This window comes from Pseudogracilibacillus sp. SO30301A (assembly GCF_037072025.1).
Taxonomy (GTDB): domain Bacteria; phylum Bacillota; class Bacilli; order Bacillales; family Amphibacillaceae; genus Pseudogracilibacillus.
The window spans coordinates 1-49,068 of sequence record NZ_JAXHDD010000031.1; the positions used below are offsets into that span (position 1 = coordinate 1).

The window sequence follows — 49,068 nt, forward strand, 5'->3', positions numbered from 1 at the left end:
AAGGAAAAACGGCTTATTTACTAACAACATAAGTAAATAAGCCGTTTTTGTGTTCTTTTTATTGTTTAGGAATGTTAACTCATACCATGAGGACCAAATTTACCAGTATTACTTTCGCCGCCAGTACCGATAGTATTGCCACTACTATTCATATTACTGTTAGTATTTGTCATACCATTCAACATTGGTGCAACACTTTCCATCGCTTTTGTCATTGGCTGATCGCTTTTCGACATTGTATAAAAGGCTGCAGCACCAACACCAACGGAAGCGAGTAAAGTTAGCCACATTTCAGACTTTTTCAATTAAAATCATTCCCTTCATTATTATTGGAAGAAAGAGAAGTAAGGCAATTGCCAAATCTCTATTATAGTTTAGCACCTTCATGTTATTTAATACTCGGAATGATTTACCTAGAGAGTAAAGTTTACAACAATTTTTACTTTTTTGTCCTAAAAATATATCAATTGTCGATAAATGTTTCAACATGAGTAAAGTATGGTAAAATAGCTTTGGAAGTACAACAATTATACGAAGGTGGATCCATGTCGAATAAAATCTTAAGAGGTACCGTTTTATTAACGGGAGCCGCATTTTTATCGAAGTTTTTAGGAATGATTTATGTTATCCCATTTAATGAATTAGTTGGAGCTCAAGGGGGAGCCTTGTATTACTATGCTTATAACCCGTATACTATTTTAATTAGCATTTCAACAGTGGGAGTTCCGCTAGCCGTGTCGAAAATTGTATCGAAATATAATTCTTTAGGGTATTATGATACAGGACTACGAATTTTTAGAACTAGCTTGCTTTTAATGATTATTACAGGTTTTTTAGCATTTATCTTTTTATATTTTGGTTCTGGTTGGTTGGCCTCCAAGTTTATTTATAGTGATACACATGGAAACCAAGTTGAAGATGTAGAACAAGTCATGAAAATGGTAAGCTTTGCACTTTTAATTATTCCAGCAATGAGTGTTGCACGTGGTTTTTTCCAAGGAAATCAAACAATGGAACCAACTGCATTATCTCAAGTAGTTGAACAGATTGTCCGAATTGCATTTGTACTTATATCTGCTTTTATTATTATAAAAATTTATAATGGAAGTGTCGTTTTAGCAGTCAGTTTTGCAACTTTTGCAGCTTTCATTGGAGCATTGGCGTCGTGTATTATTTTATGGTTCTATTGGGGAAAAAAGCGTCAACAATTAAGAAGCGCAGTTGAACCGTCAACAAAAACATTAAACATTTCAACAAAGGAGTTAATTTTTGAATTATTTTCTTATGCGGGTCCATTTATATTAGTTGGGATTGCTATTCCACTTTATCAAACAGTTGATTCATTTACTTTCAACAGAGCAATGGTAGTTAGCGGATATGAAAAAATTGCTGAATTATCCCTTGCGACAATCAACTTATACGGACATAAATTGATTAGCATACCAGTTACAATAGCAACAGGACTTTCCTTAACAATTGTTCCAGCACTTACAGAATCTTTTACAAAACAGAATAGACAAAAATTAATGATAGAAATAAATCAAGCATTGCAAATCGTCTTATTACTCGTCATACCAGCCGTTGTCGGTTTATCGGCACTTGCTTATGAAGCATATGGTTCACTGTATGGTATGGAAAATTTGGACTTAACCGGGTCTTTACTTGCTTGGTATTCTCCGGTTGCTTTATTATTTGCTTTATTTACCGTCACAGCAGCAATTTTACAAGGGATCAATGAACAACGATTCGCTTTAGTAAGTCTTACTGCAGGTTTTTTAACAAAAGTTTTATTAAACTCAGCTTTAATACATATATTTGCTGGAAAAGGTTCTATATTTGCAACTGGTCTTGCTGTCGGTGTAGCAGTAGCTCTTAATTTTTGGAAAATAAACCGAGCAATTTTATTCTCTTATAAACAAACATTAAAGCGAACAATATTTATGGTGATTTTTAGCTTAGTTATGTGGGGAGTAATAGAAATAACTAAAATCATATTCGGCCTATTTTTGCCTTTTGATGAGAGTCGGTTTGCTGCAACTGTTATGCTCTTGATCGGCATAAGTGTTGGAGCGTCAGTCTATTTATTCTTAGCTTATAAGTCAACATTAATTGATTTTGTTTTTGGGGATACAAATATTTTAAAACGTTTTAGGAGGAAAAAACGTGCGACTAGATAAATTACTTGCTCATACAGGGTTTGGAACTCGAAAAGAAGTTAAAGAATTAATTAAAAAGCGGCTCGTAACTGTCGATAATAACGTTATAACGAAAAGTAATTTACATGTAAATCCTGATGAGCAATTAATTGAAGTAAATAAACAGAAAGTACATTATCAAAAATATATGTATATTATGCTACATAAACCACCAAAATATTTGTCAGCAACCGTTGATCTCTATGATCAAACGGTTTTGGATTTAATTCCTCTCGAATATCAACATTATGATCTGTCACCAGTAGGAAGATTAGATAAAGATACGGAAGGGTTATTACTGCTAACAAATGATGGACAATTGAATCATGCGTTTACATCGCCAAACCGAGAAATTTATAAAACGTATTTTGCAAAAATTAAAGGTAAAGTTTTTGATAATCATATCGAGCAATTTAGAGAAGGAATTATTTTGGATGATGGATATAAAACAAAGGAAGCTTATTTAGAGATCGTAAAAAGTGATTCAATTTCAGAGATTAAACTTGCAATATGTGAGGGGAAGTTTCATCAAGTAAAACGAATGTTTCGAGCAATTAATATGGAAGTTCTTTATTTAAAACGATTGAGTATTGGAGATCTACAATTAGATAAGGATCTTCCTATAGGGAAGTGCCGTAAATTAACCGAAGACGAATTAGCTTATGTGTTATCTATGAAAAAATAAGAAGTAAATGAAATGGCACAATTAATTAAATTCCTTGACTATATTCGCGTTATGAAACGAACCCATTACATTATCCAAGCCAATATATCCAATTTTAAAAAAACTGGTAGCGATAAATGATTTATAGGAAATGATAAATATAAACCAATATCTTAGTGAAAGACAGATGAATTAACGAAAAATACTCAAACTGTTTTTTAATTACGATTAATAATCACGCTTATTTTGGTGGTGTGGGATGAAAATTAATCCACGCACAAAGAATAATCAAGACGATCTTTCGGTATTGATTATTGATTCGATTTCAAAATGGAAAGTACTCGCTTTGTTTTTGACAGTTTGTACCGTAAAACATATCCATTTTAAAAAAGTGAACATTATATCGACAATGCAAATAAACACATCTGCTGAAAAGCCGTTTCCTTTTCAGCAGATGGAGAAACTGGAGAGACGGTTAGCTGTTTTATTAAAAAAGCACCTTTATCACTTAAGATAAAAGGTACATCATCAATTTTATAATACTAATTGTCAATCTATATTTACTTTCGTCTGATTAATAGTTTCCAACCACTTTTTTATATTTCCGATATTTTCTTCTATATGGTCAGTTAATGAGTGGGCGACTTCACCTTTGATCCCGTAATAATAAATTTCGGGAAGCACAGTTTGTAAATCACTATCCATGTTTTTATGAGCACTTATTGTTTGCACTAGTTTTTTAATTTGCTTATATTCATTCATTGAGACTGTCTTAAATGTAGCTTGCTCATCAAGTAAATCATGTAATAGTGTCAATTGATTGTGTACAGTTAAGTACATGAAAAAATCACCTCTATATTATTATGGACGAATATTTGTTATAATATACAAAATTCCTATTAAGTCAATTTGAAGGAGGTAAAGATGTGGAACAACTGCAAATTGGAAAAGCAACGTTAACTTGGTTGAATGGTGGCGTGAATTTCCTTGATGGAGCGGCAATGTTTGGCGTTGTACCAAAAGCCCTTTGGAGTAGAAAATATCCAGTAAATGAAAAGAACCAAATCGAATTACGAACAGATCCAATTTTACTTCAGTTAGAGGGAAAAAACTATTTAATTGATACAGGAATGGGAAATGGAAAATTAACAGAAAAGCAAATGAGAAATTTTGGAGTGTTAGAGGAATCATCCATTGAAACATCGCTAGCAGAATTAGATTTAACTACACAAGATATTGATTGTATTTTAATGACACATCTGCATTTTGACCATGCCTGTGGTTTAACAAAAATAAATGGTGATATTTATATTCCTGTATTTCCAAATATCCCAATAATAACCTCGGATATTGAGTGGGAAGAAATGCGCCATCCGAATATAAGGTCAGTTAATACATATTGGAAAATGAACTGGGAACCAATTCAAGCTCAGGTTGAAACATTTGAAAAAGAAATTCAAATAACAGACCAACTAAAAATGATTCACACCAGCGGGCATAGTGATGGGCATAGTATCTTAGTCTACGAAGATGGAGCCGATTGCTTCATACATATGGCAGATATTATGGCAACATACGGTCATCAAAATAAATTATGGGCAATGGCTTATGATGATTATCCGGTAACATCTGTCCATCAAAAGGAAAAATGGATGGAGTATGGCTATGACCGTAAAGCTTGGTACACATTTTATCATGATGCTTATTATAGAGCGGTAAGGTTTGACGAAGAGGGAAACTTAATTGATGAACTGAAAAGAAAGCGCTATGAATATGTGTGATTAATGATGAAGAATCCGCAATCTCCCTTCTGTTTAAACAGAGAATTACAGCGAGCGGATTCTTCAAGTTTAATTTACTTTTTTACCACATCGATAATCGCACCTGTATCGATATCGATATAAAAGTCATATTGTTGGTCTTCTCCGTCAACATTTCGGCTAATTCCACCACGATACGTTTCATAGACGAGACCATTCTTTTCAATTTTTTCGGGCTTCATGTAGATCCACGAACCAGTAATCGGTCCATTTTGTTCGAAAGTATCCTTTGCAAATTGCAGTGCTTTTTCTGGTGTGATTTTTTGGAAATTATCTAATTGATCCCGAATTAAATATCCGACTAAAAAACCTAATCCTGCTGCAAGTAAAGTATTTTTTCGACTCATTAAAATTCCCACCCCATTATGTAAAGTATTCATATTAAATTTATAATCCCTGTCTCTAGTATACATGATCATTTAATAATTAACAGAAAAATATTGTCAAAAACGATACAATTAAATTATAACTTATGGAAAATAAAGAAGGAAGTGTGTCAATCATTGAATAAAGAAACGATAGAGATGTTTAAGAATTTAACAGAATTACAAGGTGCTTCTGGTGATGAAGGAAGAGTTCGGGAGTATATGCAAAATGAACTAGAAAAGTATTCTGATGATGTGATTTACGATAATTTAGGAAGTGTTTTTGGCGTAAAGCGAGGAGATGGACCACGTGTCATGGTAGCAGGTCATATGGACGAAGTCGGATTTATGGTTACGCAAATTACTGAAAATGGTATGATTCGTTTTCAAACTCTAGGTGGTTGGTGGAATCAGGTCTTACTTGCACAACGTGTTCAAATCATGACAAAAAAAGAAATTGTTATTGGAGTAATTGGCTCTATTCCTCCACATAATTTAACACCTGAACAACGAAAAAAACCAATGGAAATTAAAAACATGCTAATTGATATCGGAGCAGACGACCGCAAAGATGCGCTTGAAATGGGAGTTCGTCCTGGAGATACGATTCTACCTATTTGTCCCTTTACTCCGATGGCAAATGATAAGAAAATTTTAGCAAAAGCATGGGATAATCGTTATGGATGTGGACTGGCGATTGAGTTATTAAAAGAGGTAAAAGATGAATCACTGCCGAATGAATTGTATTCTGGTGCAACGGTACAAGAGGAGGTAGGGTTACGGGGAGCTGAAACAGCAGCGAATTTAATAAAGCCTGATATTTTCTTTGCTTTAGACGCCTCTCCCGCAAACGATATGACTGGAGATGACAAAGAGTTTGGCCAACTTGGAAAAGGAGCACTTTTACGGATATTTGATCGGACAATGATTACACATCGAGGAATGAGAGAGTTTGTCCTTGATACAGCTGAATCAAATAATATTCCATATCAATATTTTGTTTCGCAAGGTGGGACAGATGCTGGACGTGTACATCTATCAAGTAGTGGAGTACCTTCAGCAGTAATTGGAATTTGTTCTCGTTATATTCATACATCAGCTTCTATTATTCATATTGATGATTATTCAGCTGCAAAAGAGCTATTAGTAACTTTAGTACGAAAAACAGATCAAGCAACTGTCGATCAAATTCGAACAAAATAAACAGCTAGAAATGAAGGGTCTTTTATGAGAATTGTAATAGGATCATTAAATGAAACGAAAATAAATGCAGTGAAAAAAGTATTTCCAGAAGCAGAAATTATTGCTGATTCGATACCTTCTAATGTATCTGCCCAACCTATAGGAGATGAAGAAACAGAACTGGGAGCAATAAACCGCGCTAAAAATGCACATCACTTTCATCAAAATAGCGTTTGTATAGGGTTAGAAGGAGGCGTTATGTTGCATCGTGGTGAGCTTTTATTGTGTAATTGGGGTGCATTAGTCACCGCCGACGGAAAAACATACACCGCAAGTGGTGCGAGAATAAAATTACCTAATAATTTTAAAAATAAAATAGAACAAGGTTTGGAATTAAGTGAAATAATGGATAACTATATAAAGAAGAAACATATTCGTCACCATGAAGGGGCAATTGGGATATTCACAAATGGCAGAATGCTACGCATGGATATGTTTTCTCATGTAGTAACATTGTTACGTGGACAAATGGAATACTGGAGTAAATAGCCGAAAGAGAGCTCTTCTTCGGCTTTTATTTTACCTTGTGGTTATATCACAAAGTATCTGGACTAACGCATACTTCCGAAGATGAAAATGCTACCTTTGTGGTTTAAATTGTATCTTCGTGAATAAACCGCAAATTAGCTAGTTAACGCTGTTGCTTAAATAAAAAGCTACCGCAATGTTAGTTGCGATAGCTTATCTTAAATTATTCATAAATATAACTTAAAACGTCTAAAGCCTGATCTATTGTCTCAACGGTGACGTTCGCCTTGTTCGACAGTTCTTTTAGTGGATGAATTAATGATTTTGGTCGAATGATGATAGTAGGTTTATTTAATGTAATAGCAGCACTTACATCCATTGCTGTATTCCATTGGCGATATTGTTCGCCAAATAATGCGACAACAATATCGGCTTTTTGCATGAAGACTTGTGTTCTGAAGTTGTTAATATCAGAAGCTGCAGCATCTTTATAAAGGTTACCAGGTTGTTTTCCTAGTATATCTTCACCTATATCATCTGACCGATCGTGATTCGTTTGAGGTGAAACAAAAGTTAGAGGTAAACCTTTTTCTCCAGCCTTTTTACTTAATTCTTCACGCCAGTTTGTATGTATTTCTCCTGCAAGATAAACCGTTAACTTCATAGCAATCCCCTCCAACCGTCATTATACTTGTTAATATTAAAAAGTAAAATAATTTACTTACTGACAATATAAAGTGTAGTTGTTTAAGTAAGATAAAATAGTATGATAATATATAGGCAATAACTATGTTTCCGAAGTTATCAATTTGTCTGGAGGAAATTTAAATGAAATTGACAAGTATAAAGTTAAAACAAATTCTTGAAAACAGATTTAAGAACCCAGAATATAGAACTTCTTTTAACCGTGATAAAGATCAATTCCGTATTGAATGGAGAGCTAATAAAAAAGGCATCAACGTTAAATTACCAAGTGTTATTGCAAAATATAATGAACGTGGGGATGAAGTTATCGACGAACTCGTCGACCATCTTGAAGAAGCACTAACGATTATGAACGAAGTACATCATTTAACTGGAATGGAAAAACATATTTTTCCGGTTATTCGATCAACATCGTTTCCACAGACAACGAATGATAAGAAAAAGCTTGTAACAAAAGAACATACTGCTGAAACGAGAATTTTTTATGCACTTGATCTCGGCAGATCATATCGTCTTATTGATGAAGAGTTTATAGAAAAAGAGGGCTGGACCGAAAAACGTATTCATGAAAATGCATTATTCAACCTTCGCTCATTAAAATTGGATTATAAAGTAGATCAAGTTCAAGGAAATGATTATTATTTTCTTGCTACTCAAGATGGATATGATGCAAGCAGGATTCTTAATGATACATTTTTGGAAGAAATGAAACAAAAAGCACGAGGAGACTTAGCAGTTGCAGTTCCTCATCAGGATGTTCTTATTTTAGCGGATATTCAAAATGATATTGGATATGATATTTTGGCTCAAATGACGATGAAATTTTTTGCAGAAGGTCGGATTCCGATTACTTCTCTTCCGTTCATTTATGAAAATAAAAAATTGGAACCTATTTTTATCATGGCGAAAAATAAACCAAGGAATAATGATTAGAAAACTTGGCGTTCGCCAAGATTTTGGGCGAATGCCTTAGTTGCACTTATGTAATAAGAAAGGTTGAACACGCACATAAAGATAACGTCTGCCCAAAAATTGAAAAAACTGTTAAAATAGAAAGTACGATAATCACTAAAGCAGGTGAACATGGATGTGGAAACAGTGGAAGAAAAAAGTAATCAACTTTTTCTTTGAGGAGATTGTTATAGAAGAGGAAGACGAGGGGATAGAAAAAGAACCAAATAAACAAATTGTAAATATACGTGATGTTAATACAAAAATAGCTTATCAATATCCTAAAGATCAAGACACTCCTTTTCGTTTCCCAGTAATCCCAGATGAAAATAAATTAGAAAAACAGTCCAAAAACGACAAAATAAGGCGTGGAAAAACATTATCTCCTTATCAGAAAAAAAATAAAGAAAAAGAGACACTTATTTATGGATATAAAAGAAATAATTTTGGAAATGAGCTTGAAGAAGTTCCAGCTTATTTACGGAGAAAAAAAACAAATGCAGAAATAGCTAACCCGAGAAAAAAGATTACAGAAACCGATCAAAAAGAAAATATTGTCAATCCGTTGGCAGGATCTACGAGACCAGAAGAACTGGATCGGATTTTTCGAAAACGGGATAGAGTTCTTGAAGAAGAGATTATGAAAGAACAAACTACTGAAGTTAAGTCAGTAAGTAAAGAAGTTGCTCATTATGAACAAAAGAGTGAGCAGTCAAATTCTACCGACATACCAGAATTCTCAAAGAAAAATGATAGGAAGATTTCAGAGCATAATTTGATTCATCATCAAAACTTCGAAATAATAAAAGACATTCGACAAGGCTTACATCAACAAGAGGATGATGATAGTTATTTTGAAAAAGATGATGATAATAAATTTAAAATAAATGAAGACTTAGAAATAAAACATGATATTCCTAATTATTTATTAAATGACCGGGTAGAACCAGATCAAGATGATTCAAAATGGTTACAAGAACAGCAATCATTGTTAGAACAAACACTTTCTCACTTTAATGTTAATGCGAAAATCGTTAATATAACTCAAGGCCCGTCTGTTACCCGGTTTGAAATACAACCTGATCTTGGAGTTAAAGTTAGTAGAATTCGTAACTTAGCCGATGATATTAAGTTAAATCTTGCGGCTAAAGACATTCGTATTGAAGCACCAATACCAGGGAAAAATTCAGTCGGTATTGAAGTGCCAAATCAATTTCCTCATGTCGTGACTTTGCAGGAAATAATTGAGACAGAAGAGTTTAAAAGAGAAATTTCACCGCTTACTATTGCACTTGGACTCACTATTGAAGGTAAACCACTCATTTCAAATATCGGTAAAATGCCACATGGTCTAATAGCAGGAGCTACAGGCTCAGGGAAAAGCGTTTGTATAAATGCGATTTTGTTAAGTCTATTGTATAAAGCCAAAATAGATGAAGTAAAACTTTTATTAATTGATCCTAAAATGGTCGAACTAGCTCCGTACAATGGGATACCTCATCTCATCGCTCCAGTAATAACAGACCCTCAAGCGGCTACGATGGCGTTAAAATGGGCTGTAAATGAAATGGAAGAACGATATGAAAAATTCGTTGAAACTGGAGTAAGAAATATTGAAAAATATAACGAACGGATGAGAGAGCACAAAAAAGAAAAGATGCCTTACTTAGTAATTGTAATTGATGAACTTGCGGATTTAATGATTGTTTCACCACAAGAAGTAGAAGATGCTATTTGCCGAATTGCACAAAAAGCAAGAGCTTGTGGAATTCATTTGCTTCTTGCCACACAGCGACCTTCCGTAGATGTTATAACCGGGTTGATCAAAGCGAATATTCCTTCGAGAATTGCATTCAGTGTTTCATCGCAAGTAGACTCTCGAACAATAATCGATACGAATGGAGCAGAAAAATTACTCGGAAAAGGGGATATGCTCTTTATCGAAAACGGTGGTGTGAAGAGACTTAGATTGCAAGGACCTTTTGTCTCAGATGAAGAGATAGACCGAGTTGCAAATTATTTACGCTCCATAGGCAAGCCGAATTATTTGTTCGAACAAGAACAATTGCTTATTGAAGTAGAAAATGAAGAGGAAGATGAATTATTAAATGAAGTGATTTCTTTTGTCGTACAACAAAATCAAGCGAGTACATCCTTATTGCAAAGAAGGTTCAGAATAGGGTATAATCGAGCAGCACGGCTAATTGACGCATTACAAAGCAAAGGAATTGTATCCGCGCAAAATGGTTCTAAACCTCGTGAAGTATTAATTACAAAATCACAAATTGAAGAATTAATTTAGAACTTTCTTAGTTCAATAAAAATGAATAATAACAAGGAGTTTCCAGGATGAAAGAAATAGAACAGAAATTACAAGGTAAAATTAGTCGTTTAACTAATCAAACATTTAAATTCGATAAACGAATTAAAGAAGGCTGGTTTTCTGCTGTATATTTTTTGAAAACAAGGGAAATCGTTAAAGAAAAATTACCTAATAATATTGTAACGATGCAGTTTTTCCAAAAAGAGGATGCAGTTCTATGTGGAACAGATGAGGCAATTGCTTTATTACATACTTTTGCGGATAACCCTGAGGAGTTGGAGATTAAGTCACTAAAAGATGGGGATAAGATAAAGCCATTTGAAACAGTGTTAACAGTGACAGGACCATATCAGGATTTCGGCTATTTGGAAGGAATTATTGATGGAATTTTATCTAGAAGAACTTCTGTTGCGACAAATGTATATAATGTGGTAAAAGCTGCAAGGACATCCGGAAAGCAAAAACCAGTTATTTTTATGGGAGATCGTGATGATCATTATACACAACAAGCTGGAGATGGATACGCAGCATTTATCGGAGGATCTACCGCCCAAGCAACTCACGCAATGAATGAATGGTGGGGGAAGGAAGGTATGGGGACAATGCCTCATGCATTAATCCAAATGTTCCGTGGTGATATTGTTGCAGCTTCAAGGGCATATCATGAAATGTTTCCCGAAGATGACCTGATGGCACTTGTTGACTATAATAATGACGTCATAACAGATTCATTGAAAGTTGCTCGTGAGTTTGGTGAGAAATTGAATTCAGTACGCCTAGATACATCTAGAACCTTAGTAGATAAATATTTTTTAAGAAACCATCATTTAATGGGAACATTCGATCCGCGGGGCGTAAATCCTGAATTAATTTTTGCCCTAAGAAAAGCTTTAGATGATGAGGGATTTACTTATGTTAAGATTGTTGCTAGCGGTGGTTTTACAGAAGAACGTATTACCTATTTTGAAAGCAGAAATGTACCTGTTGATATGTATGGAATCGGAAGTAGTTTACTTAAAATAAAGATAGGGTTTACTGGTGATAATGTGTTATTAAATGGGACACATTCAGCAAAAGAAGGAAGGAAATACCGTCCAAACCCACGATTAGAAGAAGTAACTTATAAAGAAAACAAACTCTATTAGAAAAATCAAATTGGTTAACAAATACAACTTTTAAGGCTTTTGTCATGAAAGAAAAAAGCCAAGTTTCTCCGCAGTTATGGAATTATTAAGAGATACTTCCTTGGCTCGCATAAGTGCAACTAAGGCTATCGCCATAATGGGCGAAAAGCCAAGTTTTCTAATATTTTTGGAGGTTAGTTATGACAAATTACCATTTTATTGGTATTAAAGGAACCGGAATGAGTGCATTGGCCCAAATACTTCATGATTCAGGAGAGAATGTACAAGGGTCTGATGTAGACAAATATTTTTTCACGCAAGAAGAATTAGAGAGAAAAGGCATACCTATTTTGCCGTTTTCTAGTAAAAATATTAAAGAAGATAGTACGATTATTGCAGGGAATGCATTTTCCAATGAACATGTTGAAATAAAAAAAGCTCGAGAACTTGGGGTAACTTTTTATAAATATCATGAGTTTTTAGGAGAATGGTTAAAGCGATATACAAGTATCGCTGTTACCGGATCACATGGGAAAACATCAACAACTGGATTATTGGCACATGTTTTAGAGCAAAGTTTTAAAACATCCTACTTAATCGGTGATGGTACTGGAAAAGGTCATGAAAATAGTGATTATTTTGCTTTTGAAGCTTGTGAATATAAGCGACATTTTTTACATTATAAACCAGATTATGCGATTATGACAAATATCGATTTTGATCATCCTGACTATTTTGTAGATATTGATGATGTATTTAATGCATTTCAGTCCATGGCGGATCAAGTGAAAAAAGGAATAATTGCTTGTGGAGAAGATGAATATTTACAACAATTACAAACGAAAGTACCGATTATTTATTATGGGTTTTCAGCATCAAACGATTTTCAAGCAAATAATATTCATGAGACTGATAATGGTACGGAGTTCGATGTTTTTGTTCGGAATACTTACTTTGATACATTCCACATTCCGCTTTATGGAAATCACCACATTCTGAATGCACTTGCAGTTATTGCATTTTGTCACTATGAAGAAATGGACAAAAAAGTGATGCAAGAATTACGTACTTTTGGTGGAGTGAAACGACGATTTTCAGAAAAAGTGATTGGAAATCAAATACTTATCGATGACTATGCTCATCATCCAATTGAAGTAACAGCGACGATTGAATCGGCTAGAAAAAAATATCCTAAAGAGAGAATCGTTGCCATCTTTCAGCCTCATACATTTACAAGAACGAAAACATTTTTAAATGATTTTGCGGACAGTTTAAACAATGCGGATTATGTATTTTTGTGTGATATATTTGGATCAGCTCGTGAAGCGACAGGGGATTTAACGATAGATGATTTACTAGCAAAAGTAAAAGATGGGATGTTATTAACGTTAGAGAATGTAGAGATATTAAAACAATTTGAAGATAGTGTGTTAATTTTTATGGGAGCAGGCGATATTCAAAAATTCCAAACTGCCTATGAAGAAACGTTGCAATTAAATATGTAAAGAGTAAGAATGTTTAATTACAATACTAAGGTGTTTGCATAGTAAATTAGTTATGTAAACACTTTTGTATTATGAGGTAGGGATAGATAAACGAATTTTTGCGTAAAATAAAAAAGACATTTTTCTCATTTTTTGCAAAGAGAATTTTGTTAAAAGTTGAAATAAATTGCCAAAATAAGCTAGTATATATGTATAGTCATTTATAATGTTTTGTCACGAATTGATCCGGGGTATTAAATTAGGAACTAAATGTACATACCTAGTAGTAAAATATTAACAAATAAGAGGAGTGAATGGAGATGGCAGCCGCATTATCAATAGCAGCAATAATCGTAGCTATAGCATTTGCTGTACTAGTAGTTTATTTAGCTCAAACATTAAAAGCAACACAACGTACGTTAAACAATGTAGCAGATACAATGGAAGGTATGGAGAAACAATTAGAAGGAATCACAACGGAAACGACTTTGTTACTTCAGAAAACGAATGATTTAGCTGAAGATGTAAACTATAAAGTAAACCGTTTAAATAGTTTATTTGAGGGTATTAATGAGATTGGGGAAACATTTAATAATTTAACACATTCTATTAAGAAGTTTTCAACAAACATTTCCAGGTCGGCGGACGATGATGTGGAAAAAGCAACAGAAGCTGTAAAATGGAGTACTGCTATTTTTAACGTCTGGAAAAATAGAAAAAATAAATAGGGAGGAATGAAAAATGTCAGAATGCAATAATGATGGTAAAGGCTTTCTATTAGGTGCTCTTGTCGGAAGTGTTGTTGGAGCAGCCATTGCATTAGTATTTGCACCTAAATCCGGTAGAGAGTTGAGACAAGATCTTAACCAAGGAACAAAGGTGGCTCTTGAAAAGGCAGAAGAATGGAAAGATGTTGTTCAGGAAAAAGGGTCGGAGTATTCGGAAATGGCCATAGTTAAAGGATCTGAACTAAAAGAAAAAGGAACTGACTTTTCAAAGAAAGCAATGGATTCAACGACTCAACTTACAAAAGACGTTTCTGAAAAAACAAAAAGCCTTGCAAAAGATGTGACGGAAAAAACGAAAGATTTTTCAAAAGATATTGCAGAGAAAGTAAAAAGAGATGCAAAAGATGTAAAGGATGAAGTGGAAAAAGAGGCAGAAAATATTGTACAAGCAGAAGAACTTGCCAATAATTCATCTGAAGTCAAAGAAGAAAAAGATTAAATAATAAACAAAAGCTTGTAGGGAGAAATTTATCTTTCTACAAGCTTTTTTATCATTTTAACGTGACATATATGTTAATAGTGACTCAAAATGAAGTGCGAGCCAGTTCGCATGGTGTTTCGTAACCCTGTCATAGTATAACCCTTTTTTTTCCAAATCTAACTGAAAAGTTTAATCCCATCTTATTTCAGTTGGTCCATGGTTTATTTTATCATGGAAACTTGTTGGTTTATTATTGAGAAATAATTTATAATTTCCTTTTTGAACATCCTCTTTTATGTTTGCCATATCCATATCGATATGCCGAAATACATCTTTGAAAATAAAAGAGCGAACTTTTTTATCTGGCAATGTTATTTGATCGCCATCGTGTAAAATAGCATTTTCGTCTAAGTTTTCTTTCCTTCTCTTTATTTCGGCTTGTTGCTGCACAAGCTCCACTGCTTCTCTATTAAAATATACGGTGATAGAATACTAGTTAATAAAAGTATTCACCGTAACTTCTTCAGAAGGAACAATTGCAATGTCATCCCCGGATTTAATCATTGCAGAAGGAGTTTTTACTATCACTATGCAATTGCATAGTGCGCTTCCAGCTTGAATGAAACAATCTCTAACCGTAAACTATTTTGTTTCAAACATAAATGGTATTTGTTCATTCACATAAACAGAAATATAATGTAACGGGTTTTGCGTGGCACTAATAGCTATTCTAAGAGGGGTGACAAAGTCCGAACCTATAGGTGCTTTCATTTTTCTCTAAGTTTTGAATTGTTTCTACCCCTCTAAAAGTAATACCTGTAACAGGTTGGGTTCCAATATCTAGTGTAAAAACGTAGTCCTTCATTCTATATGTATCCTTTCATCGAGGTAATAGTCCAATAGACATATAATCTATTATATAAAAATAAGTGACAAAGAAAACATTATTAGGTATAATTGTTCTAATTGTTACTAAATTTACAAGGAGAGTCGTTTGGAATGAGTAATGGAACAATGCAAGAACTTCGTGATCAGCTAGATTCACTGAACTTAGAATTGCTTAACTTAATCAACCAACGAGCCGAAATTGTTCAACAAATTGGTGAGATTAAAGGAAAGCAAAGTACAAGACGTTTTGACCCGGTACGTGAAAGAGATATGTTAAATCATATCATCAGTAATAACGATGGTCCGTTTAAAAATGCAACGGTAGAACATATTTTTAAAGAAATTTTTAAAGCAAGTTTAGAAATCCAAGAAGATGACCATCAAAAAGAACTGCTCGTTTCACGTAAAAGAAAAGCTGCAGATACGATTATTGATATAAAAGGTGTGCAGTTTGGTGACGGGGATACGCACTTTATTTTTGGTCCATGTGCGGTAGAAAGTTATGAGCAAGTAGCTAAAGTTGCTGAAGCGGTTAAAGCGAAGGGACTAAAGTTACTTCGAGGTGGAGCTTATAAACCGCGTACTTCTCCATATGACTTCCAAGGATTAGGGCTTGAAGGTTTAAAAATCTTAAAGCGTGTAGCGGACGAATATGATCTAGCTGTCGTTAGTGAAATTGTTAACCCTGCAGATATTGAAGAAGCACAAGACTATATTGATGTTATTCAAATAGGTGCTCGTAATATGCAGAATTTTGAACTTTTAAAAACAGCCGGGGAAGCAAATAAACCGGTTATTTTAAAAAGAGGGATGGCAGCAACAATATCTGAATTTGTAAATGCTGCTGAATATATTATTTCGCGTGGAAATGGAAATATTATTCTATGTGAACGTGGAATTAGAACATATGAAACTGCAACTAGAAACACATTAGATATTTCTGCAGTACCGATTTTAAAACAAGAGACTCATTTACCAGTTTTAGTTGACGTAACGCACTCAACTGGCCGAAGAGACTTATTAATCCCGACAGCAAAAGCTGCAATTGCAATCGGTGCTGATGGGATCATGGCTGAGGTTCATCCTGATCCAGCAGTTGCCTTATCAGATGCACAGCAACAAATGGATATCGATATGTTTAATGAATTTTATAATGCAGTTACTAATTATGGGGCTACTGTTAAATAAAGTAAGGCTAGAAGTGTCAAAAATTTAAAAATATACAGCAGGACTACATGTCTTTAGCTGTATATTTTTTGTGTTTTTATTCAAGCTAGGATATGATAAAGAAGAATTGGTTTATAAAAAGCACACTTGCTTGCTAAATGAACTGACTCTTTGCTATTTAAGCGGTAGATTTAGTAAAATAAAAATAATTAGTTAAGTCGGAGGTGGCTAAAGATGAGTGTAACAATTTATGATGTAGCAAGAGAAGCAAACGTATCAATGGCTACGGTATCACGTGTAGTAAACGGTAATCCAAATGTAAAACCAACAACGAGAAAAAAGGTACTTGATACAATTGAACGATTAGGCTATCGTCCAAATGCGGTAGCAAGAGGTTTAGCCAGTAAAAAAACAACGACTGTTGGTGCAATCATTCCAGATATTTCAAGCACCTTCTTTTCAGAATTAACCCGAGGAATTGAAGATATCGCAACGATGTATAAATATAACATCATTTTAAGTAATTCAGATCAAAACAAAGACAAAGAAATTCATTTGATTGATACGATGTTAGAAAAACAAGTGGATGGTATTGTGTTCATGGGTGGAGAAATTACAGCAGAACATATTCAGCAATTTAAAACTTCCCAAGTACCTGTTGTTCTTGCAGCAACTCATGATAAAAATAATGAGTTGCCGTCTGTAAATATAGACTATGAAACAGCTACTTATGAGGCGACAAAGAAGTTAATCGAAGATACAAATGCTCATCCCGCACTAATTACAGGTGGCGAACATATTCAGTCGAATGGTTTAAAGTATAAAGGCTATGTTCGGGCATTAGAAGAGTCTTCCATTGATTTTGATGAAAGTTTTGTTGTTGAAAATGAATGCACATATAATGGGGGAATTGAAGCGGTTAATGAGTTATTAAATACTTTATCATCTAAACCAAAATCGATTCTTGTTGCTACGGATGAAATGGCAGTAGGTGTAATTCATGGTATTCAAGATCAAGGTCTTCATGTTCCTAATGATATTGAAGTATTTGGTTTTAACAATACACGGATTTCGCTAATGGTTCGCCCGACATTAACGACTGTGGTACAGCCAATGTATGATATTGGTGCGGTAGCGATGCGCTTACTAACGAAATATATGAATAAAGAAGAAGTAGAAGAAAATACCGTTATTCTCCCTCATCGGATTATAAAAAGAGACTCAACAAAATCATAAAAACGCCGATACATAATATAGCAACTAATAAGACTTAAGAATTCGGGAGAGATCTACACAATGGGGAAAAAGAGATATACTAACTCCAATAGGTATAACCCTTGGTTTTATAATGATTATGCTTGCTATATTATCGAATGGCGGTACAGAGGGAGTACGTAGCTTTGTAGACGTTGCTTCCTTATTTATTGTTTATTGAAAGCTCTAACGAACAGATTGAGGAAAGCGCAACGCAATTCCGGTTACATTGAAGCTCCGAACTACTGGAGAAGAATCAATGGTCTACAGAATCATATAATAAAAGTAAATACCACAGTAGAGATTATAAAATTTGCAGAAGAATACAACGCGGACATCATTGTATTCAAATACCTTGGGAAAATGAAACTTCCGAAGGGAGTTTATGGTGCAAAAAAGCTTCGTCACAAACTACACTACTGGTGTCAATTAGGCATTCAATCCAAGGTAGAAGAAATGGCTCATTACCGCAGTATGCGCATCAGAAAAATAAATCCTAAAAACACTTCTGCTCTAGCTTTCGATGGATTCGGTGAAGGGCAGTGAAACAACAGTAGAGATCTCGCCACTTTCCAAAGTGGTAAGATCTATCATGCAGATTTAAATGCGTCCTATAATATCGGCGCTAGGTACTTTATTAGAGAAATCCTTAAATCCTTTTCTGAAAAGAAAAAGTTAGCAGTTCAGGCAAAAGTTCCTGAGCTCCTAGCCAGAACACAGCAGACCTTGGATTCAATAATTAACTTACATCAGGCACTTAATATCAATGATACTAAAATTGCGTGACGTATAGCTGTATTTAAGTCAAGGGAGGCTCCACCAAAATCTTCGATTTAGGTGGAGAGGTTCACGGGATAATCGGTGTTTAGTCTGGACAAAATCCACGAATCTTGGAGGAGAAACTTAGCTTGTTTTTATATGGAGAAGAACCATTTGAACCGAAAGAAAAATTAATCTCCGAGGAAATAGTAAATGAAGCGTAGACCAAGAAGACAGAATAATAATGGTGCACCAAAGTGAATGGTTACATATTCGGACATGGTAACATTGGTTTTAGTGTTTTTTATTTTACTATTCTCCATATCCCAGATTGACGTTGGGAAATTTCAAAATATTACCGAACCTTTCAAAGTAGAGCTATTTTGGATTTTCTACCTTCGTCTGTTCCTTCTGAAAACAAATCCAGGGGAGACGGGATTGACATGGGTTTCGATTCTGAAGAAAATAAAAGGATGGGGCTGGAGAAGAAGATGTTGCTACCGTTTATCATGTATGAATAGGAATGGTTGATAATTTGGACCGGTCTCGGGCGAATATGGAACCGGGATTAACCATATGATTGAGGATGGCAGCTGGACAGATGAGGTAGAGCTTGGTAACATGTACAAACATCATGTTCAACACGTCTATAGTAAATCAAGACGGGGAGAAAGCTTTCCTGATTTATACGACATCCATATGGAAACAACAAATATTGTTTCTCAGCTAAAAGCCAGCCATGAATATGAAATTACGGATATAGATAACTATTATAATTTCTTCGGAGGATTGACGAAATCGATTGAAAAAGCCAAAGGTGCGCGTGTTGAGATTTATATAACCGATACAACACAGCAAACGCCGCATACAGAAGATGTAAAGTATGCCATTAACCGAGGAGTATGAACACGTCTGACCAACCCGAAATGGATAGAGGGCCTGCTGGAGCATCCGTATCATGGTGTACAACAGATGACGAAGCATACCGTAAAATCTACTGGGTTTGGCTGCAACTACAAACAAAGTAGATAATTGGATATTTTCCCATGTCCATGATACGTATGTGGAGGATAAAGCATTACAGGAAAATAATCCGTCAGGCAAATCAGCAGTCTATCACGATATGATGGGAACATTGATCGAGGTTTCAGAGCGGAGATATTGGAAGCCCTCTGAATCACAATAGCAATATTTTAAAGATGCATTTCTGGAAGCAGAAGCCCTGATGGAATAATGTATGAAAGCTGCACTTTGTTAAAACAAACTGTAAGAGGGTGTTCAAAAGTCATCAACGATTTTGAAGGGACGAGTAACTGCATTCCTGGGATCTGGACGTATTTAGTAGAAGAGTTTCTTCCCATTGTCATATTTTTTATTGGAATTTTTGAACATCCTCTATCTGCTTACTTTCTGAAATTCAGATTTTTTAACTCTGTCATATCTATATTTATACTATTTACATAGTTGATGAAATGGTTTAGAATGATTCTTATTCGTAATCATTATAATTTAAGGCTAATAAAATAAATAGCTAATATGGAAATAATTGTAAGATGAAAATGGCTATAATTCAAAAATAACTAAAGAGAAAAAACGCAAGCAAATGGTTGCCCAATATGCAGAATTAAGAGGAGAGCTAAAAGCAAAAGGGGATTATGAAGCACTTCGAAAGCTTCCCCGTGATTCTTCGTCGACACGTTTGAAAAATCGTTGTGAGGTTACAGGCAGACTGTGCGGCTATATTCTGCGTAAATTTGGCATGTTACGTATTGCTTTTAGAGAATTTGCGCATAAAGGACAAGTGCCTGGAGTGAAAAAAACTAGATTGTGATAAAGGAAACTTTATTTGGTGAGGGTTCTTTCCAACCTCCAATGAATATTAGTTGCACCGCAATAAATCTAGTTAGAATGTATAAACAGTTTAATATCCTTTGTTGTCTCTGTATTTTTAGATGCCATTAAATAAGATATGAGAGAAAACAGATGCTTCCGCTGTTACTAGGCGGAAAGCTGTTTTTTCTTCCGAAAATAATTAGGAGGGATAAGCTTGAATGATTTTGGGGAACTATTGTATGCTGGTAAGACCGACAACAACAAAAATGGTTTTGTATTTATTCTTTTAGGAATTATGTTATTTGTCGTCGCAAATTTTATCTATGCAAAAATGATGCTAATGGTAATTGGAGGCGTGTTTGTACTCGTCGGATTATACCTACTTCTATTTAAACGAAGTGAAAAATTTTCAATCTATGAAAACACGATTGTTTTGACTTTAAAGGGGCAAGAACTTTCAATTCCAAAAGAACAGATTAGCCATATCGAATATCAGAAAGTAGAAGTTAGAAGAAGTCCGGTCGTGAATTATTATCCAATACTTGTATTAAACAATCAAAACAAAGTGTTAATTAATAAGGCATTTAATTCCATTGTCAATCAAGATTTCAAGAAAATTATCGAGTCATACCTTTGAACAATAAGTCAAGGTACTTTATTAGAGAAATCCTTTTCTGAAAAGAAAAGGTTAGCAGTTCAGGCAAAAGTTCCTGAGCTCCAAGCCAGAACACAGCAGACCTTGGCTTCATTAATTAACTTACATCAGGCGCTTCGTATCAATGATACTAAAATTGCGTGAAGTTTAGCTGTATTTAAGTCAAGGGAAGCTCCACCAAAATCTTCGATTAAGGTGGAGAGGTTCACTAGCACGATTTTAAAAAGGGGTAGTCATTTATTTTAGAAACAGTTGAGTCCAAAGGATTAGAGATACGAGATGACGTGCGCAATAAAACACGTGAAGAAAGAGAGCAACTGAAGTGTCAAGTTCTCTCTTTTTCCACGAAATTCTATCTAAGGACGGACAAAAGGAAGACCATACTGATTATCAATCTTCATCTTAACCTTTTAATCCCAATATATCTTGTGTGAAACTAAGCTGGGGCGTGATATATGAAAGTCCCTTCTGTTGGTGCGACTTCATGACTTCTAATACAAATCTGGTTTTAACTTACAAATGCTTGGTCTAACTCCACCGTCTTTAGACGGTATCCGCTTTTGCCTTATCTTTAAATGTTCATATAAAGAAAACGATGTTGCTTCGCACAAATGGTTTAACAAAAACAACGACAAAATAGAGACAATCAAGCAGGTTTTACCAACCATTGATGAAGAAGTTTCGGCTAGTCAAAGCAAATGGCTAAAAGTAAAAAACTTTAAATGGCTGAAGCGTAATAACCAGTGAATCACGCAGATATTGGTGTTTAGCTATTGTTTTCACAGGATACAACAAGTGCTTCCATCTCTTCATAGGGCGTCGACTTTCGCATTCCTTGGAATGGGAGACTTACTTCAACGGAGTTAAAACAATTGCTAAAGAAAAAGTAGGATAACACAGGGGATTGTTTCTTATCTGATTCTGTTCGTGTATGATTCGGAATGATATAGGCTTAAGTAGTAGCAAAGGCTGCTGCCGAGAAAAGGGATCATTCAAGGTGTAGGCGGCGGTAACAGACTTCACCCAAGGCTGAGGTAATGACCGTGCAGTTTAAAAATGTGATTATATATACGAAAAGATCTATCATTATGATGCTTAGATAGTTCTTTTCTTTGCTGTAAATGAATAAAAGGATGAACGCTTGTTTCGAACCTAAACTCAGATTAGTTTCTTTGTTTTATATCCTCTAGAAGATTTTATCAAAATAGCCCGCGCACTCCTATATAATTTTATAGACTTCCTCTGTATACTACCATTTCATGTCGAATCGTATATAATATAGAAGATTGATGGTGAATTTGCCCATCAAATAACTCTTCATGTGCAATTTTTAAGTGACTTTGATCAACAATGTTAAAACCCTGTTGGAAATTTTGGTTCTAATCTAGTGGCTTAGGAATAGGAAATTAGATCTGAGATTTCTGAAAGGACAGGAAATGACTTGCAGTTGTTATTTTAATAGGTAATAATTAATAATATATTTTATAAAAATAAGTGATGCACTTAAACGGATAATTTTTGTCGAAAACAGAGGAGAACATGTATGGATTTAATTCGGGGACTCATTAGTTTTATTGTTCATATAGATGAACATCTTGTAGAGATCATTAATATTTTTGGCGGTTGGTCATATGCCGTTTTATTTTTAATCGTCTTTGTGGAAACGGGAGTAGTAATCTTTCCATTTTTACCTGGAGATTCCTTGTTATTTGCAACTGGTGCTTTTGCTGCGCTTGGCTCGTTTCATTTTACTTTATTGCTTGTTGTCTTTTTGGGCGCTGCTGTACTCGGTGATACGGTGAATTATCATATTGGAAAGAAGATTGGAACATCGATTCCGCCCAATAGTTGGCTTGGTAAAATGATTAATCAGGAAAAAATGGAGAAAGCGGAGGCCTTCTTCAATAAACATGGAGGGAAAACGATTGTGCTTGCTCGTTTTATGCCATTTATTCGTACGTTTGTACCATTTGTTGCAGGTGCCAGCCGTATGAATTATCGGTATTTCCTCATTTACAATGTTACCGGGGCTATTATTTGGGTAGGTATTTGTACAACATTAGGCTATTTATTCGGCAATATTCCTATAATTAAGGAGAACTTTTCGAGTGTGATTTTAGTCATTATCTTCATTTCTGTTCTTCCATCCATTTTTGGTTTTATTAGGGCTAAATTCGGAGCGAGGGGGAAGGTTAAATATAACAATTCTAGAAGATAGTTAATTGTTGATTGACAATAATCTTGGAACAGATCTAAGAAAACCTTTTATAATCAGGAACATATGGTTATACAGAAACACTGCATTTTTAACGCATTGGTGGAACGAAAGAAGGGAATACCGTTATATCGACCGTATCCCATTTCTTTATTTGTAGTGTTTGTGAATGCAGATGAAGAAGTAAGCCTTTAGTTAAACAGGAGTAACCCGCAGAAGCAGAAGACATAAAAGAGAAAGATTCCAAGAAAGAAGGGTTGGCACAAGCAACAGAAAACATGGCAGTTACCACTTCTCCGTTGCCAAATACAGCAACTAATCAATTTGACTGGCTTATCACTGGTATCCTGTTTAGGAACAGTCTTTTATATATATTTACAGAAACAAGAAAGAAAAATAAAAAATGAAATTAGGACGAATCCTCTGTGTAGTTTGATAGTAACCGCAACAAAATTTTGAGTTAATTCAGTAACCATCGTGCTGGATGGAGCTCAGTATTGGACTGGATGAGAATTCATGCTACATTGTATCTTGTAAAAAGTAAAGTCATTCCTTTGGATTTTACCTTTCCAAAGGGATGACTTTTTTGCACCTTAAATTGATTAGCTCTTTGAACAGACATCTTATACTTGTGTTCAAATGTAGCACTGAACAGCTTTACGATTATTATCCCCATTCACATTCAAAAAGCTTTAATTCGTCTAGATCCGTAGAACGAATACTTTTTATAAATTTCGCCAAATTATTTATTAAATCATAGATACCCATTTTTTCATTTCGTAAAGAGTCCATTATAAATCTATCTTTAGAATAATTGATATTAAGTTCTCTTTAATAAATTCATTCTTACCGTCATTTTTTAAAGGCAATTTTGACTCAGATAAAAAATAGAGGTAGAGTGGTTACATTACAACATGGATATATTTATGAGATACATACATACATCCTGAACCAACCATTCGTCAATAAAGATAAAAATACCATAGAATAAGAGGAGGACTATGCAATGGAGGGAAACTTATTGATTATTGAAGATGATCCTGAAATCAGTGAGATGATAGCAAATTACCTAGAAAAAGAAGGATACCAATCTACAGTTGTCCATGATGGAGAAGAAGCTCTACGTCAATTCGAGTCAAAACGTTTTGATCTTGTGCTGTTGGATTTAATGCTACCTAAACTAAATGGGCTGGAAGTGTTGCGGCGGATTAGAGCGCAAAGTCAGGTGCCCATTCTGATTTTGTCTGCAAAGGACGGGGAAGCTGATAAAGCACTTGGACTGCGAATCGGAGCGGATGATTATATTGCCAAACCGTTTTCGCCGATTGAATTAGCCGCACGTGTTGAGGCATCGATTCGCAGGGCGACGCAATATTCCAACACTGATCATGAAAATGAGCCGGAATCTCAGGTACTGTCTGTTGGCGAATTAATCATCGATCCCGATAATTTTAAAGTCTTGAAGAGAAACAAAGAGATTAAGCTGACCGCCAAGGAATTTCAGATCCTGAAGCTGTTCGTGCAACATCCGACGCGGGTTTATACAAAGGCGATGCTTTATCGACTTGTATGGAATGAAGAATACTACCATGACGATAATGTCATTAACGTACATATGAGGCGCTTGCGGGAGAAAATTGAGGACGATCCGTCCAATCCCCGTTATATTTGCACGCTATGGGGAATTGGTTATCGGCTGGGGGAACAGTAAATGGAAAGGTTCTGGTGGTTTTGGCTGATTGTTGCTGTGGGATTTATCCTATTGTATTCACGTGAACGGGCATCGAGAAGGACGATTCAAAACGACCTTGCCTATATCAACAAAAAAATGGCGGGATTTACAGACGACAACCAACTCCTAACGCAGGAAAATCTGCTTGTGGTGACCGGTGAACCCGAGTTGCGGGAGCTACTTCGTGCGGTTAATGCATTACTTGACTTCGCGCGTCAGTCGGCCTCGGATTATAAGCAAATGGAACAGTCAATGCGCAGAATGCTGTCGAATGTGTCCCATGATTTAAAAACGCCGCTCACTGTCATTGTGGGCTATGCCGAGGTACTTGACCAGAATTCCGACCTGTCTGAGGCTGAACGCCGCAGGATGCTTGGCCAGGTCTACAAAAAGACGATCCAGGTGCAGGAACTAATCAATGCTTTTTTTGATTTGTCTAAACTCGAATCGGATGATTACGACATTCCGCTCTCCATTGTGGACGTTTGTGAAGTGTGTCGTCAGCGTATATTGGTTTATTTCGATCTTCTTTCTGAGCAAAATATCAAGGTAGATATTCATCTTCCCGAAGAGCCGGTATGGGTGTATGCGAATGAAGAGGCGCTGTCAAGAATTCTTGATAATTTGCTGTCAAATGCCATACGTTATGGTGTAGATGGAGGGTATCTGGGATTGTCGCTTACACCGGGCAAAGAGGAAGTTCGGATTGACGTGATTGACCGAGGACGCGGCATCGCAAAGGCGGATCAAGAAAGAATTTTTGAAAGAATGTACACAATGGATGATTCGAGAAACCGTAGTATACAAGGTAGTGGGCTGGGGCTAGCCATTACAAAGAGGCTCACAGAGCGATTAGGCGGGCGCATTAGCTTGGTTAGCACTCCAAGTGAGCGCACTTGTTTTACTGTAACCCTTCCCAAGTCCGAATTCGGGCTCTATCAAAAAGATGAAACCGACAACTTAAGAAATAAGTAAGATTTTCGTCATTTAAAAGAAAGAATCCTTCGATATTCTAAAAGAGCATCAAAAACATGTCGGGAGTGAAGAAAATGACAAATGTGATCCGAACACGATTGCTTAGTAAAAGTTACGGAACGGAGGAGGTTGTGTCTAGCGTCAATATGATTGTTCAACGCGGCGAAATATACGGATTTCTTGGACCGAACGGTGCAGGGAAATCGACATTAATGAAGATGTTGCTTGGACTGGTGAAGCCCACTGGTGGAGAAATCGAGTTATTCGGAGAACGGTTACTCATCCATTCGACAGAACACTTAAAACGGATTGGACATTTGATTGAAACACCGGTCTTTTATGAGACGTTAACTGCGAAGCAAAATCTAGAGCTTCACGGGGAATACATGGGGTATTACAATACACAGCGTGTTGAGGAAGCATTGGAGCTGGTACAACTATCTAATATTGATAACAAACCTGTAAAACAGTTCTCGCTTGGGATGAGACAGCGGCTTGGTATTGCGCGAGCGATTTCTACCCGGCCTGAATTGCTATTACTGGACGAACCTGTGAATGGTTTAGACCCGGAAGGCATTCAAGTTATGCGAAATTTATTCCGCAGGCTACGTGATGAATGGGGTTTATCGCTTTTAATTTCCAGCCATTTGCTGTCGGAGATTGAACAGGTAGCCGATACGATCGGCGTCATCAATGGTGGACAATTAATTCGTCAGGTGTCTATGGAAGATGTTCGGGCATCCATGACTGATTATGTGGAGATTGTCACTTCGAATATCGCCCTTGCTGCCTTTGTATTAGAAGAGAAATTGGGCGTGAAAAATTTCAAACAAATTAGCGATCGTGCGATACGTGTTTATGATTTGAGAATTTCGCAGGATACGCTATCCAAAGAACTTGTGTTAGGCGATGTGCCGATTGAATCGATCAATCGGCACCATCATTCATTAGAGGAATACTTCTTCGATATGATAAAAGGAGGCAGTGACCATGATGCATCTTATTAGACTAGAACTTAAGAAAGGTGGCTTTACCAGTTACCTTTGGGGCTCCTTACTGGCTTACGCGATTATTGCCTGTTTTATAATGGTTCTTTATTTTACCGGTAATAACTTAGGGGCGGAAGGTTTTCAGAACTATGAGGATGCACTAAATGCTATTAATACATTCGTACTGGCGACGTTTATCATTTACGCTTCGGTACTTTTATCAAAGCTTATTATTAACGAATTTAAGGATAAAACCATCCATCTTTTATTCGCCTATCCAATAAACCGTAAGAAACTTATTCTTGCCAAGTTGTCGATCGTATTCTTCTGGACATTCGTCAATGTCGTTTTAGCCAATCTCCTCATTGACGTCTTGTTTATCACGATTAATCAGATCTTTGGCTATGTGTCGGGTACTTTAACGATTACGTTGCTGGTTCATCATGCCATATATGTGTTGCTACAGGCATTCGGAGCTGCCGGAATGAGCTTGTTGTCACTGGTGTTGGGCTTACGCAAGAAATCAGCAGCGTTCACTGTCGCTACATCCATTTTTATTGTGATGATCGTATGTTCCAGCAACGGTAACTTTAACTTAGCATCTATTATTGCGGTTCCTTTGTCCCTTGCCGTACTGGGTATACTTATTACTTATCTAAGCTTTCGGAATATCGACCGTGTGGATGTGGATTGAACGTGTATCAATTATGTGGGAATACGACAACTTCTATCTGACTATATACAGTTAGAGATAGCAATTTAAACTAGAAGAATACTAGTTAATAATAAAAGAGGGGAAATTTATTAATAGGAGAATTTCGATAATCATGACTTAATCATTGTTTTTATGCTTTTTGAAAGAAGAAATACCACATGCCTTAGACAATAAAAATAATGTGGATGTGGATCAATTAAGGAACGAGATCGACTTGGTAGAGATTTACATGATTTAGTTAATCAAAAACGTTTTTCTCTATCCTTAACGAGTTGATCCGTTAAAGAAAAGTTACGAGAGGAAAATCGAGAATGCTTATATAGATTCGAGCTACATTTGCCATAGAAGGAGCTCCCCTTGGTTTGTATTTGGTTTACCCATCTTAACTTACCAAAAATGGGCTCCTTTTGCTATAAACTTTCACTTGTTGGTGATCAGTGTATTTCACCTGAATCATTGTCTATATTGTATAAAGGCAATCAAGCTATGAATAATCTGGGCTTTTATGATATTCTTGCAAATGTAACAACATTATAGACATTGTGAGGGAGAAAAATGCGAAAAACGACTTAATTGTAGAAGATGAAGATATATTACGGAAAATCATGAAAGATTATTTATTAAATGAAGGATACGAGGTTTTTGAGGTAGTAGACGGAAATGAAGCTTTAGCAATATTTGAAAAACATGAAATCCATTCTGCCTGAATCAGATGGATGGTCTGTTTGCAGGCGGATTCGAAAGACGGCGGATGTTCCCATTATTATGCTGACCGCACGTGTTGAGGAAGATGATACATTATTAGGCTTTGAACTTGGGGCAGATGACTATGTGACGAAACCATATAGTCCAGCTATATTATTGGCGCGAGCCAAACGGCTATTGCAAAGCCGTAGTAAAATTAGCGCTGTGGAAGAACAACAGGTAAAATCTGCGAATGGAATTTCCATTAATATGGCTGCCAGATCGGTGATGGTCGATGGTCAAAGCATCAATCTTACACATACTGAATTTGAAATCCTCTCCTACCTTATGCAAAACGAAGGGATTGTGATTACTAGGGAACAATTAATTACCAAGGTTTGGGGCTATGAATATGCCGGTGATGACCGAACCATTAATACGCATATACGGAATATCCGAACTAAGCTTGGTGATAAGGCAGATGCGATCAAAACAATTGTACGCCTAGGCTATAAATTTGAGAGGACTGTATGAGAAGTAAAATTGTTTTTAAACTATTTACTTTGACAACCTTGCTTTGCGTGTTTATCTTAACGACAGTTTTTATCGGTCAAACGATTTTTTTCAAACAATATTATGCCAATCAAAAAATCAATGATATTCAGGCGGCCATGGATCGTTATGCAGACGATTATCTACAAAATAAGGAAGACAAATATGCCCAACAAAAACTGGAACAGGATTTTTATCGAGAACATAATACATGGATTACGGCATTGGATCAAAATGGGAATTTGAAAAACGTGGATGATTTTTACGTTGAAATCCAGTTGGAGCGAACGAAGGACGAAGCATTTGCCGATAAAACAATTCGTATTCCGCTCTACTATTTGCTGAATTTTGAGGATGCTTTATCAGATGATCCTCCTCTTGAACCAGATGTACCCATTGGTATATACGGAATTAAGAGAGGTTCGACTGTCGTCCCTTATGTCATCGGCCATTTAGGAAGATTTGTGCCTAATCCGCAAGGAACGATCGGAGCCTTGGATCCATATGAGCTGGAACAGGAACAAGAAAATGTAGCCTACTGGGAAAATAAGCAGTTGAAAAAAGCAGCAGGAGAATATCTCAGCAAGTGGATCGGACAAAACTCTTCAGGCCAGTTACAGGAAACAGATCGCTCCAAAGAATCTAGTCCACAATCGTCAGCCGAATTAAGGGAAGAGTCTAAAGTGGAGCAAGCTGAACCAGTAGAACCGGCAAGTTCACCGCAAGATATTGTTCAGTTGATTGGAACGGTTACAGCTGTACACCTTCCAAATCGGAGTGAAGGATCGAATGCTATCTTCACAAACACTCTATTTATGGATAAAATCAAAGATTTTCAAGCCTCTCTTCTGTTGAAACCAAATCCAACAATGGACCAATCCATTCAAGTGGAGGACGATGAGCAAAATAATATTCAGTACAAAATATTAATCAAGCCCTTGTCAATCGATGGTCACAGATCCTATCTAATTGCGATGACATCACTACAGCCAGTGGATGAGGCGGTGCAAATGGTAAAGGAGTATTATGTTTATTTAATTGTTTTCGTGATGCTTCTTGTTTTATTAGCATCCTTTTATTATTCAAAAAAAATCGCTAGTCCACTGCTGAAAATGAATCAAACAACGAAAAAAATGGCTAACTTGGACTTCTCTGAAAGTGTCACTGTGAAATCAAGGGATGAATTGGGGACATTATCGGAAAACATCAATACTCTTTCGGACACATTACACAAACATATTAAGCAGCTACAGCAGGATATTGAAAAAGAAAAGCAGCTAGAGAACACAAGAAGAGAATTTATTTCAGGTGTCTCGCATGAGCTTAAAACACCGTTAAGTATTATGAAAAGCACGATTTCCATTTTACAAGATGATGTGGCCAAGCATAAAAGGGGGTACTACTTTCAGGCACTGGAGAAGGAAGTGGACAAGATGGATCGGCTCATTGCCGATATGCTTGAATTGGCCAAATATGAATCAGGCACTTATCAAATGCAAATGGAATCCTTCTATATCGATGAAATGATCGAACGGGTTTGTGCCTCTCTTACCTTAGAGGCCTCCAAGAAGCAGGTGACGATCAGGCTAGCACTACAGCCGTTTGAAGTGATCGCAAATGAACATCGGATTGAGCAGGTGATCACGAATTTCTTAACGAATGCAATCCGTCATACACCAGAAGCAGGTGTCGTGACTATTTCGATAAAGGATGAAGATAATCAAGTGAAAATTTGTGTAGAAAACACAGGCGAACCAATTATTATAGAACGATTGGAAAAAATTTGGGATCGATTTTACCGCGGAGACACTTCTCGAGAGCGCTCAAAAGGTGAAACAGGTTTGGGACTAGCCATTTCCAGAAATATTCTTGAACTCCATGGAAGTAAATATGGAGTAGAAAATACAGAAACAGGTGTATTGTTTTATTTTCATTTAAGAAAAAACGAGTAACAGTTTGATCGGAGTAAAAGCTATCAGGTCATGGGACAGAGCCATGCTTGATAGCTTTTTTATGTACGTTGATAGGTGGGCGCCTTGTGCTTTTCTTAAAAGATAAGAAAGCATAAAAATTGGCTAATGTTTGGATCTAGCTCCAGCACCTAGCCCCTCTTGGTCAAAAACTCGCGCCAATAAAAGTCAAGACCGGACTTTTATTGTCTCAGAACATTTGCTTGTCGGAGGTCCAACAGGATGTAGATCAGAACGGCATTGCGACAGGATGTCGCGCTTTTAGCCGTTCTTCCTATTTTAAAGGTGCTTGCGCTTTTCTTATTTCTTTAGCCAAAATCCATCTCATCTTCATTTTATCTATATCTCGCATGTTTAATATAGTTATAGAAATAAAAGAGGAGAGTGGAAAGAGATGCAAAACCAGTTTATTAAGGAGAAAAGAAGGGTAAGAATCTTTTTTAAAATAGGTCTATTGTTTTTTTTAGTAGTTTCTTTTGTTTTGGCAATAGATTACTTCATAAAAGCGGCATCCTCCATTGACAAGATAGAGGATAAGAAAATAATGGTCGAAACGTTTGAAGAAACCAGTCTTTCACCACGAAAAAGCGAAGAAAAAGTAAAAGAAGAAGCTGATAAGCAAACGGAAGAGGAGATAGAAAGGGGGAAAGAAAAGTCAAAGGATAAGAAAAACGAGAAAATGGTCTACTTAACTTTCGATGATGGTCCAAGTGAATGGACCGGAGATTTTCTTGATGTTTTAAAGGAACATGGGATTCATGCAACTTTTTTCATGCAAGGAACCCATTTAAAGCAACCATCCTTTCAATCCGATGTGAAACGATCCATTGAGGAAGGCCATTATGTTGGCGCCCATAGTATGACACATGATTCTGACGAATTATACAAAAACAAGCAGTTTGTTCCAGAAATGCAGGAAACATTAGCGTTAATTTACGAGATTACAGGAAAGAACCCTCATTTAGTGCGTCCACCTTATGGATCTATTCCCGGGTTGCAAGACGAACTTATTCACGATCAGGTCATTGAAGCAGGATTGAAAGTTTGGGATTGGACAATTGACTCCCAAGATTGGAAATATCCCAATGACCCAAAAAAAATCATGGAAAATATAAAATCGACTACAACAGAGGATGTTGAAGTTGTCCTTATGCACGAAAAGGAACAAACCTTGAAGTTATTACCACAAATTATTGCTTTTTTCAAAGAGCAGGGCTATGAGTTTGAGGTCTACAGTGACCAACATCATTTTCCCAATAACTTTTTATCAGATTCTCGTTTATAAAAATGGATTTACCTAGAAAGGAAATTTATATGAAAATATGGAAAGTACTCATCTTGATTATAATCTTGCTTATAGCTTTTGCGGCGACTCATTTATTTGAATTTGAGAAAAATGAAAAAATCGTTGGAACGGAAAATAATAAAACGGGAAAAGCCGAAAAAAAATTGGCTTTGGAAGGAAGAAGAATTGTACTTGATCCCGGGCATGGTGGCAATGATATTGGAGCCAGCGGCCAAAATGGTACGCTTGAGAAGCAAGTTACATTAGAGACAGTGAATAAAATTAAGGCTGCACTAGAGAAAGCCGGCGCAGAGGTTCAAATGACACGTGATGATGATGAATATGTCGAACTTGAAGAGCGGGTAGAGTTGGCAGCTGAAAATCAAGCAGATTTATTTGTAAGTATCCATTATGACGCATTTGTGACAAACGATGTAGAAGGGATGACATCCTATTATTATCATAAACGTGACCAAAAACTAGCAGAATGCATTCATCAGCATATACTTATGGAGGATATTCACGCCCGTAATCGCGGCGTCTCTTATGGAGATTATTATGTATTAAAAGAAAACAAAGTACCAGCGGTGTTGCTTGAACTGGGATATATTTCTAATCCCGAGGACGAAGCCCGAATCAATTCAGCCGCTTTTCAAGAGGAAGTCGCTACAGGAATTGTAGATGGAATTAAGACCTTTTTTGAAGGATAAGATACAAAGCCACGTCTTGGATTACGGACAATCTTAATCTATCGTGCCCGTTCGAAGGCTGATGGCCGAAACGGGTAACGAATCACCCGTAATCGCCCCGGTTCAAAGCACTTTCTCCAATTTTATCGAATGCTAAAAAAAGCATAGACGATTCGACTTTTCGTTCTCCACATTTATCCAAACGAATGAAAAAAGACCGATTCCGCTCGGTCTTTCATCCATTTACTCCATTTTAATGGAAATCTACATCAATTCTTTGTCTATTATCATTTTCCAGCTTAGGCATCTTGATTTCAAGGACACCATTCCTATAAGTGGCGGTAACTCCCTCATGTGAAACGGGGCTTGGGAGTGAGATGGAACGATGGAATCGGCCAACATAACGTTCTTTTCGGTGCATATGTTCTTCATTTATTTCATTCGTTCGCTGGATAGTACCACTAACCTGTAACATGTTATTTTCAATAGTGATGTTCACATCTTCCTTTTTCTCAAGGCCTGGGATATCACAGGTTGCGACAACTTCATTCGGTGTTTCATGAACATCGACTCGAATGCTCCCTAGATTATGCTCGTTTTCAAATGAAACTGGAAAATCCGTAAAAAAGCGATCAAAATCTCTTCTCATATTGTCTAAGTGTCTGAATGGTTCATAAGGTATTAATGCCATATTGCTTTCCTCCCAATGTTTGATATCAGGGTTATTATCTCTAATGAATGAGAAAATATTCCTTTTCATCCCAGAAGAATTTTCGCAGGTTCGTGTATCAAGGAAAAATTTATGAAACAATCATTGAGATGTTTAAAGGAATACCTTCTGTGTCATTATGTAGCCCATATACCTTGAATTCTCCTAACTCGGGATGATATGGTGATTTTTCAACAAAGAGAGCTAGAATTATTTCCCAAGCAATAAGGGCATATATAAAATCGGCTTTTTTCTATATTTGCTCGTTTTAGGTACAGCAATGCCGATCGCTGTTGTCCGTGATTTTGAGTGAACCATCAGACCACATTCTTATATTTTCTCTATTATACCACTTAATACTAGGACCTGATATAAAAAAATTTCACTGGTCAAAGTTTATTTTTTCGCTATTATGATAGTAAAGGATAGAAAGAGATACGATCGGAGAAGGAGAAAGTGAAATGGATATAAAGAAGCTAAATGAAAATGAAAAGCCACCAATGGAATTACTTTTATTAGCAGACCCTTCAAGGAAACTTGTTGAAGAATATATCAAAAGAGGCCAATGTTTTGTCGCTTGTATAGATGGTCTTGTGATCGGGGTGTATGTTTTACTGCCGACCAGGCCTGAGACAATAGAGCTTGTCAATCTTGCCGTTGATGAGGCGCATCAAGGAAAAGGGATTGGCAAGCAGTTGATTAATCATGCCATTCATCATGCAAGGGAGCAAGGGTTTAAAACGATTGAAGTTGGAACCGGAAATTCAGGTGTAGCTCAACTTGCCCTTTATCAAAAATGTGGATTTAGAATGACTGGTATTGATAGAGACTTTTTCATTCGGCATTATTCTGAGGCCATTTTCGAGAATGGGATACAAGTGATCGACATGGTTCGTCTATCGCAAGATTTGTAGGATCGCTTTTTTAATCAGAATATATAGGTGGTTTCCGGTTAGACGATATCGCTGAGGCTGCAATTTTGGCGGGTTTCCCTCACTATAGCCTTAAAAACCATGGCGATAGAATGTGTATTAGGAACTTCAGGCCAGCACCATAGAATAACTGCACATCGAAACAGAATAGCAAAAAGACGGGGAAGAAAAAAGGCAAATATGGCTTCTGCTCATTTTCAATATCACCTTAATAAGGATTCATTTATTTAAGTCCGATAACTTGGAAGTTATTTGGACTTTTTTCTATTTGTTTGCGGCCAATCAGCCTCTTTTTTCATTCTAAAGATACAGGAACTTATGATGGTTGGAATAGACGGCATGCTTAAATTTTTTCTCCCTACACTTTTCAGGAAAATTTACTACCTTACTATTCTGAAGGTAGTGATATATTAAAATGGTAAGTTTTACAGTAGTAACATAAAATATGTTTCCTGTAATAAAATATGGTATAATGGAACTAGAAATTCATACACTAAAAAAACGTTCCATGCGGCTAACATGGAACGGATACAATAGACCAACCCCAACAAGAGGGGGAGGCACGTTAAGGAATAATCCCTCACACGCGGGCTAATGCACACGAGGGATTATTTGTTTTCTTTACTGGACATCATTAAAACGATCAAAGTCCCAAAAGCAATCATGAGACCTAATGTTTCAGAAACGCCCACCGGCATCACCTCCCTTCACGATCATATCGAGAAGGAAAAAGAGTGCGCCATAACCCCTCATGTGAAGCCAGTCCATTGGTTATTTTTAATTATATCATAAACGAACGTATATTCCTATATTATAGTATGATAAAATTATCTTTATCATTAACCGAAAACATTAATGCAGGGCGCTTTCCGCATATTATTTACTATTTTCGCTACACCTCCTAACCTAATTCTAATCTCCGTGTCCCCTGACTTTTTGAAAGCCGAAACAAAAAGAAAAACCCCCAGAAAAGAGGATAACTTATGAATGTTTTTTAATCTTTAAGGTACTAACACGTCAAGTTAGGGCAGAAGTTCTCAAGTCGGAGCTGGAGTTGCTCAAGTTTAGGCGAAAATTGTTCAAGTTAGTCAAGGTCATTTATTGTATATTCATCGGCTAATTGCAAAAGAGTCATGAAGTAAAACTCATACACATATGAAAGTTTATGTAATTAGTATTCAATAGGATTCATTTAGATCAAATAACTTATAGGCATGAAATGGAGTGGCTTGTGGTGGAGAAATTTAGAAGGCGGCAAAAGGTAATAACTATTAGTCTACTAGTTATTTATCTATTTTCATTAACTTGGATTATTTTGTTTAAAATGACTTTATCTTTTAATGAATTGCCTCACTTAAGAAATATTAATTTAGTCCCTTTTTCTGATTCGGTGATTATTAATAATCAAATTGATATTGAGGAGATTATCCAAAACATCATTATTTTTTTCCCATTTGGAATTTATTTGAACATGTTGAAGCCAAATTGGACCTTTATAAAAAAAGTTGTTCCAATAGCTAGTGTAAGTTTGTTGTTTGAAGTACTTCAATTCATATTTGCGATTGGTGCAACCGATATTACAGATTTCATAGGCAATACAGTAGGTGGAATTGTCGGCATTGGAGTTTACTTTATGCTCTGCAAATTATTTAAAGAGAAAATGAAAATAAATAAAGTCCTAAACATTTTAGCTTCAATTGGAACAGTTTGTGCTTTAGGATTAGTAGGATTATTAATTTTAATGAATTAAAATTAATACAAGAAGGTAGTTGCTAGACTATTTCCCAATTAGTTCAGGTCACTAAATTGAACATAGATCAAAAAATAATTAGAAATAAATCGTAATATACTGAGATGAGAAAAAGCATGATAACCTGATTGATGATCATGATTCTGTCAAGTGGATGATTATGTGGAAATCCATTCATAAAACGTGTTATAAATGTGTTATAAATGTCCAAAGTTATTGACATATTTACCAATATTGTTATAATAAAAATGTCCAATATTTTTGACATAGGTGATACGGTTGAAAAATAAAATTAAAGCAATAAGGAAGAAGCTGGGGTTAACACAAGAGCAACTCGCCAAGGAGTGTGGAGTTGTTAGACAAACGATAAATTGTATAGAGAATGATAAATATGACCCCACACTGGAGCTGGCTTTCAAATTATCAAAAACGTTAAAAGTAAAGGTAGATGATTTGTTTATTTATGAGTAAATTTCATTCAGATTATATGATAACAATGAAAGATATTGTAAGGGAAGGAAATGAAATCCTACATCAACCAACACAAAAAGTAATGATGCCTCCTTCTGAGGAAGATAAGGAAACATTAACTTGTATGTTGAATTTCTTGAAAAATAGTCAAGACCCCGATCTATCAAATAAATATAAATTACGTGCAGGAGTTGGCTTATCAGCGAATCAGATTGGTTTGAATAAGCGTATGTTCGTAGCTTATTTAACAGATGAGAGGGGTAAACAGCATGAATATACCCTTATTAATCCTAAAATAATTAGCCATTCAGTTTCTATGATATACTTACCGCCAAGTGAAGGTTGCCTTTCTGTTGATCGGGATATAAAAGGGTTTGTCCCAAGATATGAGAGGATTAAAGTGAAAGGGTTTAATAGTGAGGGAGAAGAAATTGTAGTAAAACTTAAAGGCTATCCCTCTATTGTTATTCAACATGAAATAGATCACCTAAATGGAATTATGTTTTATGAGCGTATTAATAAAGAAAGTCCTTTTAAACTACCAGAAAACTGCAAAAGTTTGTATTAAATTTACAAATCAGCTGGCTTTAAAGTATGTAAGTAATAGCCACTGTTTTAACAATTCGCTAAATACACGCTTGATTTTTCAAATCAGGCGTTTTCTAATGCAGTGCTTGAAATTATGAAACTCTCGAATTTTGTCGAAAAATTCCCGTTGACAAATTCATTTCTTCTTAGTAATCTTTTGTTAAGGTAATTTCCTCTTATTTCCTATCTCTATTATTTTTCATTTAAGAAAAATAACACATTTTTCCACTTTAGATGCCAAAATTTTTATTAGCCTCTTATTTTTTTAAGAATCTATCACTAATTATGTTTTTTAAAAACACAAATTAAATTACTAAAGGAGGAATTTTTGTGAGTCATGAAATGGTTGGATTAAATAAAGAGGGAGAAGAAATAGCCTATGTTCGTTTTACAATGGCGGATTTGAATGCTCATTTACTTTATGACATACTTGATGCAAACGAGCATAACGGTGGTGTTAGTGGAAAAGGAGCATCCGAGTCATATTCCTTGTCACAAGTCGAATCTGCATATAATTCCTATAATGATCTGAACATTGATTTAAAATCTAGCAATGGACAAAATGAATTTTTAACATGGCAACAAAAAGAAATTTCTAAATTTTTTAATAACTGCATAAATACAGCGCAAAAAGAGAAAATTGTAACAATATGTTTCTGTTAGATTGATCGTTTTCAGACATTTACTTGGTAAGTTTAAAGCATGCGCTTCAATTATAAGTTTCGTCCCCTTCACATTCCTACTTTTTATATAAAAACATGAAACTTCCAAATGTAAAAATTTAATAAAAATTTCTTCTTCCCAAATACTATTCATTTCAGTTATGATAATAGAGAAAAATAATTAATTGATGTAGTGGGGGAGGAACCTGCTGTGAATAAAAATATATTAGGAGAAACATTTGAAGTAAATATCCACCGTTTGGACGAGAAAGGATTTGGACAAGCTGTTGTTTGGCGAAAAAATGAAGAAGGAAATGAGCGAAAATTAAAACTTACTATACCATATACACTTCCTGGAGAAAAGGTCCAAGTTACCGTTGAACAACCACATAAGCGTCGTTGGAAAAGTAATGCAGAGGCCATTTTAGAACAACATTCTGATAGAGTAATTGCAAAGTGCCCTCATTTTGAAAAGTGTGGTGGATGTGTATGGCAACATTGGAGCTATGAAGGACAGCTTCAGGAAAAAACAAATTATGTGAAGAATGTTCTGCGGTTGCAGAAAATCAGCCCGGAAGTAGTTAAAGATACAATCGGAATGGAAGAACCATGGTATTACCGCAATAAAATGGAATTTACTTTTTCACCAGATGGTTCACTCGGTCTACATGAACAGGGAAATTACCGAAATATCATCCCACTTGAAACTTGTTTTATTATGGATCAAGAAATGAAAGAGACAGTTCTTTTAGTAGCGAAATGGGTAAAAGAAAATAAATTATCCGGTTATAATAAGGAAGAACGTGAAGGACTTCTTCGTCATTTGATGGTTCGGAAATCTTTCCATACAGGCGAAATAATGTTAGCAATTTTTGCAACGGAATCCCCAGATGAGATAGTAGGAATTGATGAATTAGTAACCCGGATCGAGCACAAATTTTCTCAAGTTAAAAGTTTATTATGGCTTGAAAATAGAAATTGGGCAGACCGAACGCAGGCAGAGCAAACACATATTTTACTTGGAAGAGATTATATTCATGATGAATTAGTGGGGTATCGATATCGACTTTGGTTTGATACATTTTTTCAAACAAATCCACTCCAAGCAAAAAAACTTGTCGAACTTGCTTTAGAGATGGCACAGCCGAAACAAACGGAAAAAATGATTGACTTATTTTGTGGAGTTGGAACCTTTTCATTGCCATTTGCGAGCCGAGTAAAAGAGCTGGCGGGAATTGAAATTGTGGAAACTTCTATTCAATCTGCTAACCGAAACGCGAAGGATAATGGAATTACAAACACGTACTTTTTAGCAAAAGATGCGCGTCACGGAATAGATGAAGTATTAACTCATTTTGGAAAACCTGATTTGTTACTCATTGATCCACCTCGCTCAGGAGCTGGTGGAAAAGTGATGCGAAGAATCGGTCGATCCAAACCTAACCGAATTATCTATGTATCGTGTAACCCTGCTTCTTTTGCAACAGATATCAAAGAATTGGAACCGTTTGGCTATACGTTAAAAACAGTTCAACCTGTTGACTTGTTTCCACATACTCATCATGTTGAGGTGGTAGCATTGATGTCTAGGGTGGAGAAGTAGGAGCTGTTCAAACGCTGATAAATAAAGGATTTCCAAGGTTGGAGGATTTTCTACCAGACAACTGGCAGTGCCTTTTAACCTTGAAAATCCTTATTTTTATTTGGTGAGGAAACAGGTCGACTGTAAAAAAGTGCGTGGGGTTGAGTTGACAGATTAGATAATTTCGTGGGGTTGTGGAGATAGGATAGATGTATAATACAGTTTTCTGGCACATTACCTTACCAAACTCCCATTGACTTCCTTATAGGACTTAATATCACAAGCCTTATTCCTAATCGCTGTTTTCACAAATCCACTAGCAACAGAGGTGGCTTGATAATGTAGAAGGCAGAGAACAAAAACACAATTGAGGAGTATTAATTAATAACTTTACATAGTTGATAAAAAGTTGATATTTAGGTAATATCATATGGTTAGTCCCCAAAAAGGAAGTTTTCTAAAAAGGGGAATTCAAAAACACAATATATAGTAACTATTTCACTGTTTCAATACCATATATAGTATAAAAATAAATGAATGACCTTTTTGGGAGTGAACCATCATATGAAATAATATTATATGAAGAGAGTGGTGATTATGACTGAGAAAATATTAATAGTGGATGACGAACAAGATATTGTAACACTATTGAAGGACTATTTTGAACTTAATGGATATCAGGTCCTCACTGCTATGAATGGTGCAGAAGCACTGCAAAAGGTAGCACAGAACCCTGACATTATTCTACTTGATATTAATATGCCAGATATAGATGGTATCGAAGTTTGTTCAAAAATCAGAGAGCATGTTTCTTGCCCGATTCTTTTCCTGACGGCTAAGATTGAAGAAAAAGATAAAATCAACGGTTTTAGAGTAGGTGGAGATGATTATATTGTTAAGCCCTTTAGTATTAATGAGCTTGGTGCGAGGGTTGCTGCACATTTAAGAAGGGAACATAGAAATATAAGCAAAACTACCGCTATATTTTCTAAAGACTTAGTCATTGATTATAGACAGCGTTGTGTATATTACAATAATCATCCCATACAGCTTGCTAAAAAGGAATTCGATATAGTGGAGCTTTTATCAATGAATCCGGGACAGGTTTTCGACAAAGAAAGAATCTATGAAAAAATTTGGGGTTATGACAGTGACGGAGATAGCAGCGTAGTTACGGAACATATTAGAAGAATACGATCAAAGCTTGCTTCCTGCTCATCAGAAACTTATATTGAAACCGTCTGGGGGGTGGGATATAAATGGGTAAAATAAAAGATATGCCACTAAAGAGAGCCTTTGTTACTTTGACTTTTATATCTTTACTTGTAGCGATACTGTTAAGCATTTTATCATTCTGGGGTATTGATTTGATAAGAAGCAATATAATGGACAAATACTACTCACCTAAAAATAACACAGTTTTAAATCCTAATATCGTTTTTGTTGATCCGTCTATCTTTAGCCAAACTGACCAGACGCTCTTAAAAGTTGTAGATTATTTAAAGTTAGCGTTTCCTCTATTATTCTCCATATTATCCATTATTGCAGCATCCTATATTTTTTATAATATAAAATTAAAAAAGCCTCTTGCTCTTTTAAAGACTGGTGCGAAAAAAATATCCGATAATAACCTTGACTTTACTATTGACCTTAAAAGCAAAGATGAAATGGGTGATTTGTGTTCTTCCTTTGAAACAATGAGAAAAGAACTTTTAAATAACAATGTCAAAATGTGGAGGTTGATGGAAGAAAGAAAACGCCTCAATGCAGCTTTTGCTCACGATTTGCGGACACCCATTACCGTATTGAAAGGCTATACTGATGTCCTAGAAAGCTATGTACCAATGGGAAAAATCAGTCAAGAAAAAATGATTTCAACAATTTCTTTAATGTCTGATAATGTGGTTCGGCTTGAAAAATATGTAGATAGTATGAACAGCATTCAAAAGTTGGAAGATACGGATATTAACCCTGCAGAGGTTAAAACTTCCGATTTTTATTCAAAAACTTGAAAGCATCACCCAAATTCTCTCGGAAAAACAAGGCAAGTTATTTACCATAGATAACCATATAATCCCCCCTACTCTACTTATGGATGAAGAAATTATACTTAGGGTTATTGAAAATATAGTTTCGAACGCATTTCGGTACGCTAAAAAACATGTATATATCAAGTGTAGTGTAGCACAGAACTTATTTGTCTTTGAGGTAACCGATGATGGAAAAGGGTTTGACCGCGAAGATTTAAAATTGGCAACAGAGCCTTTTTATAAGGATAAAAGCGCTTCAAACAGCAATCATTTAGGCTTGGGACTCAATATATCAAAGATTCTATGTCAAAAGCATGATGGTAGCCTTATTCTGTCAAATGAAATAAACGGTGGAGCTAAAGTTACTGCAACTTTTTCTTTAATAGTTGATAAAAAGTAGATATTTATTATTTATACTCTCCTTAGATTACAAAACTAAGGAGAGTGTTTTTTTATGTCTTTAAGAACGGAAGGACTTACGAAAATATATGGGAAAGGTCAGAATGAAGTAATTGCGCTAAATAATGCAACGATAGCTATCAATAAAGGGGAATTTGTATCTATCATTGGGCCATCAGGAAGCGGTAAGAGCACTCTTTTGCATCTATTAAGCGGTATAGACCACTCAACAAAAGGAAAGGTCTTTATAGACGAAAAAGACTTGTATGCTCTAAATGAAAAAGAATTATCAGCTTTTAGACGCAGAAGCTTTGGCTTTATATTTCAGCAGTTTAACCTAGTTCCCATCCTAACGGCTGAGGAAAATATCAGCATGCCAGTTTTGTTAGATAGAAAACAACCTGACAATGAATACCTAACGGAGCTATCAGAACTACTGGGAATAAAAGATAGGCTTACCCACTTACCCCACGAACTATCAGGCGGTCAGCAACAGCGGGTAGCTATAGCAAGAGCCTTAATTGCAAAACCAGATATTATATTCGCTGATGAACCTACTGGTAATCTTGACAGTAAAAGTGGTAGCGAGGTTATGAAACTTTTAATAAGCACCTCTAAACAACTTGGAAAGACATTAATTGTTATCACCCATGACGAGAAAATTGCTCGTCTTGCTGATAGACAATTTTCCATTACGGATGGTTATATTCAGGAGGTGAAATGAAATGCGATCTTATCTCTCTTTAGTATTTAAGGAAATAAGAAAACAAAAACTTACTACTTTTTTAATTGTTGTTGCCATCATTATGTCTACAGCTATGACAACAGTAATCGGCCAATCTATTGGGATTATGAAAAACCTGATGCTTGAACAGGCCCGTTCTTTAAATGGGGATAGATATGTAACTTTTCATGAATTGGATGAACAGCAGATTGAGCACTTGAAAAATATAGATGGAATCTCACAAGTTGGTGTAGTTAAGACCCCGGGTGTCATGAATATTAAAGATACCGGCATATCCATGATTGTCAGAGAGCATGACACAGTATCTATAAAGAATTATCCCAATCTATCTAAGGTAAAAAGAGGTAGGTTTCCAGAAACCCCTGGCGAAATAGCTATCGATGAAAATACCCTGAAACTGATGGGCATTAATCCTGATATTGGTGATAAAATACCCCTTGATTTAAGCGCAAGCTTGCTAAAAGGAACAGAACCACCCTTTAACTTCAGCTCGGAATATACATTGTCAGGCATATTGGAAAGTGATTATCTGGGGTATGTCAGCGGCATAGTAACTGCCATTGCAGGTCCAGGAACTGTAAATAATCTGTTGCCTGCCAAATATAATTTTGCTTCGGTAGATTTCAGAGTGGATAACTTAAGAGATTTTCAGAGTAAAATCAATAGTATGGCCACGGATTTGGGTGTAAAGGAGCATCAGATACAGTATAACTGGATCTATCTAAATGCGTTAGGAGTAGATTATGGAGGCACTGATTCGGAAGCAGACGGTGCTACTGGGATAGCAGTTATTGCAGTATTTATCGGCATTCTTGTATTGCTCGCAGCAGGTCTTGTTATCTACAATATATTAAAGATTTCTATAGTAAAGAAAATCAAGGAATACGGAATATTAAAAGCAATAGGTGCTGAGCCAAATCAATTATATAAAATTGTGATTGCACAAATTCTATTGTTATGTGCTATTGCTATACCTATAGGGGCAGCAGTAGGTGTTCTATCGGCAAATACTATAACATCAGCAGCAACTTCTATGATCAATCCTGAAGTATTTTTAGCAAATAGTTCTGAGCATCTTTCAGGGTTAATCCATGAAAATGCAAAAGGTTATTTTGTTCCCTTGCTCCTAGGCGCAGGCATTTCTTTAGTATTTTCGCTTTTGGCAGCACTCCCTTCGGCAGTTTATGCAGCTAAAGTGTCTCCTAAGATTGCATTGTCTGGAGTACCTCAGGCAATAAAAAGAAAAATAAGTAAAAGCAGAAAGATAACAAGTATTGAACGCCACTTAGCATGGCTTAATCTGAAAAGGAACAGGGGCAGGACAATTATCACCATTTTATCCTTGTTTATGAGTATTACGGTATTTGTAGCCCTGAACTCCTTCTCAAGTAATCTTGATATTTCAAATGCTATCAAAGAATTTAAAATGGGTGACTTCTCTATATCTAATGAGACTGTAGGAATTAAAAAAGAAGCGATACAAGAATTGCTTCAAAATAACAATGTAGAGCGTGTGTCCTTTGTGAAGTATTCTATGTATACACAAAAGCAGATTGAACAAGGAGAAGTCACAACAGATATTTCCTATGGCAATCCTAGTGAAACTCTAAAAATCATAGGAATTGATGAGCAGTATTTAAAAGAACTTTATCCTGATATTACAGCAAACCAACTAGCTGACTTTAAAAGTGGCAAGCTTGCTATCATTAAAAATCCCATGTCTATATCATCCGAACTTAAAAGTACTATCTTGAATCAAGGAGATATACTGAGGATTAATGATAGGGAGCTAAAAGTACAAGCTATTACAGGCAAATCAGTATCGATACAGGGAACGGGCTGGGTAAACGGCGTAGACGTTATTGTATATGATAGCATCTATGATGAGCTGACAGGAAAGAATGCTTTAAAACAGATTAACGTTTATGCAAAGGACAAATCAAATCTTGAAGATTTGCAGTCTACTGTAGAACAAGTATCGATAGATAACCCAGGGTCACGCTGGTTATCTTATAGCGAAACAGATAGGCAGATGCAGGAAAGCTTCTCCCAAACTAAAATTCTCGCATGGGGCTTTATACTGTTTGTAACTTTAATTGGTGCCCTCAATATCATCAATACCACCTATACCAATATTCATACAAGGATTAATGAAATTGGAATGCAACGAGCCATCGGTATGGATAATAAAAGTCTGTATAAAGTGTTTTTATGGGAAGGGGCATACTACGGAATTCTCGCAGCTATTTTCGGCTCTATGGCAGGTTATATAATATCCCTATTTATGAGCAGTGCTGCAACAGGACAAATGGGGTTATCAAGTGTACCTATTATACCGATTTTGGCAGGAAGCACTTTCTCTGTTGCGGTATGCTTGGTAGCAACAGTGATACCACTTAGAAAGATTAGGGCAATGAGCATTGTAGAAAGTATAGATATTATATCGTAGCCATAATTATTGATATCAAACTAAAGATAGGCATGGTGTATGTTATAATTTACCATAGGATAAAGTTTACAATAAAGAACTTTCATTAATATAGTATTTTCAATGATAAGGAGGGAGTATCTTGGCAGGTAATCGTTCTTTCAAAGAATACGTGGCTGATAGATTCTATAATGAGATGTTTGCTACCATACAAAGTTACATCTCAGATAACTACGACGATTTAGACTTACGGTTATACAGGGTTCGAGACATTGGCGGTATAGAATTATCAGATATAGAAGTAAAGTTTGTGTCAGTTAATGACTTACCGGACATGAAAATAGAATTTGATATTGCTGTTGAAGCTGAATTTGAAGTCCGGGAATCAGATTATCACTATGATGAATCAGAAAATTGCCGGCAATGGTTTATGCTGGAATGCTCAGGAGATTTAGATTGCAATTTGGATGATTTTGTAATCTCCAGTATAACTGAGTATACCAGCAAAAATAGGCAGCCAAAACCTATGTCAGACTCCCTTGTCCCTATCATTCATAAGGAACAACTAGAATCTGTTGCTACAGACTTCCTTAGAAGACATTGCCCTGAAGCATTAAAAACCCCGATGGCAGTTGAGCCACAGGTCTTGGCAGATAAAATGGGTCTTACAGTAGAAATGCGAGAGATTACAAAGGATTTCTCTGTTTTTGGGCAGATATACTTTCACGACTGTGATGCAGAATTTTATGATGAAGACAGCGATGAAATGGTACAAACCCGTGTGAATGCCCGTACAATAATTGTGGACCCAAAAGCTTACTTTCTTCGTAACTTGGGATCAGTCAATAATACTATTGTGCACGAGTGTGTTCATTGGGATCAACATAGAAAAGCATTTGAAGGGGTAAATATGAACATATTTCAGAGTTTAGATCCGTGTTATAACTTATTTGTTTTTGAAGATATCCTCATGGAGCCAGATGAGGATTGAATGATTATGGGTAAGGGGTGAAGTTTTGTTCTTATCAAAATTTAAATTAAAAGACAGTGAACCGTGTCCGTGCGGTAGCAATAAAAGATTTCAAGAATGCTGTAAGGGAAAAGAGCCACGAATAATTAAACCTTCTAAAAAACCAGTAGAAGTTCAGATAATGGAAAACATGAGATCTTCGATGAAGAAGTGTTGTATGCATCCGAATAAAGAAAAATGCAAAGGACCAATAAAAGGGGCCCATGCGTTACAGAATAACAAGATCATTTCTTTATTAGCAGGGTCGGAACGTCATGTATATATGTTAAACACAAAAAAGCAACCTCTTCTTATTCCTTTAGATAATGGTGAAGTAGTCCCTATGATGGAATTGAGTAAAGAAAGCGCTAATGATGCAACTACAGAAACTTGTTTCTGTGATTATCATGATAATATAGCATTTGCGATTATAGAAAAAGGTGCCTCTGATTTTGATGAAACAAGTGAAACAATGAAATTTGTTTATGCATATAAAGCTTTTATTTTTGAATATTATAAGCAGAGAATTGCATTTGATATATTTCAAAATAACTTTAAAGAAAATCCAATGGTTTTTCAATCTCCAGAAATGATAGGTATGTACAGAATGTTGCAGCTTAAGATGAAGGAATTCGAACCTGTAAAACAACATTTTGATTCACAAATACTTGGGAATACATTTGAAGGAGTTTCAACTTGTGCAATTAGGATTCCAGAACAAATAAAGTTTGCAGGCTACGCGTATATTGCTCCTGACTACGATATAAATGGTAAAAGAATAAAACATACAATAAAAGGAATTATGCATAGAATCGCAATTACAGTTTTTCCAGAGACGGCCCAGTCGTGGTTACTATTAAGTTGTCTTGAATCTGAAAAGCATATTTATGAAAAAATGTTTTATCAGCTTGAAACAGCTTCTGTAGATAAACTTAAATTTTATATAAATATGGTTTTACCGCTATATTCTGAGAATATGGTACTTAGTCCATTGTTGTGGAATGCCTGGAATGAAGAAATACAGATGGCTTATACATATTATGAATCTTCATGGACCAGAAGCGATGAGTATGGGAATGGGTATCGGATTTGGATTAAAGAATGCTGCAAGAGACAAAACTGGTAAAGCATATGGACAAGCACCAAAAATCAATTTATTTTTATGATTTAGTCGTTATGTTTCCGCCTACCGATAGTGTAAATATTTACCCTACTATGAAAGAGACTCGACTATATTGTGCACAGATTGTCGGATGGATAAACGCACCCTTTGATAATATTGATGATGAAAGGAGGTTGTTCAATGGATTCTTTAAGAAATATGAATAATGCATTGGCATATATTGAAGAGCACTTAACAGAGGAAATTGATTATAGTGAAGTATCTAAAATTGCTTGCTGTTCAGAGTATCATTTCAAGCGGATGTTCTCTTTTTTAGCAGGCGTAAGTTTGTCAGAATATATTCGGAGAAGAAGACTGACGCTGGCTGCACTTGATTTGAAAGATAGGGATTTGAGAATAATTGATGTAGCCGTCAAATATGGCTATAATTCAGCTGATTCATTTTCCCGTGCTTTTCATTCGCTGCATGGCATTCTCCCTTCTGAAGCAAGGAGTGAGAATACACAATTAAAAGCTTATCCTCGAATGACCTTTCAATTATCAATTAAAGGAGGATGCGAAATGAACTATCGTATTGTTGAAAAAGAGTCATTTAAGTTAGTAGGATTTAAGAAGAAAGTTCCAGTTATTTTTGAAGGTATCAATCCAGAGATTGCAAAAATGACCGAACTTTTAACACCCGAGGTTATTAAACAATTAAAAGCAATTTCAGATGTAGAACCAAGAGGTATCATTAGTGCTTCCACTAATTTTTCAGAAGGTAGAATGGAAGAAAAGGGAGAATTAGATCATTACATTGGAGTAGCAACATCAAGTAATGAAACTGCAGATTTTGATGTATTAAAAATTGATGCTAGTACCTGGGCTGTATTTGAATCGATTGGACCATTCCCGGAAACACTTCAAAATGTATGGGGTAGGATATACTCAGAGTGGTTTCCATCTTCAGGATACGAGGCGGTTGAAGGTCCCGAAATTTTATGGAATGAGAGTCCAGACACCGGAAATCCGAAATATAGCAGCGAAATTTGGATTCCAGTAAAGAAAAAAGGCCATTAAATAAATCAATGTTTATAAGGGAGAGGGCACTCTTAAATAGAGTGCTCTTTTCGTAAATGGAGTGGTTGCTTGAGTCGATCTGTTCCCGTCTACCGATAGTGCCAAAAACGCAGTGGATATGTTTCCAAGAACGGACATACTCAAATGACATTCATTCTGTCCTCTCGAGCCACGTGGAGGCTATAGCGTTGCTATGTCGACAAACTAGAAATCCTTAGTTTCACAACGTTTTACAAGCATGCACACTTTATACCAAATGGTGAAAATGGGCGCAAAAAAGTGATGAAAAACCATATTGAGGTTTCGGTAGGAATTGAACTGGTGTGTGGGAACACAACAGAATAATAAATTTTAACTTAATAAATACTATAATTTTTAGACGTTCAATTAAAATGGGCGTCTTTTATGCCTAAAATGAAAGAGTAGAGGTGGAATATGGCCGCACTAACATTAGGTAGTTTATTTGATGGAATTGGTGTATTTCCTTTGGCGGCTTCTCGTTGGGGCATTACACCAATATGGGCAAGTGAAATTGAGAAAGCACCTGTATCTATTACAAAACGCCATTTCCTTTACATGCTTCATCTTGGAGACATTACAAAAATAGATGGTGGAAAAATACCACCTGTTCATATCATTACTTTTGGTTCACCTTGTCAGAACTTATTA

The 49,068-nt window shown here is 35.8% G+C and carries 52 protein-coding genes and 1 pseudogene; 45 read left to right on the top strand and 8 right to left on the bottom strand.

Annotation, left to right across the window (positions count from 1 at the left end; genetic code table 11):
- Positions 1 to 74: 74 nt before the first annotated feature.
- Positions 75 to 290: a hypothetical protein gene (locus SPD89_RS14455; RefSeq protein ID WP_336262659.1), complete on the bottom strand. Its 216-nt coding sequence runs from the start codon at positions 288 to 290 to the stop codon at positions 75 to 77.
- 255 nt (positions 291 to 545) lie between these two features.
- Between SPD89_RS14455 and SPD89_RS14460 the strand changes: the two genes are divergently transcribed.
- The 3 genes from SPD89_RS14460 to SPD89_RS14470 all read left to right on the top strand — a co-directional run bounded on the left by SPD89_RS14460 (position 546) and on the right by SPD89_RS14470 (position 3,376).
- Entirely contained in the window at positions 546 to 2,177 is a 1,632-nt protein-coding gene (locus SPD89_RS14460) for a putative polysaccharide biosynthesis protein (RefSeq protein WP_336262660.1), read from the top strand.
- Complete coding sequence (locus tag SPD89_RS14465) at positions 2,164 to 2,880, top strand: pseudouridine synthase (RefSeq protein WP_336262661.1); 717 nt, start codon at positions 2,164 to 2,166, stop codon at positions 2,878 to 2,880. Before SPD89_RS14460 ends, SPD89_RS14465 begins: the two co-directional genes overlap by 14 nt.
- A gap of 238 nt (positions 2,881 to 3,118) precedes the next feature.
- Positions 3,119 to 3,376 carry a hypothetical protein gene (locus SPD89_RS14470; protein WP_336262662.1) on the top strand — a complete coding sequence of 86 codons (258 nt, stop codon included), beginning with the start codon at positions 3,119 to 3,121 and terminating at the stop codon, positions 3,374 to 3,376.
- 32 nt (positions 3,377 to 3,408) lie between these two features.
- Here SPD89_RS14470 and SPD89_RS14475 read toward each other — a convergent pair whose 3' ends face one another.
- Positions 3,409 to 3,699 carry a YtzH-like family protein gene (locus SPD89_RS14475; RefSeq protein ID WP_336262663.1) on the bottom strand — a complete coding sequence of 97 codons (291 nt, stop codon included), beginning with the start codon at positions 3,697 to 3,699 and terminating at the stop codon, positions 3,409 to 3,411.
- A gap of 86 nt (positions 3,700 to 3,785) precedes the next feature.
- On the opposite strand from SPD89_RS14475, the gene SPD89_RS14480 reads away from it, so the two are divergent.
- Positions 3,786 to 4,640, top strand: coding sequence for a YtnP family quorum-quenching lactonase (locus SPD89_RS14480; RefSeq protein ID WP_336262664.1), 855 nt, complete (start codon positions 3,786 to 3,788; stop codon positions 4,638 to 4,640).
- A gap of 74 nt (positions 4,641 to 4,714) precedes the next feature.
- Here the strand turns inward: SPD89_RS14480 and SPD89_RS14485 are convergent, their stop codons facing one another.
- Positions 4,715 to 5,026, bottom strand: coding sequence for a PepSY domain-containing protein (locus SPD89_RS14485; protein WP_336262665.1), 312 nt, complete (start codon positions 5,024 to 5,026; stop codon positions 4,715 to 4,717).
- 156 nt (positions 5,027 to 5,182) lie between these two features.
- On the opposite strand from SPD89_RS14485, the gene SPD89_RS14490 reads away from it, so the two are divergent.
- Positions 5,183 to 6,247, top strand: coding sequence for a M42 family metallopeptidase (locus tag SPD89_RS14490; protein ID WP_336262666.1), 1,065 nt, complete (start codon positions 5,183 to 5,185; stop codon positions 6,245 to 6,247).
- Between the two features lie 24 nt (positions 6,248 to 6,271).
- Complete coding sequence (locus SPD89_RS14495) at positions 6,272 to 6,775, top strand: DUF84 family protein (protein WP_336262667.1); 504 nt, start codon at positions 6,272 to 6,274, stop codon at positions 6,773 to 6,775.
- Between the two features lie 202 nt (positions 6,776 to 6,977).
- Here SPD89_RS14495 and SPD89_RS14500 read toward each other — a convergent pair whose 3' ends face one another.
- Complete coding sequence (locus SPD89_RS14500; protein WP_336262668.1) at positions 6,978 to 7,418, bottom strand: YtoQ family protein; 441 nt, start codon at positions 7,416 to 7,418, stop codon at positions 6,978 to 6,980.
- A gap of 164 nt (positions 7,419 to 7,582) precedes the next feature.
- Between SPD89_RS14500 and SPD89_RS14505 the strand changes: the two genes are divergently transcribed.
- From SPD89_RS14505 to SPD89_RS14530, 6 genes are all read left to right on the top strand, one after another.
- Positions 7,583 to 8,392 (top strand): DUF1444 domain-containing protein, encoded by an 810-nt coding sequence (locus SPD89_RS14505; RefSeq protein WP_336262669.1) that lies wholly within the window; start codon positions 7,583 to 7,585, stop codon positions 8,390 to 8,392.
- Between the two features lie 154 nt (positions 8,393 to 8,546).
- Positions 8,547 to 10,712, top strand: a complete 2,166-nt coding sequence (locus SPD89_RS14510) for a DNA translocase FtsK (RefSeq protein ID WP_336262670.1) — start codon at positions 8,547 to 8,549, stop codon at positions 10,710 to 10,712.
- A 47-nt stretch (positions 10,713 to 10,759) separates the two neighbouring features.
- The gene (locus SPD89_RS14515; RefSeq protein WP_336262671.1) at positions 10,760 to 11,878 is read left to right on the top strand and encodes a nicotinate phosphoribosyltransferase; all 1,119 of its coding nucleotides are present in this window, start codon (positions 10,760 to 10,762) and stop codon (positions 11,876 to 11,878) included.
- 179 nt (positions 11,879 to 12,057) lie between these two features.
- Entirely contained in the window at positions 12,058 to 13,362 is a 1,305-nt protein-coding gene (gene murC, locus SPD89_RS14520; RefSeq protein WP_336262672.1) for a UDP-N-acetylmuramate--L-alanine ligase, read from the top strand.
- A gap of 299 nt (positions 13,363 to 13,661) precedes the next feature.
- Complete coding sequence (locus SPD89_RS14525; RefSeq protein WP_336262673.1) at positions 13,662 to 14,069, top strand: DUF948 domain-containing protein; 408 nt, start codon at positions 13,662 to 13,664, stop codon at positions 14,067 to 14,069.
- A gap of 13 nt (positions 14,070 to 14,082) precedes the next feature.
- Entirely contained in the window at positions 14,083 to 14,568 is a 486-nt protein-coding gene (locus SPD89_RS14530) for a YtxH domain-containing protein (protein ID WP_336262674.1), read from the top strand.
- A 171-nt stretch (positions 14,569 to 14,739) separates the two neighbouring features.
- Here the strand turns inward: SPD89_RS14530 and SPD89_RS14535 are convergent, their stop codons facing one another.
- Together SPD89_RS14535 and SPD89_RS14540 are read right to left on the bottom strand one after the other, a co-directional pair.
- On the bottom strand, positions 14,740 to 15,000 hold the full coding sequence (locus tag SPD89_RS14535; protein ID WP_336262675.1) for a hypothetical protein: 261 nt from the start codon (positions 14,998 to 15,000) through the stop codon (positions 14,740 to 14,742).
- A 280-nt stretch (positions 15,001 to 15,280) separates the two neighbouring features.
- Complete coding sequence (locus SPD89_RS14540; protein ID WP_336262676.1) at positions 15,281 to 15,415, bottom strand: hypothetical protein; 135 nt, start codon at positions 15,413 to 15,415, stop codon at positions 15,281 to 15,283.
- Positions 15,416 to 15,549: 134 nt separating this feature from the next.
- Here SPD89_RS14540 and SPD89_RS14545 point away from each other — a divergent pair, with 134 nt between their 5' ends.
- From SPD89_RS14545 to SPD89_RS14620, 18 genes and pseudogenes are all read left to right on the top strand, one after another.
- Positions 15,550 to 16,626 carry a bifunctional 3-deoxy-7-phosphoheptulonate synthase/chorismate mutase gene (locus tag SPD89_RS14545; RefSeq protein WP_336262677.1) on the top strand — a complete coding sequence of 359 codons (1,077 nt, stop codon included), beginning with the start codon at positions 15,550 to 15,552 and terminating at the stop codon, positions 16,624 to 16,626.
- A gap of 213 nt (positions 16,627 to 16,839) precedes the next feature.
- Positions 16,840 to 17,841, top strand: a complete 1,002-nt coding sequence (gene ccpA / locus SPD89_RS14550) for a catabolite control protein A (protein WP_336262678.1) — start codon at positions 16,840 to 16,842, stop codon at positions 17,839 to 17,841.
- A 381-nt stretch (positions 17,842 to 18,222) separates the two neighbouring features.
- Positions 18,223 to 18,405 (top strand): hypothetical protein, encoded by a 183-nt coding sequence (locus tag SPD89_RS14555; RefSeq protein ID WP_336262679.1) that lies wholly within the window; start codon positions 18,223 to 18,225, stop codon positions 18,403 to 18,405.
- A gap of 492 nt (positions 18,406 to 18,897) precedes the next feature.
- Entirely contained in the window at positions 18,898 to 19,149 is a 252-nt protein-coding gene (locus SPD89_RS14560) for a flagellar motor protein MotB (protein WP_336262680.1), read from the top strand.
- 45 nt (positions 19,150 to 19,194) lie between these two features.
- Positions 19,195 to 19,650: pseudogene (locus tag SPD89_RS14565) on the top strand (cobaltochelatase subunit CobN).
- The gene (locus SPD89_RS23110) at positions 19,622 to 19,804 is read left to right on the top strand and encodes a cobaltochelatase subunit CobN (RefSeq protein ID WP_442961168.1); all 183 of its coding nucleotides are present in this window, start codon (positions 19,622 to 19,624) and stop codon (positions 19,802 to 19,804) included. The pseudogene SPD89_RS14565 and the gene SPD89_RS23110 overlap by 29 nt, the downstream one beginning before the upstream one ends.
- Before the next feature lie 390 nt (positions 19,805 to 20,194).
- The gene (gene rpsN / locus SPD89_RS14570; RefSeq protein WP_336262706.1) at positions 20,195 to 20,449 is read left to right on the top strand and encodes a 30S ribosomal protein S14; all 255 of its coding nucleotides are present in this window, start codon (positions 20,195 to 20,197) and stop codon (positions 20,447 to 20,449) included.
- 216 nt (positions 20,450 to 20,665) lie between these two features.
- Entirely contained in the window at positions 20,666 to 21,088 is a 423-nt protein-coding gene (locus SPD89_RS14575; protein WP_336262681.1) for a hypothetical protein, read from the top strand.
- 1,561 nt (positions 21,089 to 22,649) lie between these two features.
- The gene (locus tag SPD89_RS14580; RefSeq protein ID WP_336262682.1) at positions 22,650 to 23,324 is read left to right on the top strand and encodes a DedA family protein; all 675 of its coding nucleotides are present in this window, start codon (positions 22,650 to 22,652) and stop codon (positions 23,322 to 23,324) included.
- 1,003 nt (positions 23,325 to 24,327) lie between these two features.
- Positions 24,328 to 25,032 (top strand): response regulator transcription factor, encoded by a 705-nt coding sequence (locus SPD89_RS14585; protein WP_336262683.1) that lies wholly within the window; start codon positions 24,328 to 24,330, stop codon positions 25,030 to 25,032.
- Entirely contained in the window at positions 25,033 to 26,028 is a 996-nt protein-coding gene (locus tag SPD89_RS14590; protein WP_336262684.1) for a sensor histidine kinase, read from the top strand. It abuts the gene before it with no gap.
- 74 nt (positions 26,029 to 26,102) lie between these two features.
- Entirely contained in the window at positions 26,103 to 27,035 is a 933-nt protein-coding gene (locus SPD89_RS14595; protein WP_336262685.1) for an ABC transporter ATP-binding protein, read from the top strand.
- The gene (locus SPD89_RS14600) at positions 27,019 to 27,711 is read left to right on the top strand and encodes an ABC transporter permease (protein ID WP_336262686.1); all 693 of its coding nucleotides are present in this window, start codon (positions 27,019 to 27,021) and stop codon (positions 27,709 to 27,711) included. Before SPD89_RS14595 ends, SPD89_RS14600 begins: the two co-directional genes overlap by 17 nt.
- A gap of 563 nt (positions 27,712 to 28,274) precedes the next feature.
- The gene (locus SPD89_RS23115; protein ID WP_442961169.1) at positions 28,275 to 28,439 is read left to right on the top strand and encodes a hypothetical protein; all 165 of its coding nucleotides are present in this window, start codon (positions 28,275 to 28,277) and stop codon (positions 28,437 to 28,439) included.
- The gene (locus SPD89_RS14605; RefSeq protein WP_442961170.1) at positions 28,420 to 28,950 is read left to right on the top strand and encodes a response regulator transcription factor; all 531 of its coding nucleotides are present in this window, start codon (positions 28,420 to 28,422) and stop codon (positions 28,948 to 28,950) included. Before SPD89_RS23115 ends, SPD89_RS14605 begins: the two co-directional genes overlap by 20 nt.
- Entirely contained in the window at positions 28,947 to 30,920 is a 1,974-nt protein-coding gene (locus SPD89_RS14610) for a HAMP domain-containing sensor histidine kinase (RefSeq protein WP_336262687.1), read from the top strand. The genes SPD89_RS14605 and SPD89_RS14610 overlap by 4 nt, the downstream gene beginning before the upstream one ends.
- A 562-nt stretch (positions 30,921 to 31,482) precedes the next feature.
- Positions 31,483 to 32,223 carry a polysaccharide deacetylase family protein gene (locus SPD89_RS14615; protein WP_442961172.1) on the top strand — a complete coding sequence of 247 codons (741 nt, stop codon included), beginning with the start codon at positions 31,483 to 31,485 and terminating at the stop codon, positions 32,221 to 32,223.
- Between the two features lie 29 nt (positions 32,224 to 32,252).
- Positions 32,253 to 32,933, top strand: a complete 681-nt coding sequence (locus SPD89_RS14620) for an N-acetylmuramoyl-L-alanine amidase family protein (RefSeq protein WP_336262689.1) — start codon at positions 32,253 to 32,255, stop codon at positions 32,931 to 32,933.
- A gap of 232 nt (positions 32,934 to 33,165) precedes the next feature.
- Here SPD89_RS14620 and SPD89_RS14625 read toward each other — a convergent pair whose 3' ends face one another.
- Positions 33,166 to 33,603 carry an Hsp20/alpha crystallin family protein gene (locus tag SPD89_RS14625; RefSeq protein WP_336262690.1) on the bottom strand — a complete coding sequence of 146 codons (438 nt, stop codon included), beginning with the start codon at positions 33,601 to 33,603 and terminating at the stop codon, positions 33,166 to 33,168.
- Positions 33,604 to 34,082: 479 nt separating this feature from the next.
- Here SPD89_RS14625 and SPD89_RS14630 point away from each other — a divergent pair, with 479 nt between their 5' ends.
- Positions 34,083 to 34,535 carry a GNAT family N-acetyltransferase gene (locus SPD89_RS14630; protein ID WP_336262691.1) on the top strand — a complete coding sequence of 151 codons (453 nt, stop codon included), beginning with the start codon at positions 34,083 to 34,085 and terminating at the stop codon, positions 34,533 to 34,535.
- Between the two features lie 626 nt (positions 34,536 to 35,161).
- Here the strand turns inward: SPD89_RS14630 and SPD89_RS23120 are convergent.
- Complete coding sequence (locus SPD89_RS23120) at positions 35,162 to 35,251, bottom strand: putative holin-like toxin (protein WP_442961171.1); 90 nt, start codon at positions 35,249 to 35,251, stop codon at positions 35,162 to 35,164.
- 536 nt (positions 35,252 to 35,787) lie between these two features.
- On the opposite strand from SPD89_RS23120, the gene SPD89_RS14635 reads away from it, so the two are divergent.
- The 14 genes from SPD89_RS14635 to SPD89_RS14700 form a co-directional block, all read left to right on the top strand.
- A complete protein-coding gene (locus tag SPD89_RS14635) occupies positions 35,788 to 36,303 on the top strand; it encodes a VanZ family protein (protein WP_336262692.1) in 516 nt (171 codons plus the stop codon).
- 279 nt (positions 36,304 to 36,582) lie between these two features.
- On the top strand, positions 36,583 to 36,774 hold the full coding sequence (locus tag SPD89_RS14640; RefSeq protein WP_336262693.1) for a helix-turn-helix transcriptional regulator: 192 nt from the start codon (positions 36,583 to 36,585) through the stop codon (positions 36,772 to 36,774).
- A complete protein-coding gene (gene def / locus SPD89_RS14645; RefSeq protein ID WP_336262694.1) occupies positions 36,767 to 37,342 on the top strand; it encodes a peptide deformylase in 576 nt (191 codons plus the stop codon). Before SPD89_RS14640 ends, def begins: the two co-directional genes overlap by 8 nt.
- A 350-nt stretch (positions 37,343 to 37,692) precedes the next feature.
- Positions 37,693 to 38,025, top strand: coding sequence for a hypothetical protein (locus tag SPD89_RS14650; protein WP_336262695.1), 333 nt, complete (start codon positions 37,693 to 37,695; stop codon positions 38,023 to 38,025).
- Between the two features lie 210 nt (positions 38,026 to 38,235).
- Positions 38,236 to 39,627, top strand: coding sequence for a 23S rRNA (uracil(1939)-C(5))-methyltransferase RlmD (gene rlmD / locus SPD89_RS14655; RefSeq protein ID WP_336262696.1), 1,392 nt, complete (start codon positions 38,236 to 38,238; stop codon positions 39,625 to 39,627).
- Positions 39,628 to 40,203: 576 nt separating this feature from the next.
- A complete protein-coding gene (locus SPD89_RS14660) occupies positions 40,204 to 40,878 on the top strand; it encodes a response regulator transcription factor (protein WP_336262697.1) in 675 nt (224 codons plus the stop codon).
- Entirely contained in the window at positions 40,866 to 41,618 is a 753-nt protein-coding gene (locus SPD89_RS14665) for a HAMP domain-containing protein (RefSeq protein ID WP_336262698.1), read from the top strand. The genes SPD89_RS14660 and SPD89_RS14665 overlap by 13 nt, the downstream gene beginning before the upstream one ends.
- Before the next feature lie 79 nt (positions 41,619 to 41,697).
- Complete coding sequence (locus SPD89_RS14670) at positions 41,698 to 42,036, top strand: ATP-binding protein (protein WP_336262699.1); 339 nt, start codon at positions 41,698 to 41,700, stop codon at positions 42,034 to 42,036.
- Between the two features lie 54 nt (positions 42,037 to 42,090).
- Positions 42,091 to 42,759: an ABC transporter ATP-binding protein gene (locus SPD89_RS14675; protein ID WP_336262700.1), complete on the top strand. Its 669-nt coding sequence runs from the start codon at positions 42,091 to 42,093 to the stop codon at positions 42,757 to 42,759.
- A gap of 1 nt (position 42,760) precedes the next feature.
- Complete coding sequence (locus tag SPD89_RS14680) at positions 42,761 to 45,229, top strand: FtsX-like permease family protein (protein WP_336262701.1); 2,469 nt, start codon at positions 42,761 to 42,763, stop codon at positions 45,227 to 45,229.
- A 121-nt stretch (positions 45,230 to 45,350) separates the two neighbouring features.
- Positions 45,351 to 46,199: a hypothetical protein gene (locus SPD89_RS14685; RefSeq protein WP_336262702.1), complete on the top strand. Its 849-nt coding sequence runs from the start codon at positions 45,351 to 45,353 to the stop codon at positions 46,197 to 46,199.
- Between the two features lie 25 nt (positions 46,200 to 46,224).
- Positions 46,225 to 47,343, top strand: coding sequence for an SEC-C domain-containing protein (locus tag SPD89_RS14690; RefSeq protein ID WP_336262703.1), 1,119 nt, complete (start codon positions 46,225 to 46,227; stop codon positions 47,341 to 47,343).
- Between the two features lie 177 nt (positions 47,344 to 47,520).
- The gene (locus SPD89_RS14695; RefSeq protein WP_336262704.1) at positions 47,521 to 48,399 is read left to right on the top strand and encodes an AraC family transcriptional regulator; all 879 of its coding nucleotides are present in this window, start codon (positions 47,521 to 47,523) and stop codon (positions 48,397 to 48,399) included.
- Between the two features lie 435 nt (positions 48,400 to 48,834).
- A partial coding sequence (locus tag SPD89_RS14700) for a DNA cytosine methyltransferase (RefSeq protein ID WP_336262705.1) occupies positions 48,835 to 49,068 on the top strand: 234 nt, incomplete at its 3' end.

Bases quoted from the DNA above. Each gene is read 5' to 3' on its own strand.
- SPD89_RS14590 (WP_336262684.1), top strand. From the start codon at position 25,033: ATGGAAAGGTTCTGGTGGTTTTGGCTGATTGTTGCTGTGGGATTTATC.
- SPD89_RS14455 (WP_336262659.1), bottom strand. From the start codon at position 290: ATGTGGCTAACTTTACTCGCTTCCGTTGGTGTTGGTGCTGCAGCCTTT.
- SPD89_RS14620 (WP_336262689.1), top strand. From the start codon at position 32,253: ATGAAAATATGGAAAGTACTCATCTTGATTATAATCTTGCTTATAGCT.
- SPD89_RS14470 (WP_336262662.1), top strand. From the start codon at position 3,119: ATGAAAATTAATCCACGCACAAAGAATAATCAAGACGATCTTTCGGTA.
- SPD89_RS14670 (WP_336262699.1), top strand. From the start codon at position 41,698: ATGGATGAAGAAATTATACTTAGGGTTATTGAAAATATAGTTTCGAAC.
- SPD89_RS14680 (WP_336262701.1), top strand. From the start codon at position 42,761: ATGCGATCTTATCTCTCTTTAGTATTTAAGGAAATAAGAAAACAAAAA.
- SPD89_RS14495 (WP_336262667.1), top strand. From the start codon at position 6,272: ATGAGAATTGTAATAGGATCATTAAATGAAACGAAAATAAATGCAGTG.
- SPD89_RS14595 (WP_336262685.1), top strand. From the start codon at position 26,103: ATGACAAATGTGATCCGAACACGATTGCTTAGTAAAAGTTACGGAACG.
- SPD89_RS14585 (WP_336262683.1), top strand. From the start codon at position 24,328: ATGGAGGGAAACTTATTGATTATTGAAGATGATCCTGAAATCAGTGAG.
- SPD89_RS14545 (WP_336262677.1), top strand. From the start codon at position 15,550: ATGAGTAATGGAACAATGCAAGAACTTCGTGATCAGCTAGATTCACTG.
- SPD89_RS14615 (WP_442961172.1), top strand. From the start codon at position 31,483: ATGGTCGAAACGTTTGAAGAAACCAGTCTTTCACCACGAAAAAGCGAA.
- SPD89_RS14580 (WP_336262682.1), top strand. From the start codon at position 22,650: ATGGATTTAATTCGGGGACTCATTAGTTTTATTGTTCATATAGATGAA.
- SPD89_RS14605 (WP_442961170.1), top strand. From the start codon at position 28,420: ATGAAATCCATTCTGCCTGAATCAGATGGATGGTCTGTTTGCAGGCGG.
- SPD89_RS14540 (WP_336262676.1), bottom strand. From the start codon at position 15,415: ATGAAGGACTACGTTTTTACACTAGATATTGGAACCCAACCTGTTACA.
- SPD89_RS14600 (WP_336262686.1), top strand. From the start codon at position 27,019: ATGATGCATCTTATTAGACTAGAACTTAAGAAAGGTGGCTTTACCAGT.
- SPD89_RS14525 (WP_336262673.1), top strand. From the start codon at position 13,662: ATGGCAGCCGCATTATCAATAGCAGCAATAATCGTAGCTATAGCATTT.
- murC (WP_336262672.1), top strand. From the start codon at position 12,058: ATGACAAATTACCATTTTATTGGTATTAAAGGAACCGGAATGAGTGCA.
- SPD89_RS14485 (WP_336262665.1), bottom strand. From the start codon at position 5,026: ATGAGTCGAAAAAATACTTTACTTGCAGCAGGATTAGGTTTTTTAGTC.
- SPD89_RS14560 (WP_336262680.1), top strand. From the start codon at position 18,898: ATGGTAACATTGGTTTTAGTGTTTTTTATTTTACTATTCTCCATATCC.
- SPD89_RS14625 (WP_336262690.1), bottom strand. From the start codon at position 33,603: ATGGCATTAATACCTTATGAACCATTCAGACACTTAGACAATATGAGA.
- SPD89_RS14515 (WP_336262671.1), top strand. From the start codon at position 10,760: ATGAAAGAAATAGAACAGAAATTACAAGGTAAAATTAGTCGTTTAACT.
- SPD89_RS14555 (WP_336262679.1), top strand. From the start codon at position 18,223: ATGAAACTTCCGAAGGGAGTTTATGGTGCAAAAAAGCTTCGTCACAAA.
- SPD89_RS14510 (WP_336262670.1), top strand. From the start codon at position 8,547: ATGTGGAAACAGTGGAAGAAAAAAGTAATCAACTTTTTCTTTGAGGAG.
- SPD89_RS14505 (WP_336262669.1), top strand. From the start codon at position 7,583: ATGAAATTGACAAGTATAAAGTTAAAACAAATTCTTGAAAACAGATTT.
- SPD89_RS14530 (WP_336262674.1), top strand. From the start codon at position 14,083: ATGTCAGAATGCAATAATGATGGTAAAGGCTTTCTATTAGGTGCTCTT.
- SPD89_RS14630 (WP_336262691.1), top strand. From the start codon at position 34,083: ATGGATATAAAGAAGCTAAATGAAAATGAAAAGCCACCAATGGAATTA.
- ccpA (WP_336262678.1), top strand. From the start codon at position 16,840: ATGAGTGTAACAATTTATGATGTAGCAAGAGAAGCAAACGTATCAATG.
- def (WP_336262694.1), top strand. From the start codon at position 36,767: ATGAGTAAATTTCATTCAGATTATATGATAACAATGAAAGATATTGTA.
- SPD89_RS14660 (WP_336262697.1), top strand. From the start codon at position 40,204: ATGACTGAGAAAATATTAATAGTGGATGACGAACAAGATATTGTAACA.
- SPD89_RS14665 (WP_336262698.1), top strand. From the start codon at position 40,866: ATGGGTAAAATAAAAGATATGCCACTAAAGAGAGCCTTTGTTACTTTG.
- SPD89_RS14500 (WP_336262668.1), bottom strand. From the start codon at position 7,418: ATGAAGTTAACGGTTTATCTTGCAGGAGAAATACATACAAACTGGCGT.
- SPD89_RS14610 (WP_336262687.1), top strand. From the start codon at position 28,947: ATGAGAAGTAAAATTGTTTTTAAACTATTTACTTTGACAACCTTGCTT.
- SPD89_RS14475 (WP_336262663.1), bottom strand. From the start codon at position 3,699: ATGTACTTAACTGTACACAATCAATTGACACTATTACATGATTTACTT.
- SPD89_RS14675 (WP_336262700.1), top strand. From the start codon at position 42,091: ATGTCTTTAAGAACGGAAGGACTTACGAAAATATATGGGAAAGGTCAG.
- SPD89_RS14695 (WP_336262704.1), top strand. From the start codon at position 47,521: ATGGATTCTTTAAGAAATATGAATAATGCATTGGCATATATTGAAGAG.
- SPD89_RS23120 (WP_442961171.1), bottom strand. From the start codon at position 35,251: ATGCCGGTGGGCGTTTCTGAAACATTAGGTCTCATGATTGCTTTTGGG.
- SPD89_RS14460 (WP_336262660.1), top strand. From the start codon at position 546: ATGTCGAATAAAATCTTAAGAGGTACCGTTTTATTAACGGGAGCCGCA.